The organism is Caulobacter sp. P4_E5 (assembly GCF_056401555.1).
Genome location: NZ_JBFUJD010000013.1, coordinates 1 through 55,673 on the forward strand (window position 1 = coordinate 1; position 55,673 = coordinate 55,673).

The following is a 55,673-nucleotide window of genomic DNA, read 5'->3' on the forward strand; positions in this document are numbered from 1 at the left end:
GACTACGCGACCCGCCCTGCAGGCCCTCGGACCGCCGGATCTTGACCACACGGCGGTTGTAGTAGGCCGAGCCGGCGCCGTCGTGCAGGGACTGGTTGTCGTCCAGCAGCAGCTGGGTGGCCGGCGCCTGGTCGTCGACGGGCGGGGCGGGGATATCGGCCACCTGCACCCATTTGGCCGGCGGGCCGTAGCTGGGCTTCTCGTCGGCCCAGGCGGCTCCCGACAAGACCAACACCGACACCGCGGCCAACACCGCCACTTTCAAAGCCCGCACGCCACGCCTCCCAACACAACCTCAGGAGTTGTGGCAGGCTTTCGCGCAAAAGAAAACGGCGGCCGGATCGCTCCGGCCGCCGCTGACTTCAGTCCCAATGAAGGGACGAAGACTATTCCTTGGGGGTGGCGCGCTCGCGCAGAGCCGCGCCCAGGATGTCGCCCAGCGAAGCGCCGGAGTCCGACGAGCCGAACTGCTCGATGGCTTCCTTCTCTTCGGCCATTTCCAGCGACTTGATCGACAGCGACACGCGGCGAGCCGCCTTGTCGATGTTGGTGATCTGAGCGTCGACGCGGTCACCCACGGCGAAGCGCTCGGGGCGCTGTTCCTGACGATCGCGCGACAGGTCCGACTTGCGGATGAAGGCCGACATCGGCGCGTCGTCTTCACCGAAGCGCACTTCGATGCCGCCCGTGGTGACTTCCGTCACGGTCACGGTCACGGTCTGGTTCTTGCGGTAGGTGTCGCCCGACATCGGGTCGCCGCCCAGCTGCTTGATACCCAGCGAGATGCGTTCCTTCTCGATGTCGACGTCGAGAACCTTCGCCTTGACCATGTCACCCTTCTTGTAGCGGGCCATGGCTTCTTCGCCCGGAGCGCTCCAGTCGATGTCCGACAGGTGCACCATGCCGTCGATGTCGTTGTCGAGGCCGACGAACAGACCGAATTCGGTCGCGTTCTTGACTTCGCCTTCGACGGTCGAACCGACCGGGTGAGCTTCCAGGAAGGCTTCCCACGGGTTGGCCAGGGCTTGCTTCAGGCCCAGCGACACGCGGCGCTTCGACGGATCGACGTCCAGCACCACCACGTCGACTTCTTGCGAGGTCGAGACGATCTTGCCGGGGTGGACGTTCTTCTTGGTCCACGACATTTCCGAGACGTGCACCAGGCCTTCGACGCCGGCTTCCAGCTCCACGAAGGCGCCGTAGTCGGTGATGTTGGTGATGCGGCCCGTGAACTTGGCGCCGACCGGGTACTTGGCTTCAACGCCATCCCACGGATCCGACTGCAGCTGCTTCATGCCGAGGCTGATGCGCTGGGTGTCCGGGTTGATCTTGACGATCTGGACCTTCACGGTGTCGCCCACGGCGAGCACTTGGCTCGGGTGGTTGACGCGCTTCCAGCTCATGTCGGTGACGTGCAGCAGGCCGTCGATGCCGCCCAGGTCGACGAACGCACCGTAGTCGGTGATGTTCTTGACGACGCCTTCGCGGATTTCACCCTCTTGCAGCTGCGACACCAGTTCGGTGCGCTGCTCGGCGCGGGCTTCTTCCAGGATGGCGCGACGCGAGACGACGATGTTGCCGCGCGGACGGTCCATCTTGAGGATGGCGAAGGGCTGTTCCTTGCCCATCAGCGGGCCGACGTCGCGGACCGGACGGATGTCGACTTGCGAGCCCGGCAGGAAGGCCGAGGCGCCGCCCAGGTCGACGGTGAAGCCACCCTTCACGCGGCCGACGATGGCGCCCATGACGGGTTCGTTCTTGGCGTAGACGCCTTCCAGACGGGTCCAGGCCTCTTCGCGCTTGGCCTTTTCGCGGCTGATGACCGCTTCGCCGAGGGCGTTTTCCAGGCGTTCCAGGAACACCTCGACCGAGTCGCCCACCTTGATGATGGCCTTGCCGGCTTCGTCGACGCCGAATTCCTTCATCAAAATACGACCTTCGGTCTTCAGACCGACGTCGATGATGGCGAAGTCCTTTTCGATCCCGACGACCAGACCCTTGACGACGGTGCCTTCCGCGAAATCGCGGCCGCCCATCGAGTCGTTAAGCAGCGCTTCGAAATCGTCGCGCGTCGGGTTGAAGCTCATATCGTCAGCCATGCTGATGTTTAGTCTCTAGGTTGGGGGAAGCCCTATGGTGAGCGCCGCCGGAAAGCGGTTCTCGGGATTCCGGATGAAGTGGTTTTCTGCGGGTCCCGCGCGCGTTCCTAGCGGGCGGCGAGGCGGGCGGTGGATTAGCCCGGGAGGTTTCCCGACCGGGCGCGCGCCGTCTCGACGATACGGCGGGCCGCATCGAAGGCCTGCTCTATAGTCATTTTCGACGTATCGAGCAAGATGGCGTCGGCCGCCTGTGTCATGGGCGCGTCCTTGCGGCCGCCGTCGCGCGCGTCGCGCTTGCGGATGTCGGCCAGAATTTCCTCGAAGGTGACGCTTTCGCCCTGGCCGACCAGCTGTTTCCAGCGGCGATCGGCGCGCACCTCCGGACTGGCGGTGACGTACAGCTTGGCCGGGGCGTCGGGGGCGATGACCGTGCCGATGTCGCGGCCGTCCAGCACCGCGCCGGGCTCGCGGGCCGCGAAGGCGCGCTGCAGGTCGAACAGGGCCGCGCGGACGCCGGGGTGCACGGCGCAGCGGCTGGCGGCCTCGCCGGCGGCGCGGGTGCGGACCTGCGGCTTCTCCAGCTCGGCCAGGTCGAGACCGCGCGCCGAGGCCTCGGCAGTCACGGGGTCGTCCAGGTCGCCGGCGGTCGCCAGGATGCGCACGCCGACGGCGCGGTACAGCAGGCCGGTGTCCAGCATCGGCAGGCCGTAGGCCGCCGCCAGGCGCGCGGCGATGGTGCCCTTGCCCGAGGCGGCCGGCCCGTCGACGGCGATCACGAAGCCCATGGCTAAGCCTCGGTCAGCGTTGCGCCCAGGCCGCGCATCAGGTCGGGGAAGCCGGGGAAGCTGGTGGCGATCATGCCCGGCTCGTCCACGGCCACCGCGTTCTGGGCGGCCATGCCCAGGATCAGGTGGCTCATGGCGATCCGATGGTCGCCGTGGGTCTCGACCGTCGCGCCGCCGCGCGGCGGCTGGCCGGTCCCGTGGACGATGAAGCCTTCCGGCTCCTCCTCGACGTCGACGCCGCAGGCCTCGAGGCCGGCCGCCGTCAGGGCGATCCGGTCGCTTTCCTTGACCCGCATCTCGCYGATGCCGCGCATCACCGTGTCGCCCTCGGCGAAGGCGGCCGCGACGGCCAAGATCGGATATTCGTCGATCATCGACGGCGCGCGCTCGGGCGGCACGACCACGCCCTTGAGTTTCGAGTAGCGGGCGGTGATGTCGCCGACCTCCTCGCCGCTGGCCACGCGACGATTCGAGATGACCAGGTCGGCGCCCATCTCCTGCAAGGTCGTGAACAGGCCGGTGCGCAGGTCGTTGAGCATCACGCCCTCGACCGTCACCTCGGATCCGGGGACCAGCAGGCCCGCCACCAGCGGGAAGGCGGCCGAGGACGGGTCGCCGGGCACGGCGACGTGCGTGCCGGTCAGCTTCTGCCCTTCGGGCAGCCGCACGTGGCGGACGGTCTTGTCGCCGACCTCGCGGTCCTCGACCAGCACCTCGGCCCCGAAGGCGCGTAGCATGCGTTCGGTGTGGTCGCGGGTGGCTTCGGGCTCGATCACCTCGACGCCGCCCTCGGCGTGCAGCCCGGCCAGCAGCACGGCCGACTTCACCTGGGCCGAGGCCATCGGCAGGGTGTAGTTCAGGCCGCGCAGATTGCCGCCCTTCAGGGTCAAGGGCAGGCGCCCCCGGTCGCGGCCCATCCAGGTCGCGCCCATCTTGGCCAGCGGCTCCAGCACCCGGCCCATCGGGCGGCCGCGCAGCGAGGCGTCGCCGGTGAAGGTCGAACACATGGCGAAGCCCGCCGCCGCGCCCATGATCAGGCGCACGCCGGTGCCGGCGTTGCCGCAGTCGATCACGTCGGCCGGCTCTTCGAAGCCGCCCTTGCCCTCGATCCGCCAGCGTCCGCCGCCCTCCTGCTCGACCCGCGCGCCGAAGGCCCGCATGGCCCGCGCGGTGGCGAGAACGTCGTCGCCTTCGAGAAGGCCCTCGACCGTCGTCGTCCCGGTCGCCAGCGCGCCCAGGATCATCGATCGGTGTGAAATGGATTTGTCGCCCGGAGCGCGAACAGTCCCTCGCAGAGCGCCTCCCGGGGCGCTCCTCAATCCAGCCGCCGTCATGCCGAAACCGGCTCCTCAAAGATACAGGTGGTTGCGCGAAGGGGATTGCTTTTGACAGCGGGCTCTCGCCATGGCAAGTGACCGGCCGCTTTTCCCATCCGGATCAAAGGGTCGCCAATTGGCCAATCCCGAATTGGGCGCAAAACAAATTTGCCCCAACTGCCAATCCAAATTCTACGACCTCGGTCGCCGTCCGGCCGTTTGCCCCAAGTGCGGTGAGTCGTTCGACCCGGAAGAGGCGCTGAAGTCGCGCCGCGTCCGGGCTCGCTCGATCACGCCGGACTATGACGCCGAGGACGAGAAGCCCGCCCCCGCTCCCAAGGACGAGGACGGCTTCGAGGACGAGGTCGATGAAACGCCGGAAATCGACAAGGTCGAGCCGGACGTCATCGAAACCGAGGACGAAGACGTCGATCCCGGCGCGCCGGCCCCCGCGGGCGGTGACGACCTGGGCGTCGACTTCGCCGAGGACGAAGACCTCGCCGAGGACGAAGCCGACGACGTTCCGTTCCTGGAGGACGAGGACGACGACGACATCCTCGAGGACGAGATCGAGGGTCTGCCCGGCGAGGGCGAAGAAGACTGATCCATTGGATCTGTCTCTGTGACGACCGGTTTCGGGCTTACTGAAACCGGTCGTCCACAGGGGTTTTTCGGGGTGCGACATTTTTCTCGAAAAAACTTCGAGAAGAGGCTTGATCCCAAAAAAATCCCGGACTAGGTTCCGCGCCTCTTCGGGGAGCGACACCAGTCGAAACGCCGAAGAGACCAAGGATTTCCGAGAGTTACCGCAAGGTTCCCTCCGAAAAATTTGGGGCTATAGCTCAGCTGGTAGAGCGCTTGAATGGCATTCAAGAGGTCAGCGGTTCGACTCCGCTTAGCTCCACCATCAAGGCCCGGACGGAAACGTCCGGGCCTTGTCCATTTCTGGACCTAAGCTTCCCCCTCCTCTTGAACCCTCAGGCCGCGGTCGCCATTTCTGGATCCGTGTCGTGGGGACCTTCGCCGATCCTCGGGTTTGTCTCCGCGAACGAAGTCGCTTGAGCGAGGACTTCGCGATGACCCGGACGATCCTGTTCGACAGCCCCTTCCTGCTGGGCTTCGAACACACCCGAGACCTGATCGAGCGCGCCGCCAAGGCCGCCTCGGAAAGCTATCCGCCCTACAATGTCGAGCAATCCGACAACGGCGGCGTGCGCATCACCCTGGCCGTGGCGGGCTTCTCGCCCGACCAGCTGCAGGTGACCATCGAGGGCGGCCAGCTGATCGTGGCCGGCAAGCGCGACGCCGACGGCCGCTCGGAGGCCGAGCGCGCCTTCTTGCACCGCGGCATCGCCGCCAGGGGTTTCGTTCGCACCTTTGTCCTCGCCGAGGGGATGGAAGTGACCGCCGCGACCCTGGAGCACGGCCTCCTGCATATCGACCTGGCGCGCCCCGAACCCGAGCGCCTGGTTAAAAAGATTCCCATTCGCAGCGCGGGCTGAACGGCCGCGCGGAACCTGTCCCTTCCCGCACGGCGCTGAACCGGCCGGGAAACGGCGCGTTCCCTCACCAAGGAGGTGGTCATCATGACGCCTAACACCCACCGCAGCCCGCTCTTCACGAGCGAAGCCTTCGCGGCCCTCGGCGCGCCGGACCTCGTCTATGTCCGCCCGATCAAGGCGGCCGAGATCCTCGCGGACGTCCCGGAAGGCGTGGAGGACTTCAGCCTGTCGCCGGATCAGACACTGTACGCCGTGTGCCGCGCCGACGGCGCCCGCCTGGCCGTCATGATCGACCGCGACACGGCGATCGCCGCCGCCCTGGCCCACGAACTGGCGCCGGTGTCGGTCCACTAGCTGTGAGTAAGGCGGAGGGCCCTAGCCGGCCCTCCAGAGCCCCAGAAGGGGCTATGCCGCCGTGCTGGTCGCTTCGTGCGTCAGCAGGACGTGGATAGCGTCGGCCGACCGCGCCTGGCGCAGGGCCGACCGCGTCTCGGGCTGGCGCATCATCCGCGCCACGCGGGCCAAGGCCCGCAAATGTTGTGCATTGGCCTCGCGCGGGGCGAACAGCGCCACCAGCAGATCCACCGGCTTGTCGTCGAGAGCGTCGAACGCCACCGGCGTGTCCAGGCGCACCAGCACCGCGCGGACGCGATCCAGCCCGTCCAGGCGCGCGTGCGGCAGGGCCACGCCCTCGCCCACGCCGGTCGAGCCGGCCGCCTCGCGCTCGACGAGCCCCTCCAGCGCGACGTCGGCGTCGACGCCTAGAACCCGGGCGGCGACGTCGGCGACCATGGAAAGAGCCTGGCGCTTACCCGGCGCGGAGACGCGCAGCGCCACCGCTCCCGGATCGAGAAGATCGCCGATGGTCATGGACTTCCAACGCTCGCTCATTGTCGACCGCCTTGGCGCCGTCGCCGCGGATCCGCCGACGACGCCACCCACCATGCCATGGTCAGGTTAGCTCGCGGTTGACCCGTGCCCGTTCAGCGACTTCGTGCGTTCGGGGTCGATCCAGCCGATATTCCCGTCTGGACGCCGGTAGACCACGGACAATCCGCCGTGGGCGGCGTTCCTAAACACGATTGCCGGGTACGCGGTCAAGTCCAGTTCCATGACAGCCATGGAAACAGTCATGGTCTTCACGGCCGCCTGGGTCTCCGCGATGACCATCGCCGCGGGCGCGCCCGTCGGGTGGTCGGCGTCGGCTTCCCAGTCGTGTTCCTCGCCTTCGTCGATCTCCGGCGCCCGGAGGACGAACATGGCGGCGTTCTCGACCTGCTTGGCCGTGGCCGCCGCCGAGTGGCTCTTCAGCCGCCTCTTGTATCGTCGAATCCGGGTGTCGATCTTGGCCAAGGCCGCGTCGAACGCCGCGTGCGCGTCGCCTCCCGATCCGTGGCTGATGAGTTGCTGACCCGAAGCCAGCTTTACCGAGCAATCGACACGGAAGGCATAGCCGTCCTTGCTGACCACGACCTCGGCTGCGCCGCCTCGGTCGAAGTATTTCCCAATGCTCAGGGCGATTTCGTCGGAGACTCGCGCTCGCAGAGCCTCGCCAACGTCGACATGCTTGCCGGAAACTTGGACTTGCATGCGCTAACAACGCGCCTGTCCGAGACGGGTGTCAAGCGGCGCCAGCGGTCCTTGCGACGTCGTCAGACGAGGCCTGAAAAAACACTCAAAAGCTTGCGGACGGCCATGATCACGACATGGGCGCTGACGAATAATAGGGCCCCGCTTCCGAGGGCCATCAGGTAGCCCAGGAGGGCCAGGACGCCGTCGCGCTGGAGCAGCGCCAGGGCCAGGACGGCGACCGTCGCGCCGGGCGCCAGATTGCCCAGCGGGATGGGCAGGACCAGCACCAGGGCCAGCAGGGTGCAGACCACGCCGATCGCCCGCTCGCCCAGCGGTGCGAACATTGGCCGCAGCCTGGGACGGGTGATCAGCTCCATGCTGCGGACGATCGGGGCCAGGCGCCGGAACAGGCCGCGCAGGTCGTCGCGCTTCAGGGGCTTCTCGATCAGGCCGCGCGGCAGCCACGGCGTGTCGGCCCCCATGGCGATCTGCGGCGCCAGGAACAGGATCGGCAGCGACAGCACCGTCGAGGAGCCTGGCGGCAGGGGCAGGGTGTTGAGCAGGCCGAAAACCAGCAGCATGGCCCCGAAGGCCCGGCTGTCGAACGCCTCCAGCATCTCTCCGACGGTCAGAACGGGGCTGGCGTCCTCGCCGAACCCCTCGATCACGTCCGCCAGACTCTTCTCGATCATCAAAACCTCGTCACGGCCCGCTCAGGAACGCGCGAGGGGCGCTTTTGGCGCTCAGACCGCTTCCTTCATCAAGCGGCGACGCTCGACCGAGGAGGGGATCCGCATGGCCTCGCGGTACTTGGCCACGGTCCGGCGGGCGATGTCGACCCCGGCAGCCTTGAGAATTTCGACAATGGCGTCGTCGGAATGGACATCGACCTCGGTTCTCTCGGCGTCAACCAGGCCCTTGATCTTGTGACGGACGCTGGCGGCCGAGTGCGCCTCGCCGCCTTCCGACGACTGGATGGCCGAGGTGAAGAAGAATTTCAGCTCGAACACGCCGCGCGTCGTGGCGATGTACTTGTTCGAGGTGACCCGGCTGACCGTGCTCTCGTGCATGCCGATGGCGTCGGCCACCGTCTTCAGGTTCAGCGGCCGCAGGTGCTCGACCCCGAACGCCAGGAAGCCGTCCTGCTGGCGTACGATCTCGCTGGAGACCTTCAGGATGGTCTTGGCGCGCTGGTCCAAGCTCTTCACCAGCCAGTTGGCCGTGGCCATGCAGTCCGAGACGAAGGTCTTTTCCTGATCGGTGCGCGCGCCCTTGGAAATGCGGGCGTGGTAACGCTGGTCGACCAGCACGCGCGGCAGGGTGTCGGTGTTCAGCTCGACATGCCACATGCCGCCCAGGCCCTCGCGGACCATGACGTCGGGCACCAGGGTCTCGGCCGGCTCGGTATGATAGACCGCGCCCGGGCGGGGCGACAGCGCGCGGATCTCGGCGACCATGTCGCGCAGATCCTCGTCGTCCACGCTACAGAGGCGGCGCAGGGCGGCCATGTCGCGCTTGGCCAGCAGCTCGAGATTGTCGAGCAGGGCGGCCATGCACGGGTCGTAGCGGTTCAGGTCCTTCAGCTGCAGCGCCAGGCACTCGCGGACGTCGCGGGCGAAGACGCCGGCGGGCTCGAAGCCCTGCAGGACCGTGAGGGTTTCCTCGACCATCTCCAGCTTGCAGCCCAGGCGGGCCGCCAGCTCAACGACGTCGAGGCGCAGGTAGCCGCCCTCGTCGACGGCGTCGATCAGGATCTCGGCGATGGCGTTGCGCGCCGGCGAGAGCGCGGCTTGAACCAGTTGGGCGCGCAGGTGCGCGGCCAGGGTCGGGGTGTCGGTCAGGGCGCGTTCGTAGCTGTCGTCGCCCTCGAACGAGCCGCCGCCGCCGGCCCGCGACCAGTCGATCTGGCCGCCGGCGTGTTCGGCGCCCTGGTCGGCTTCGGCGCCGTCGCCGGTGGCGCGTTCGCCGGGCGAGACGTCGTCCGCCGGCGCGTCCATCTCGCGGCCCGCCGTGGTGTCGGCCACCGCGTCGAGCTGGGTCTGGCTGGCGGCGCGTTCGGCCTCGACCTCACCAGCGGGCTCGGACTCGCCTTCGTCACGGTGCAGGAGCGGGTTACGCTCCAGCTCCGCCTCGACGAAGGCGTCGAGCTCGATGTTCGACAACTGCAGCAGCTTGATAGCCTGCTGCAGCTGCGGGGTGATGACGAGGCCCTGGCCCTGCCGGAGCTCTAGTCGATGGCTGAGCGCCAATGCGCCCTCCTGACAAATCGAACAACTTCGATCGCCATTGAAGGGCGGTTCTGGTTAACGGGAGGCGAACACTTGCAATTATCGGGCCGGTGCGACCGAGTGTCCCGAAAAACCGCGTTTCGATCCGGCCAGCCCTTGCGGGACAAGGGCTTGGCGCGCGCGGAAGCCGGCGAAAGGCCCTTCGGCCCCTCGCCAAACATGCTTAACCGCCGAGGCGCGGCTCCGAGAAGCTGTCGCCAAGGTAGACGCGCTTGACCTCAGGGTTGTCGACGATCTCGCGCGGCGAGCCCTCGAACAGCACCTCGCCAGCGTGAATGATCGAGGCGCGGTCGATGATGTCCAGCGTCTCGCGCACGTTGTGGTCGGTGATCAGGATGCCGATGCCGCGGCTCTTGAGATAGCCGACCACCTCGCGGATGTCGGCGATCGCCAGCGGGTCGATGCCGGCGAACGGTTCGTCCAGCAGCATGAACGACGGCTCGCTCGCCAGGGCGCGGGCGATTTCCACGCGACGCCGCTCGCCGCCCGACAGGGCCACGGCCGGCGACTTGCGGATGTGGGTGATGCGCAGCTCTTCCAGGATGCTGGTCACCTGCTCGCGGGCCTTGCGCGGATCCTTCTGGCGCATCTCGACCACGGCCATGACGTTCTGCTCGACCGTCATGCCCCGGAAGATCGAGGCTTCCTGCGGCAGATAGCCGACGCCGAGGCGGGCGCGCTGGAACATCGGCTGGGCGGTGATGTTCTCGCCGTCCAGGTAGATCGCGCCGTAGTCGGCGGCGATCAGGCCGGTGATCATGTAGAAGCAGGTCGTCTTGCCGGCGCCGTTCGGGCCGAGCAGGCCGGCGACTTCGCCGCGCTTCAGCCGCAGCGAGACGTTCTTGACGACCGGACGGTCGCCGAACGACTTGCCCACGGAATCGACGAACAGGCCGTCCATGTCGTTGGGGGTCAGGGTCATAAAGGGGTCCTAGCGCTGGGCGGGCTGTTCGGCCGCGGCCGGCGCGTCGGAGGTCTTCTTGTTGTCGTCCTGATAGAACACCGCGCGCACCCGGCGCGGCGCGGTCCGCCCCGGGGTGCTGGATTCCAGCTTGGCGTCATTGGTCTTGGTGTTGACGGTCAGACGGTCGCCCCGCGCCACGTCCTTGCCCTTGACCAGCACCACGTCGCCGGTGACCACGGCGATGTTGTTGTCGAAGGTGTAGACCGCACGATCGCCGCGGGCCTGCTGCTGGTCGCTGACCAGGTACACATTGCCTTCGGCTTCCATCCGCTGGGCGTTGCCGCAGGCATTGGCGTTGTCGGTCGCGGCGCCAGCCTTGCGGGCGCTGTACACCGTCACCTGCTTGGCCCGCATGCGCGAGCGGTTCTGCAGGATCTCCACGTTGCCGCGGAAGATAGTGATGCACTTGCTGTTGATCGTTTCCTGCTGGTCAGCGGACACGTCGATCGGCGCGCTCGAGTCGCCTTGTTGGGCGTAGGCCGCGCCGCCGGCCCCAATCCCTGACAAGATCAACGCGGTCGCCGCCGCAGCCGTCCATCGCTTCATCAGAACCATGTCCTCATCCGTCGCCGCTCGCGGCTTACGCGAACCTGCGCCATTTGTCTTCACTACTGCCGTTCGAACCGCGCGCGAACCCCGCCGCGGAAGACGATGCGATCGCCCTTGTCATATACGGAGTAAGCGCGAGATTGCACCTGTCCGCTGGGACCTTCGCCATTCATCGTGCTCTCGCCCGAGACGTTTCCGGTCTTGGTGTCCACGAAGGACTCCTCCGACGCGAAGCGGTAACCGGTGCCATCGTCCAGTCGGACATCGTCCTTCAGGTTCAGGCCGAAATTGTCCTGCCGATAAACGCCGTGCTTGGCGGTCATCCGCGTGGGCGTCGGCGAGCCGAGATCAAGGGTCAGAGCCGGGTCCTCCAGGATGATCCGGCGCGGATCGTTGTCATCGCGGATCGCCGACCGCGCGGTGATCATGAAGCTGCGGCCGTCGGTCGACTGGCCGTAGAAGCGCGGCGTGATCAGGCGTATCTCGGTCTTGGCCTCGGCCGGCGGATGGGTGGCGGACATGTAGGTGCGCCAGCCGACCTGTGAGGCCACGATCAGCAGCAGGATCGCGATCGCGGCCGGCAGGACGATGCGCGCGGCCAGCACCCGGCGCGAGCGGCGGCGCCAGCGCGCGAGGTCGGCGCTTATCGCTCGTCCGGTCATGACCGCGGTGGGGTGCATCCGCTTTCCGTCAGGTGTGCGCGAAGATGTCGACCTCCTCCCAGCCGGCCAGGTCGAGCGAGGCGCGGTGGGGGAGGTAGTCGAAGGCGGCCTGGGCGTGGGCCATGCGGCCCTCGCGTTCCAGCATGATGTTCAGCTTTTCGCGCAGGGCGTGCAGGTGCAGCACGTCCGAGGCAGCGTAGGCCACCTGCTCGGCGCTCAGAGCGGCCGCGCCCCAGTCCGACGACTGCTGGGCCTTGGACAGCTCTACGCTCAGCAACTCGCGCGTCACGTCCTTCAGGCCGTGGCGGTCGGTGTAGGTGCGAGCCAGCTTAGAGGCGATCTTGGTGCAGTAGACGGGTGCGGTCACGACTCCCAGATGGAGTTCGAACATGGCGATATCAAAGCGGCCGAAGTGAAAAAGCTTCAGCACGCCCGGATCGGTCAGCAGAGCCTTGAGATTGGGGCAGTCGTAGGCCGGGCGCCTCAGGCGCACCACGTGGGCGTCGCCGTCGCCCGACGACAGCTGGACCACGCACAGCGGGTCGCGACCCAGGCGCAGGCCCATGGTCTCGGAATCGATCGCGATGATGCTCGCCCCGGCGAACGCGCCGTCGGGCAGGTCGCCCTCGTGAACAAAATTGGCCAAGTCTCAGAAATCTCCGGCTCGGGTTCGCCCGCGACGCGTCGAACCACGCGCCTGATATAGGCGCGCGTCACTTATACTCACGATGAACGGGATATCTATCCGTTGGAAGTTTGGCCGTTGGGAAGTTCGGCGCCACCCCGCTTCTTAAAAGAAGCTCTGTAAGGGTGGTGCCCAGGAGAGGACTCGAACCTCCACGACCTTTCGGTCACTGGCACCTGAAGCCAGCGCGTCTACCAATTCCGCCACCTGGGCCCGCGGTAGCAACCGTTAGGTCGCCGCGAGGCCGGGACGTTTAGGGAAAGCCTCCGGCCGCGTCAACAGCCAAAAATCGACAAATCGTGATTTCGTTGCGAACAAGGCCGTGGTCGTCTAATCCCCGCGTTTATCGCGGTGGCGTCATCGCATGCGACGAGGAATGAAGATGCAGGGTCTTGTCACGGTGTTCGGCGGCACGGGTTTCGTGGGCGGCCAGGTCGTGCGCGCTCTGGCCAAGGCGGGCCACCGGGTGCGGGTGGCCGTGCGCCAGCCCAATCTGGCCTATCGCATGCGCATGCTGGGTGACGTCGGCCAGATCGAGGTGGTCCAGGCCAATGTCCGCAATCCCGCTTCGGTCGCCCGCGCCCTGGACGGCGCCGAGGCCTGCGTGAACCTGGTCGGCGTGCTCTGGGAGAGCGGCCGTCAGAAGTTCCAGTCCCTGCACGTCATGGGCGCCAAGACCGTGGCCGAGACGGCCAGCCAGCTCGGCGTCAAGCATCTGGTCCACGTCAGCGCCCTGGGCGCCAAGGCGACTTCGGACTCGAAATATTTCCGCACCAAGGCCGAGGGCGAGGCCGCCGTGCGCGCCGCCTTCCCGGGTGCGACGATCGTTCGGCCCTCGCTGGTGTTCGGCGTCGACGACAAGTTCTTCAACAAGTTCGCCCAGATCGCGGCCCTGGCTCCGGTCGTGCCGCTGGTCGGCGGCGAAACGCGCGTGCAGCCGGTGTTTGTCGGCGACGTCGCCGCCGTGATCGCCAAGGCCGCCGCCAGCCCCGCTGCCGTCGGCGTGACCTACGAGCTGGGCGGCCCGACCGTCTATACGATGCGCGAGATCCTGCGGTTGGTGCTGACCGAGACCGGCCGCGACCGGCCGCTGGCCCCGCTGCCGTGGCCGATCGCCTCGCTGCTCGGCTCGGTGGGCGATATCCTGGCCGGGATCGTCCCGTGGGCCCCGCCGGTGACCTCCGACCAGGTCGAGATGCTGAAGAGCGACAACGTCGCCGACGGCGGCCTGCCTGGCCTGGCCGAGGCCGGCGTGATCCCGACCGCCGTCGAGGCCGTGGTCCCGACCTATCTCTACCGCTTCCGCAAGGGCGGCCAGTACGCCGAGACCCCGGCGGGGGCGTTCTAGGATGCTTGTTCCCCTCTCCCCTTGCGGGAGAGGGTGGCCCGCGCAGCGGGTCGGGTGAGGGGTTGAAAACAGAAACCGCCGCGACCGGCCTTTCGGCTAGTCGCGGCGGTTTTCGTTTGTGCGACCCCTCATCCGTCGCCTGACGGCGACACCTTCTCCCGCAAGGGGAGAAGGAAACTTCAATGCCGCAGGTACAGCACCGCCAGGCCGCCGATGCCGACGACGATCCGCCACCAGGCGAACGGCGCGAAGCCGCGCTTGCCGACGAAGTCGAGCATGTACTTCACCACCACCAGGCCCGACAGGAACGAGACGACGAAGCCGATCGCCACGATGCCGACATGGCCGGCGTCCAGGGCGTCGCGGTTCTTGTAGACGTCCAAGGCGAAGGCCCCGACCATGATCGGGATCGCCATGAAGAAGCTGAACTCGGCCGCGGCCCGCCGCTCGATGCCGAACAGCATCGAGCCGACGATGGTCGAGCCCGAGCGCGACACGCCCGGCACCAGCGACAGGCACTGGAACAGGCCGACGATCAGCGCCTTGTGCAGCGGCAGGTCCATGGCGTCGTGATCGACGGCCGGCGGGGCCTTCCTGTCGATGAACAGCAGGATGACGCCCCCGATCAGCAGCGACCAGCAGATGATCAGCGGGCTCTCGAACAGGAACTTCTTGATCACGTCGTGCAGCAGCAGACCCGCGACGAAGGCCGGCGCGACGGCGATGATGACGCTGAGCGCGAACCGCCGCGCCTCGGGCCGGCTCGGCAGGCCGATCAGCACCTTCCACAGCTTCTGGAAGTAGAGGGCGACCACCGCCAGGATGGCGCCCAGCTGGATCAGCACGATGAAGGTGTCCCAGGAGGGATCCTTCAGCCCCATCAGCTCCTTGGTCAGCAACAAGTGGCCGGTCGAGGAGACGGGTATGAACTCCGTCAGCCCCTCGACCAGACCCAGAATGATAGCGCTCAACCAATCAGGCATTGTTCGGCTCCAAACCCCGCCCTGGCGTGCGCCCTATAGGGTAAATAGGTCGTAAATCCACAAAGTGGACTAATTTGACTGACTGTTGCGAGTCGATCTCAATGACCACACCCTTAACAGGGCGATATAAGTCTATATTTTTGACCAACACATTCTTATTGCCCCAAAGAGTCCGTATTAGGCCCGCCTGAGCAATTTTTCTCCCGTGACGGGGATGAGGGAAGTCGCATGGCCGAGCGCATGCTGAAATTCACGACGGTGGCCCGCAAGACGCCTGAAAAGCGTGCGGCGGCCGAGCGTTCTGGCGACTTCCACGAGATCTACGCCGACTTCATCGACGCCAAGGCCAACGAGCAGGCCTCGCGTTGCTCGCAATGTGGCGTGCCGTTCTGTCAGACGCACTGCCCGCTGCACAACAACATCCCCGACTGGCTGCGGATGACGGCCGAGGGCCGCCTGGAAGAAGCCTACCAGCTGTCCCAGGCGACCAATTCCATGCCGGAAGTCTGCGGCAGGATCTGCCCCCAGGATCGTCTGTGCGAAGGCAACTGCGTCATAGAGCAGTCAGGTCACGGCACCGTGACGATCGGCTCGGTCGAACGCTACCTGACCGACAAGGCCTGGGAGATGGGCTGGGTGAAGCCGCTGGTCGCCGGTTCGGCGCGCGGCCAGTCGATCGGCGTCGTCGGCGCCGGCCCCGCCGGCCTGGCCGCCGCCGAGAAGCTGCGCGAGGACGGCTATGACGTCACTGTCTACGACCGCCACGACCGCGCCGGCGGCCTGCTGATCTACGGCATCCCCGGCTTCAAGCTGGAGAAGGATGTCGTCGAGCGCCGCACCCAGCGCCTGGCCGACGGCGGCGTCGCGTTCAAGCTGGGCTTCGAGGTCGGCAAGGACGCCACCCTGGAAGACCTGCGCGCCAAGCACGACGCGGTGCTGATCGCCGTCGGCGTCTACGCCGCGCGCGACCTGACCGTGCCCGGCGGCGGCAGCAAGGGCGTCGCGCCCGCGCTCGACTACCTGATCGCCTCCAACCGCGTGGGTCTTGGCGACGCCGTGCCGGCTTACGAGTCGGGCGAACTGAACGCCGAGGGCAAGGACGTCGTCGTGGTCGGCGGCGGCGACACCGCCATGGACTGCGTGCGCACCGCCATCCGCCAGGGCGCGACCTCGGTCACCTGCCTCTATCGCCGCGACAAGGCCAACATGCCCGGCTCGATGCGCGAGGTTTCAAACGCCGAGGAAGAAGGCGTCACCTTCGAATGGCTGGCCGCCCCCCGCGCCCTGTCGGGCGAGGCCGAGGCCGTCACTGGCGTGCGCGCCATCCGCATGCGCCTGGGCGCGCCCGACGCTTCGGGCCGCCAGAGCCCCGAGGAAATCCCCGGCGGCGACTTCGACCGCCCGGCCCAGCTGGTGCTGAAGGCTCTCGGCTTCGAGCCTGAAAACCTGCCGGAAGCCTGGTCGGCGCCGGACCTGAAGGTCACGCGCTGGGGCACGGTCAAGGCCGACGTCCGCAACCAGATGACCAATCTCGACGGCGTGTTCGCCGCCGGCGACATCGTCCGCGGCGCCTCGCTGGTCGTCTGGGCGATCAAGGACGGCCGCGACGCCGCCGACGCCATCCACCGTTACCTGCAGGCCAAGGTCGGCGCCTCCGCGCTGATCGCGGCGGAATAAGAGAGAGGACCAAGACCATGGACCAGATGGACCTCTATCTGAAGAACCGCCAGGCCCTGATCGACGGCCACGCCTATGACCCGTCGACCGAGCGCGACGCCTGCGGCGTCGGCCTGATCTGCGCCATCGACGGCAAGCCGCGCCGCGAGGTCGTCGAGCTGGCGATCAAGGCCCTAAAGGCGCTGTGGCACCGGGGCGCGGTGGACGCGGACGGCCGCACCGGCGACGGCGCCGGCGTGCTGGTCAGCGTCCCGCAGGACTTCTTCGTCGACCAGGTGCGCCGCACGGGCCACGCCTTGCGCTCGGGCCCGGTCGCCGTCGGCCAGATCTTCCTGCCGCGCACCGACCTGGGCGCCCAGGAGGCCTGCCGCACGATCGTCGAGGCCGAGGCCCTGCGGTTCGGCTTCTACATCTATGGCTGGCGCCAGGTGCCGGTCGACACCTCGGTGATCGGCGAGAAGGCCAACGCCACCCGTCCGGAAATCGAGCAGATCATGCTGGCCGGTCCGGCCGGCCTGGAAGGCGAGGCGCTGGAGCGCGCCCTGTTCCTGTGCCGCAAGCGCATCGAAAAGCGCGTCCACGCCCAGAACATCTCGGACTTCTATATCTGCTCGTTCTCGGCCAAGTCGCTGATCTACAAGGGCATGTTCCTCGCCGAGCACATCGACGAGTTCTATCCCGACCTGAAAGACGACCGCTTCGCCGCCGCGGTGGCGATCTTCCACCAGCGCTATTCGACCAACACCTTCCCGCAATGGCGCCTGGCCCAGCCCTTCCGGATGCTCGCCCACAACGGCGAGATCAACACCATCAAGGGCAACGTCAACTGGATGAAGTCCCACGAGATCAAGATGGCCGCCCAGGCCTTCGGTGAGTTCGGGGACGACGTGAAGCCGGTGATCCAGCCGGGCGGCTCGGACAGCGCCAACCTCGACAACACCTTCGAGGTGCTGGTGCGCGCCGGCCGTGACGCGCCGATGGCCAAGGCCCTGCTGGTGCCGGAAGCCTCCAACCCGAAGATGAAGGACGCCCACAAGGCGCTCTACTCGTACTGCAACGCCGTGATGGAGCCGTGGGACGGCCCGGCCGCCCTGTGCGCCACCGACGGCCGCTGGGTCGTGGCTGGCAAGGACCGCTCGGGCCTGCGTCCGCTGCGCGTGGCCTATACCGACGACGGCCTGGTGATCATGGGCTCGGAAGCCGGCATGTGCGGCGTCGACGAAGCCCGCATCACCCGCAAGCTGGCTATCTCGCCTGGCCGGATGATCGCGATCGATCTGGCCGAGGGCCGCCTCTACGGCGAGAACGAGATCATCGACGAACTGGCCGACCGCCACCCCTACACCGAGTGGCTGGGCAACATGGTCGATCTCGAAAAGGAGATCGGCCCGGGCCCCGAGCCGCGCAAGTTCGGTCGCGAGGAGCTGACGCGCCGCCAGGCCGCCGCCGGCTACAGCCTCGAGGACATCGAGATGGTCCTCGCCCCCATGGTCGAGGAAGGCAAGGAAGCCGTCGGCTCGATGGGCGACGACACGCCGCTGGCGGTGCTGTCGGAGAAGTACCGTCCGCTGAGCCACTACTTCCGCCAGAACTTCAGCCAGGTGACCAACCCGCCGATCGACCCCCTGCGGGAAACGGGCGTCATGAGCCTGAAGACCCGCTTCAAGAACCTGGGCAACATCCTGGCTCAGGACGCCGCGCAAGCGGATGTGTACGTGCTGGAAAGCCCCGTGCTGACCACCGGCATGTACGAGCGGATCCACGGCCTGCTGGGCGAGAAGAACGTCGCGGTCATCGACTGCACCATGCCCCTGCCCGCGCCCGAGGCCCGGGGCGGCGACGCCCTGCGCGCCAACCTCGACCGCATCCGCGCCGACGCCGAAGACGCCGTCCTGCGCGGTTGCGGCGCCATCGTCCTGACCGACGAGGCTTCGGCCGAGGGCCGCGTCGGCCTGCCGATGATCCTGGCCACCGGCGGCGTCCACGCCCATCTGGTCGCCAAGGGCCTGCGCTCGTACGTGTCGATCGTCGTCCGCTCGGCCGAGTGCCTGGACACCCACTATTTCGCGGTGCTGGTTGGCGTCGGCGCCACGGCGGTCAACGCCTACCTGGCCCAGGAGAGCTTCCAGGACCGCCTGGAGCGCGGCCTGGTCGGCGAGAAGTCGCTGCGCGACGTCTGCATCAACTTCAAGACGGCCATCGAGGGCGGCCTCTTAAAGATCATCTCCAAGATGGGCATCAGCGTCATCTCCTCGTACCGCGGCGGCTACAACTTCGAAGCCGTCGGCCTGTCGCGCGCCCTGGCCGCCGAGTTCTTCCCCGGCATGCCCTCGCGCATCTCGGGCATCGGCCTGGCCGGCATCGAGAGCAAGACGGTCGAGCTGCACCGCAAGGCCTGGGGGACGGCCGCCGTCACCCTGCCGGTCGGCGGCCTGTACAAGGCCCGCCGCTCGGGCGAGGCCCACGCCTTCGAAGCGCGCCTTATGCACACCCTGCAGACGGCCTGCGACACCGGCGACTATGAGCTGTATCGCCGCTGGTCCAACGGCCTGCGCACCCAGAAGCCGATCCAGCTGCGCGACTTGCTGGACTGGCGTTCGGACCGCAACCCGATCTCGACCGACGACGTCGAGAGCGTCAACGAGATCCGCAAGCGCTTCGTCACGCCCGGCATGAGCCTGGGAGCCCTCAGCCCCGAGGCCCACGGCGCCCTGAACATCGCCATGAACCGCATCGGCGCCCGCTCGGTCTCGGGCGAGGGTGGCGAGGACAGCGCGCGCTACAAGCCCCTGCCGAACGGCGACAACCCCAACAGCGCCATCAAGCAGGTGGCCTCGGGCCGGTTCGGCGTCACCGCCGAATATCTGAACCAGTGCGTCGAGCTGGAGATCAAGGTCGCCCAGGGCGCCAAGCCCGGCGAGGGCGGTCAGCTGCCCGGCTTCAAGGTCACCGAGATGATCGCCCGCCTGCGTCACTCGACACCCGGCGTGATGCTGATCAGCCCGCCGCCGCACCACGACATCTATTCGATCGAGGACCTGGCCCAGCTCATCTACGACCTGAAGCAGATCAACCCGATCGCCCGGGTGACCGTAAAGCTGGTCGCGGCCACGGGCATCGGCGCGATCGCGGCCGGCGTCGCCAAGGCCAAGGCCGACGTGATCCTGGTCGCCGGCGGCGTCGGCGGCACGGGCGCCTCGCCGCAGACCTCGGTGAAGTATGCCGGCGGTCCGTGGGAGATGGGCCTGTCGGAAGCCAACCAGGTGCTGACCCTGAACAACCTGCGCCACTCCGTGGTCCTGCGGGCCGACGGCGGCATGCGCACGGGCCGCGACATCGTCATCGCCGCCATGATGGGCGCCGAGGAGTTCGGCATCGGCACCGCCTCGCTGGTGGCGATGGGCTGCATCATGGTGCGCCAGTGCCACTCCAACACCTGCCCGGTCGGGGTCTGCACCCAGGACGAGGCCCTGCGCGCCAAATTCACCGGCACGCCGGACAAGGTCATCAACCTGTTCACCTTCGTGGCCGAGGAAGTCCGCGAGATTCTGGCGGGCCTGGGCTTCAAGAGCCTGCTGGAAATCGTCGGCCGCACCGACCTACTGGCCCAGGTCAGCCGCGGCGGCGAACACCTCGACGACCTCGACCTGAACCCGCTGCTGGTCCGCGCCGATCCGGGCGCCAACAAGCCGTACAACACGGTCGTCGGCCGCAACGCGGTGCCCGACACCTTGGACGCCCAGATCGTCCGCGACGCCGCCCCGCTGCTGGAACGCGGCGAGAAGATGCAGCTGACCTACACGGTCCGCAGCACCGCCCGCACCATCGGCACGCGCACGTCCAGCCACATCGTCCGCAAGTTCGGTATGAAGGGCCTGCCCGCCGGCCACCTGACCGTCCAGCTCAAGGGCTCGGCCGGCCAGAGCCTGGGCGCCTTCGCGGTCCAGGGCCTGCGCATCGAACTGACCGGCGAGGCCAACGACTATGTCGGCAAGGGCCTGTCGGGCGCGACGATCGTGATCCGGCCGGCGCGTGGCCTGGCGGCCCCGGAGACCAACACCCTGATCGGCAACACCGTGCTGTTCGGCGCCACCTCGGGCCGGCTGTTCGCGGCGGGCCAGGCGGGTGAACGCTTCGCGGTCCGCAACTCGGGCGCCACCACGGTGGTCGAGGGCTGCGGCGCCAACGGCTGCGAGTACATGACCGGCGGCCAGGTGGTGATCCTGGGCCCGACGGGCGGCAACTTCGGCGCGGGCATGACCGGCGGCATGGCCTTCGTGCTCGACCAGCACGACCGGTTCCAGGAGAACATCAATCCCGACAGCATCGTCGTGCAGCGCCTGGCCTCGCCCTATTGGGAAGGCGTGCTGCGCTCGCTGATCGCCGAGCACGCCCGCGAGACGGACTCGGTGTTCGCCGAGACCCTGCTGCGCGACTGGGATCGGGTCCGCGACCAGTTCTGGCAGGTCTGCCCGAAGGAAATGATCAACCGCCTGCCCCAGCCGCTCGCGGCCGAGGAAGCGGTGCACGAACGGGCCTAGGCACTGTTCCCTCTCCCCTTGTGGGAGAGGGTGGCCCACGCAGTGGGTCGGGTGAGGGGTTGAAGAACAGAACCGCCGCGACAGCCTCACCGCTCGTCACGGCGGTTCTGTTTGCGCGACCCCTCATCCGTCAGCCTTCGGCCGACACCTTCTCCCGCAAGGGGAGAGGGAAGTTCACGCCGCCGCCTTGGCCTCCAAGACCTTGAACGTCGCCCTTGCCCGGGCCACCGCGACCCCGTCCGCGCGCACCGTCGCCTCGGCGAAGCAGATCGAGCGGCCCAGCTTGACGAAGTCGGTGTCGAACTCGAGCCATTGGCCCAGCTTGGCCGCGCCCAGATAGTCGAGCGTCAGGGACACGGTGACGAGGCCGCCGGCCGGCTGGCGCGCAGCGGCCAGGTTCACGCCCAGCGACAGGCCCATGGCGTTGTCGGCCAAGGCGGCCAGGAAGCCGCCGTGCGGCATGCCCCGTGAATTGCAGTGCGCCTCCCGCACGCGCGCGCCCAGCACCAGGCGGTCCGGCGTGGGTTTGGCGTAGAGCGGCTCCCACGGATCGGTCAGCGGGCTCTTGCGCGCGTGGGGACCGAAGCCCTCGGGGATCTCGTCCATGACCGCCTCGCATCGATTTCAAACAGATGTTTTAATCTAGCATCGTCCGCCCTCTTGCGCGAGGGGGTCGCGGCGGCTTGGTTAGGACGTCGGTTGAACGAACGGAGGCCGCTCGACATTCCATGTCCATGCGCGCCTTCGCTCATCTGTTGGATCGCCTGTCGCTGACGGCCTCGCGCAACGCCAAGCTGACCCTGATCGAGGACCATCTGCGCCAGACGCCGGACCCCGATCGCGGCTACGCCCTGGCGGCCCTGACCGGCGCGCTGTCGTTCAACGCCGCCAAGCCGGCCTTCATTCGCAAGGCGGTCGAGGCGCGAATGGACGCCCAGCTGTTCGCCTGGTCCTACGACTATGTCGGCGACCTGGCCGAGACCGTCGCCCTGGTCTGGCCGGCCAAGCCTGGCGCCAACCGCCCGCCGGAACTGTCCGAGGTCATCGAGGCCTTGCATTCAGCCTCGCGGACCGAGGTCCAGAGGCTGATCGAGAGTTGGCTGGACGCCCTGGATCCCGACGGCCGCTGGGCGCTGCTGAAGTTGATGACCGGCGGCCTGCGGGTGGGCGTCTCGTCGCGCCTGGCCAAACAGGCCTGCGCCAACTTCGGCGGGGTCGAGATCGGCGAGATCGAGGAGGTCTGGCACGCGATGGCGCCGCCCTATGGCGACCTGTTCGCCTGGCTGGAGGGACGATCGGAACGCCCCTCGCCCGACGCGCCGGGGCGCTTCCGACCGGTGATGCTGGCCCAGCCGATCGACGAGGCGGTCGATTTCGCCAAGCTCGATCCCGGCGACTACGTGGCCGAATGGAAGTGGGACGGCATCCGGGTCCAGGCGGTCAGCGAACGCGGCGAACGGCGGCTCTACACCCGCACCGGCGACGACATCTCGGCCAGCTTCCCGGACGTGGTCGAGGCGCTGGATTTCGAGGGCGCGATCGACGGCGAACTTCTGGTCCTGCGCGGCGGCGCCCTGGCCCCGTTCGGCGACCTGCAGCAGCGGCTGAACCGCAAGACCGTCGACGCCAAGCAGCTGGCGAGCTTCCCGGCCGGGATCCGCGCCTACGACCTGATGCTGGATGGCGAGGAGGACCTGCGCGGCCTGCCCTTCGTTGAACGCCGTGCGCGGCTGGAGGCGTTCGTGGCTCGGCTGAAGACGACGCGGATCGACCTCTCGCCGCTGCAGCCGTTCGGCTCGTGGGAAGAGTTGGCCGGCCTGCGCCTGGACCCGCCCGAGGGCGACGCGCGCCTCTCCGAAGGCCTGATGCTGAAGCGCCGCGACAGCGTCTACGAACCCGGCCGCCCCAAGGGTCCATGGTTCAAGTGGAAGCGCGACCCGCACCTGATCGACGCGGTGCTGATGTACGCCCAGCGCGGCCACGGCAAGCGGTCCAGCTTCTATTCCGACTACACCTTCGGCGTCTGGCGCGAGGACGAGGAGGGCCGGCGCAGCCTGACCCCGGTCGGCAAGGCCTATTTCGGCTTCACCGACGAGGAGCTGAAGCTGATCGACAAGTTCGTCCGCGACCACACGATCGAGCGCTTCGGCCCGGTGCGCTCGGTGCGGGCCGACCAGGAGTTCGGCCTGGTGTTCGAGGTCGCGTTCGAGGGCCTGCAGCGCTCGACCCGCCACAAGTCCGGCGTGGCCATGCGCTTCCCGCGCATCAATCGCATCCGCTGGGACAAGCCCTCGCGGGAAGCCGACGCGCTGGCGACGCTGGAGGCGATGCTCGACTAGTGCGCCGCCGCCGGGGCGGGCGAGGCCGAACCCGTCTGGAACAGCTTGCCCTTCTCGGTGGCCAGCACCATCAGCAGGCCGGCCAGGCCGAAACCCGTGAAACCCAGGGTCAGCGGCACCGTGGTGCCGTCGAAGAGCTGGCCGATGACGAACCCGCACAAGGCCCCGCCGATCGTGGTGATGAAGCCCTGGATCGAGGCGGCCGCGCCCGCGACATGGCCCAGCGGCTCCATGGCGATGGCCCCGAAGTTCGACATGACCAGGCCGAAGCAGAACATCATGCCGGCTTGCATCAGGGAGAAGGTCCACAGGGTTTCGTGGCCGCTCATCGCGATCACGGCGTGGACGGCGGCGAAGCCGATGAAGCCGATCAGCGCCCAGTGCGAGACCTTGCGCATGCCGAGTCGTTCCACGATCCGCGAGTTCAGCAGCGACGAGACGGCCATGGCCCCCGCGATGCCGGCGAAGATCAGCGGGAAGATGTCGCCCGCGCCCAGCACGTCGACGAACACCTGCTGGGCCGAATTGAGGAAGCCGAACAGGCCGCTCAACACCAGGGCCGCGGCCAGGGTGTAGCCCATGGCGATGCGGTCGGTGAGCGCGATCTTGAAGGCCGAGGTGACGCCCGCCACCGAGATCGGGATGCGGTCCTGGGGATTCTGGGTCTCGGGCAGCTTGATCGCGGCCCAGGCGATGACGATCAAACCGAAGATCGACAGGATCCCGAAGATCCAGCGCCACGAGGCGAACAGCATGACCGCCTGGCCCAGCGACGGCGCGATCACCGGCGTGGCCAGGAAGACGATGAAGGCCAGCGACATCACCCGCGCCATCTGCCGGCCGGCGTAGCAGTCGCGGACGATCGACACCGCCAGCACCCGGGTCGAGGCCGCGCCCAGGCCGGTGAGGAACCGGGCGATCAGCAGCATCTCGAACGAGGTCGAGAAGGCGCAGAGGGCGGCGAACAGGGTGTAGAGCGTCAGTCCGACCATCAGCACCGGCTTGCGGCCATAGCGGTCGGCCAGCGAGCCATAGGCCAGCTGGGCGACGCCGAAGCCGAGCAGGTAGGAGGTGATCACCCACTGGCGAGCGTTCGGATCATGGATCCCCAACGCCTCGCCGATATGCGGCAACGCCGGCAGCATCGAGTCGATGGCCAGGGCGTTGGTGGCCATCATCGCCGCGATCAGGGCGACGAACTGGCCAAAGCCCATGCCGGGATGCGGCGAGGGAGCGGTGTCGGACATGGGTTTTCTCGCGCGGGCTGACGCCCCAGCCACGAGACGCATATGCGCGGCATATAGGGCCTGAGGCGCGAGACGCCAGACCTTAACGGTGCAATCAGCCGTTGAAGGCCCGAATCGCGTCGATGATCTTCGTCTGGTCGGCCTCGCCCAGATACGGATGCATCGGCAGGGCCAGCACGGTCCGCGCCTTGGCCTCGGTCACCGGTAGGCCGCCGGCGCCGCGCGGGAAATGGGCGTAGGGCGCCTGCACGTGCATCGGCACGGGATAGTAGACGGCCGTCGGGATCCCTTGGGTCTTCAGGTGCGCGGCCAGACCGTCGCGATCCGAATGCTCGATCACATATTGCGCCCAGACGGAGACCCCGCCCGCGATCACCGTCGGGGTCGACAGCACCGCGCCCTTCAGACCCTGGGCATAGCGGTCGGCCACGACTTGGCGCAGCGCGATCTCCTCGGCGAACAGGGCCAGCTTCTCGATCAGGATCGCCGCCTGGATGGTGTCGAGACGCGAATTCATGCCGATGCGGGTGTTCAGGTACTTGGGGTCGTGGTCGAAGGTCTTGCCCTCGAGGTCTGGACCCACCGCCTTGCCGTGGACGCGATAGCTGTCCATCAGGTCCCACAGGACGGGGTCATTGGTCAGCACCGCGCCGCCGTCGCCGTAGCAGCCCAGCGGCTTGGCCGGGAAGAAGCTGGTGGTGGCGACGTCGGCCCAGTGCAGCGGATGCTTGCCGTCCAGCGTGCAGCCGAAGCCCTGGGCGCTGTCGGCGATCAGCTTCAGGCCTTCGCGGTCGCAGATGGCCTTGATGGCCGGATAGTCAGCCGGCTGGCCGAACAGGTCGACGGCGATCACCACCTTCGGCGTCAGGCGTCCCTCGGCCTTCACCGCGGCGATGGCGGCGTCCAGCTTAATCGGGTCGAGATTGTAGGTGTCGGGCAGCACGTCGACGAACACCGGGGTCGCGTCGACCCACGGCACGACTTCCGGTGTCGCGGCGAAGGTGAACGACGGGCAGAACACCGCGTCGCCCCGGCCCACGCCCCAGGCCATCAGCGGCAGCGCGATGGCGTCGGTGCCGTTGGCGCAGGACAGGGCCAGCTTGGCCTGGCCGAACTCGGCGAGCTTGGCCTCGAACTCGCGGACCTGCGGACCCATGACATAGGCGCCGCTGTCGAGCACCTTGGCGATGGCGGCGTCGATCTTGTCGCGGATCCTGCGCTGCTGCGCGGCGAGGTCGATGAAGGACATGCTCATGGGCGCTCGCTCTAGTGTCGGTTGATGACGATTTCGAGCCAATTGATGTAACCGACTGTTTCCCGCCTCGAAATGCGCGAAGCGGAACGGTTGGTTCGCCTTGTCGTTGACCGATAGGCGCGGGGGCGCCTATCGAGAACTCCATGCAGACCAAGCCCAGTATCATCCCGACGGACGCGTCCCTGCCGTCGCTCGCGAACGTGAAGGCCGACGAGACCATGTTCAGTCATTTCCTGGACTGGCTGGGCAAGCTGGCGGTGAACCTGGTGGTCGCCGCCCTGATCCTGGCGGTGACCTTCTGGGTGGCGGGCTGGCTGTCCCGCGTGGTGCGCCGGGCCTTGAACAAGGTGCACCGCAACGCGCCCGACGCCACGCTGGAAAGCTTCAGCGCCTCCCTGACCCGCTACGCGATCATCGCCGTGGGCCTGGTGGCCGTGCTGCAGCAGCTGGGCGTGCAGGCCACCTCGATCATCGCTGTCCTGGGCGCGGCCTCCCTGGCCATCGGCCTGGCCTTGCAAGGCGCCCTGTCCAATGTGGCGGCCGGGGTGATGATCCTGCTGATCCGCCCCTACAAGGTCGGCGACCTGATCGAGAGCTCCACCCGCCAGGGCACCGTCAAGGCGCTGGACCTGCTGTTCACCGAGATCGCCACCCCCGACAACGTCAAGGTGATGATCCCCAACAGCAAGGTGTTCGGCGACGTGATCCTGAACTATTCGGCCCACCGCAGCCGGCGGGTCGACGTGCTGTTCAAGGTGCCGCTGAAGACCGACCTGGTGCCGGTCCTGAAGCGCTTGCGCGAACGGGCCGAGAGCGATCCGCGCATCCGCAAGGACCCGGCTCCGATGATCGAGGTCACCGACCTGTCGGAAGCCTTCGCCCAGGCCGCGATCCGCGTCTGGGTGGCGGCCGCCGATTTCGGACCGGTCAAGACCGACCTGATGCTGGCGGCCCACCTACTGGCCGATGATCCGGCGCGCACGGACCTGCCGCCGCCGCGCCCGTCCAAGGCGATCGATCCCTCGCCGGTCATGCCGGGCGAGGGCGAGCATCACCACCTGCTCAGCCTGATAAAGCCGCGTCGAGGTCGGAAATCAGATCCCGGCAAGACTCGATCCCCACCGAAAGYCGGATGAGGCCGTCCGAGATCCCCAGCGCCGCCCGCTGATCGGCGGGAATGGAGGCGTGGGTCATGATCGCCGGGTGCTCGATCAGGCTCTCGACCCCGCCCAGGCTTTCGGCCAGCGTGAACAGGCGCGTGCGTTCCAGCATCCTGCGCGCCGGCGCGAGGCCGCCCTTCACATCGGCCGAGATGATACCGCCGAAGCCGCCGGTCATCTGACGCTTGGCCAGGTCGTGCTGCGGGTGGCTTTCCAGGCCCGGATAGATGACCCGCTCGATCGCGGGATGCTTCTCCAGCCAGCGGGCGATCTCCAGCGCGCTGTCGCAGGCCCGCTGCATGCGCAACGCCAGGGTCTTGACCCCGCGCAGGGCCAGGAAGCTGTCGAACGGCCCCAGCACGGCGCCGACGGCGTTCTGCAGGAACTTCATCTGGTCGGCCAAGACGGCGTTGTCGCCGACCACGGCCACGCCCGCCACCACGTCGGAGTGGCCGTTCAGGTACTTGGTGGCCGAATGCATGACGATGTCGAAGCCCAGCTCCAGCGGCCGCTGGATGTAAGGGCTGGCGAAGGTGTTGTCGGCGACGGTGACCAGGCCGTGCCTCTTGGCGATGACCGCGATCCCGGCGAGGTCGGCCAGACGCAGCATCGGGTTGGTCGGGGTCTCCACCCAGATCATCCGTGTCGCCGGGGTGATCGCCGCCTCGACGGCCGCCAGGTCGCCCATGTCGACGAAGCTGAAGGTCAGGCCCGCCGAGCGCTTCCTCACCTTGTCGAACAATCGGAACGAGCCGCCATAGAGGTCGTCGCTGGCGATCACGTGCGCGCCGCTGTCCAGGGTCTCCAGGATCGTCGAGGCCGCCGCCAGGCCCGAGGCGAAGGCGAAGCCCGCCGTGCCGCTCTCCAGGTCGGCGATGCAACGCTCGAAGGCGAACCGGGTCGGGTTGTGGCTGCGGCTGTACTCGAAACCCTTGTGTTCGCCCGGGCTGGACTGGACATAGGTCGAGGTAGCGTAGATCGGCACCATCACCGCCCCGGTGGTCGGGTCGGGATACTGGCCGCCGTGGATCGTGCGGGTGGCGAAGTCCAGGCGGTTCTTGCCGGGGGCGTCGGTCATGGGCGGCTTTCAAACATCGTTCTGGGGAAGATCGCGCAGCAGGTTGGACAGATCCTGAGCGCCGTGCGGAACACGCATGATCACGGGCGGCTGAAGATGAGCGTCATAGACAGCCAGATACGGAAACCCACGAAAGGCGGCGAACCTATAGGGCGGGTCAATGATCTGAGGGCGTTCGACGCCGACCTTCGGATAGTCTCCAAGTCGGATCAGCAAGTCTCTCAACTGAGCTTGAAACCGACGCGCCGCCGAGCGGCTATCAGCCGAGATCGCCGTCACGGCCGCGCGCACATCGCGTTGAGCGCGAAGTGAAAGGCGCGCGGGTGACACTAGTCGGCGCGAGCGGGTTCAGCGGATGCGATGATAGCGTCGATGTCCGCCATCACCTCTTCGAGCGTGACGTAGCCGTCGCGCTCAGCCTCTTCCTCGGCGTCCTTTAGCGATTGCACAAAGGCGAGCCGTTGCTCTTCGCGGGCCTGAAGGAACCGCAGGCCCGAGGCCACGACGTCACTGACGCTTTCGAAGCGTCCTTCGGCGACGCTGTCCTGGGCGAACTTTTCCAAAGCCGGCGGCAAACGGACTTCAATGGTCATGCGACCCTCGTCTCGATCTCGCGACACAGGATGACTCCACGAGAACATTGCCGCAACATCTAAGCGCCCATCCGCAGGTGATTGATCAGGTCGACTCGGGTGATCACGCCCAGGAACTCCTCGCCATCGACGACCAGGGCGACCTCGTCGCGGTCGAACACCTCGGGCAGGGCGTCGACCGACTGGTGGACCTGCAGGGTCCGCACCTCGCGGGTCATGGCGTCGCCGACCGCAGTCTTGAAGCGCGCACCGCGATGGTCGTCCGCCCCCTCGACCGCCGCCAGAATGTCACTCTCGTCGAGGATGCCGACCAGCCGGCCGTGGTCGACGACCGGGAGCTGGCTGATGTCGGACGAACGCATGCGGTTGTAGGCGGTCATCAGGGTGTCGTCGGGCCCGATGGCGATCACCCCGCCCTCGGCATAGCGCTTGGCGATCAGGTCGCGCAGATCGCCGTGGATCTCCCGCCCGTCGAAGCCGTGGGCGGCCAGCCACAGGTCGTTGAACATCTTGGTCAGGTATTTCGAGCCGGTGTCGCAGACCAAGCTGACGACTCGCTTGGGCTCGGTCTGCTCGCGGCAGTATTTCAACGCGGCGGCCAGCAGGCACCCCGAGGACGATCCGGCCAGGATCCCCTCCTTGCGCAGCAGCTCGCGGGCGGTCTCGACGCTTTCGCGGTCGCTGATCGAATAGGCCTTGGACACCAGGTCCATCTGGGCGTTGGCCGGGATGAAGTCCTCGCCGATGCCCTCGACGATCCAGGACCCGGCCTCGCCGAAGGTCCCGGTCTCGACATAGTCGCGCAGGATCGAGCCGACGGGATCGGCCAGCACCATCTTGGTCTTCGGCGAGTGGGCCTTCATGTAGCGGCCGACACCGGTCAGGGTGCCGCCCGAGCCGACCCCGACGACGATGGCGTCGATGTCGCCGCCCATCTGGGCCAGAATTTCCGGGGCGGTCGTCAGCTCATGGGCCAGGGGATTGGCCGGGTTCTCGAACTGGTTGGCATACAGCGCGCCAGGGATCGACTGGGCCAGGGTCTGGGCCATGTCCTGGTAGTATTCCGGATGGCCCTTGCCGACGTCGCTGCGGGTCAGACGGACGTCCACGCCCATGGCCCGCAGGTGCAGGATCTTTTCCCGGGCCATCTTATCCGGAACGATCAGGATCAGCTTGTAGCCCTTCAAGGTCGCCACCTGGGCCAGGCCGAGACCTGTGTTGCCGGCCGTGGCCTCGATGATCGTGCCGCCAGGCTTGAGCCGGCCGTCGGCCTCGGCCGCCTCGATCATCGAGCGGGCGACGCGGTCCTTGATCGAGCCGCCAGGGTTTTGGTTTTCGAGCTTGAGAAAGAGCCGGCAAAGGCCGGTATCGAGATGCTTGACCTCGACCATCGGGGTGCGGCCGATAAGATCCAAGGCAGAGCCGGCGATCGAAAGATAGCCGGATTTGGGGTCGTTCATGGCGCAGCTCCGCTGCAGGGTGAAACGATTTCCCCTAGGTAGGCGCGGTTCTTGGAATAAGGGAAGCCCCCGAGTATGTCCTCCGACATACTCCAAGCCTAAGACGCCGGAGCGCGACGGACGCGCTCTAGGCCGCCCCGGCGGTTCCGCGCTGGCTGAGCCACTCGCTGGCGAACTTGCGGCTGAGGCAGACGTCCTCGAACACCACCTTGCGCAGATGGCCCAGGAACTCGGGCGTGTCGTGGACGATCACGAACGGAAAGCCGTTGGCCGACAGGAAGCCATGGAGGAATCGCGAGAAGCGATCGGCCTCTTCGGGGCCGGTCAAACGGACTTCGGTCTCTGCGGCAGTCGGAACCATAAGTGTGGCCCTCTGTAAACGGACCACCTTTAACGCGCCAGAACGCATTTGCGAACCAGCTTCGCCATTGCGAAATAAACTGTGATCACTTGATCGCCTCCCGGGCGAGCGAAAACCCGCCCGGGAACGCGCAATCCCTTACAGGATCGCTCCTACAGAATGGATTGGCCGGTCGAGGCCCAGTCTTTCAGGAACTGCTCCAGACCCTTGTCGGTCAGCGGGTGCTTGTAGAGCTCGGCGAACACCGCCGGCGGGATGGTGACGACGTCGGCGCCGATGATCGCGGCTTCCTTGACGTGGGCGGCGTGGCGCACCGAGGCGGCCAGGATCTCGGTCTCGTAGCCGTAGTTGTCGTAGATCGCGCGGATGTCGCGGATCAGGTCCATGCCGTCGAAACCGTAGTCGTCCAGGCGGCCGATGAACGGCGAGATGTAGGTGGCGCCGACCTTGGCGGCCAGCAGGGCCTGGGTCGCCGAGAAGCACAGGGTGACGTTGGTCTTGATCTCTTCGTCGGCGAAGGCGACGCAGGCGATCAGGCCGTCGCGGGTCAGCGGGATCTTCACGACCACGTTGGGGGCGATGGCGGCCAGCTTCTTGCCCTCGGCGATCATGGCGTCGGCCGTGGTGGCGGCCACCTCGGCGCTGATCGGGCCGGGGACGAGGTCGCAGATCTCGGCGATCACTTCCAGCATCGGGCGACCCGACTTGGCGATCAGGGTCGGGTTGGTGGTCACGCCGTCGACCAGGCCGGTCGAGGCCAGGTCGGCGATGACCTTGGTGTCGGTGCTGTCGAGGAAGATCTGCATGGGTCTCTTGCGCTATTTTTTCTGGAAAAGTTGAGCCTCGGTTTATCGCGAGCAGACCCGTGGCGCCAGCGCCTAGGCCGGGAAACCGGTCGCGATCAGGCGATCGGCCGTGCGTTCGACCGCTGTGCGCCAGGGCTCCGGCGCGAAACCGAACACGCGCTGGAGCTTGCCGGTATGGAGCGGCGAGCGCGGCGGACGCGGGGCGGGTTCGGCGAAGGCGGCCTGGGTGGTCGGCTCCAGCCGCGCCTTGCTCAGCGGATCGCGGTCGATGGCGGCCTTGGCGAAGTCGAAGCGGCTGGTCTCGCCGGTGTTGGCGAAATGGAACAGGCCGAACGCCGGATCGTGGGCGGGCGCGGCGGCCCAGCGTGGCGCGGCGGCGATCAGGAAATCGGCCAGGGCCTCGCCGTCGGTCGGCGTGCCGAACTGGTCGGCCACCACCTTCAACACCTCTCGCTCGCGCGCCAGGCGCAGCATGAAGCTCACATAGTTGCGGCCGTAACGGGAAAACACCCAGGAGATCCGCAACACCACCGCCCTGGGATGGGCCAGGACCGCCGCCTCGCCGGCCAGCTTCGAGCGGCCGTAGACGTTGATCGGCCGGGCCTCGTCGGTCTCGACATAGGCGCGGTCGGTCAGGCCGTCGAACACCGCGTCGGTGGACAGATGCACGAACGGCAGGCCGCGTTCGGCGCAGGCGGCGGCCATGGCGCCCGGCGCCGTCGCATTGACCGCGAAGGCCTCGTCGGGCCGAACCTCGGCCGGATCCACATGGGTGAAGGCGGCGGCGTTGAGGACGAGGTCGCAATCGGCGGCCAGCACCGCCGCGCGCACCGCCTCGGGATCTTCCAGATCGCAGTCGGCGCGGGACAGGGCGACGACCTCGGCCTTGCCCAGCGCGGCGGCCTGAACGGCGGTGGCGACCTGGCCGGTCTTGCCGAACTGCAGAATCCTCATCTCAGCCCGTTCTCACTTGAGCGCGGGAACTCGGTCGCCCAGCACCTGACCGACGAAGGTCCGGAGGTTTCCGCCCTTGAACAGGTGGCCGGGCATGCCCGCCCGATTGCCGGCCTCCACGTCGATGTGGCGGTCGCCGATGATCACCGCCTCGTCCGGCGTCAGGCCCCAGTCTGCCAGGCCGCGCAGAATCATGCCGGGGTTCGGCTTGCGGTCCGGATGATCGGCGACCCGATAGGCTTCTATGACGGCCGTTTCGTGAAAAGGGGAGTGGTAGAAGGCGTCGATGCGCCCGCCCAACTCGGCGAGCTGGGCCTGCATGGCCGCATGGAAGTGGTTCATCGCCGTCTCGTCGAAGTAACCCCGGCCGATGCCCGACTGGTTGGTGACGACCAGCACCTTCAGCCCGGCCGCGGTCATCGCCGCCACCGCCTCGCGCGCGCCGTCGATCCACTCCAGCCTGGCCGGATCGAAGACATAGCCGTGGTCGATGTTCAGCACGCCGTCCCGATCCAGGAACACGGCCTTCAGCGGCGGAGGTGCAAGGACGCTGGTCATGACCTGAGCAGTACCCCGACCGACGCCAAATCGCCAAGCCGCCGTCTTGGCCTCGACACACGACACGCACTAGAAAGGCGGACTTCTGGGGAGCCCGCTCGATGACCACCGCCTTCGCCGACGCCAGCCGCCTGCGCGACCGCCTCAAGACCTGGGCCGTCGAGGCGGCCTATCCGCTGTGGTGGAAGACGGGCGCCGATCCGGCCGGCGGCTTCTTCGAGAAGCTCGGCCAGGACGGCAAGCCGGTCCAGGGCCCGCGTCGCGGCCGGGTGCTGCCCCGCCAGATCTATTCGTATTCGGTGGCCGGCGACCTCGGCTGGGCCGGGCCCTGGCGCAAGGCCGTCGAGCACGGCCTGTCCTTCTACCTGCAGGCCTATCGCCGGCCCGACGGTCTGTTCCGCGCCCTGGTCGGGCCCGACGGCGCCAGCCTGGACGACACGGCCGCCCTCTACGACCAGGCCTTCTCGATGTTCGCCGCCGCCGCCGTGGCCCGGATCGCGCCGGAGCGGGCCGACGACATGCGTCGCCTGGCGACCGAGGTGCGGACCAAGCTGATCGCCACGCGCAAGCATCCGCTAGGCGGCTTCTACCTGACCGATCCGCCCAGCGCCCCGCAGGGCTCCAACGAGCACATGCACCTGCTGGAAGCGTGCCTGGCCTGGTCCGAGATCGACAGCGATCCGGTCTGGCGCGCCCTGGCCGACGAGATCGCCGAGCTGACCCTGTCGCGCTTCATCCAGGCGCAGAGCGGCATGCTGCGCGAGTTCTTCGACCTGGACTGGAACCCGGCCTCGGGCCGCGAGGGCCGCATCTGCGAGCCGGGCCATCAGTTCGAGTGGGGCTGGCTGCTGCTGCGCTGGGGCAAGCTCACCGGCCGCGCCGACGCCATGGCCGCCGCCCTGCGGATGATCGAGGCCGGCGAGACCCACGGGATTAGCGAAGACAACGGCGTGGCGATCAACGCCCTGCTGGACGATTTCTCGATCGACGATCCCAACGCCCGCCTGTGGCCGCAGACCGAGCGGATCAAGGCCGGCGCCCTGGCGGCCGAAATCACCGGTGAACCGCGCTGGTGGGCCATGGCTGCGGCCGGCGCCGAGGGCCTGATGGCCTATCTGCGCACGCCCGTCCCCGGCCTGTGGCGCGACAAGCTTTCGCCCAACGGCGACTTCGTCGACGAGCCGGCTCCCGCCAGCTCGTTCTACCACATCCTCTGCGCGATCGTGGAGCTGGACAGGGCCGTCAGCGCGGCCCAAAATTAGCGCGGCTTCGTGACCAGCAAGGTCGCGGCGCCGATCGCCCGCGCCATGACCTCGATGTCCAGCGGGATGATCGCGCCGGCGGCGTAGATGTCGCCGTCCATCTCCAGCACGCCTTCCAGCAGCTGCACGGTGGAGACCGGCAGGGCGAAGGTCTCGCCAGCGGGCGCCCGCCGCAGCTCGACGTCGAAGCCGTCGGTGGTGACCAGGGTCTCGATCCCGTTCGGCGCGGCGCTCTTGCGCGAGGCGATCGAGCGCCCCTTGGCCTTGAGGCCGTCGACCAGGGTCTTCACCGCCTGGCTGTCCTTGCGRTGGCAGACCAGGACGGCGTCCGGCTCGACCACCACCACGATGTCGCTGACGCCGATGACGCCGACATAGGGGCCGGTCGTGCGCACCAGCACGTTGGTGGCGCCGTGCAGATCCACGTCGCCGTCCTGGGCGTTGCCCTCGCCGTCACGGACCGAGGCCTCCCAGATCGCGTCCCAGGCGCCCAGGTCCGACCAGGCGAAGGCGGCCGGCACGACGGCGGCTTTCTGGGTCCGCTCCATGATGGCGTAGTCCAGCGAGATCTTGGCCGCGCCGGCGAAGGCCTCGCGGTCCAGCCGGCCGAGACCGGCCTCAAGCTCCAGGACGGCGATGCAGGCCCTGGCGGCGGCCGCGACCGACGGCTCGAAGGCCTCGAACTCGCTCAGCAGGGTGGAGGCCTTGAAGGCGAAATTGCCGCTGTTCCAGAGATAGCCTTCCAGCAGGTACCGTTCGGCGGTCTCCTGATCGGGCTTTTCGACGAAGGCGGCGACCTCGCGCACCGAACCGTCCAGCAGCGGCGCGCCCGGCCGGATATAGCCGAAGCCGGTGGCCGGCACGGTCGGCTGCACGCCGAAGGTGACGATCAAATCCTGCTCGGCGGCCTTGGCGGCGGCGAGCGCCGCCTCGCCGAAGATCTCGGGCTGGGAGATGTGGTGGTCGGCGGCCAGCATCAGCACGACGCCGTCGGCATCCTGGCGCTCGACATAGGCCGCCGCCGCAGCGACGGCCGGAGCCGAGTCACGCGCTTCGGGCTCGACCAGGATGGTGACCCAGACGCCGATCTCGGCGGTCTGCGCGGCCACAAACCCGATCATGGCCTCGCCGGTGACGATGACGATCTCGGCGACACCGGGGATGTCCTTCACCCGCAGCACCGTCTCCTGGAACGAGGAGCGGTCGCCGACCAGCTTCAGGAACTGCTTGGGCTGGTCGCTACGCGACGCGGGCCAAAGACGCGTGCCCGAACCGCCGCACAAGATCACCGGATAGATCGCACTCAAGACTTGTCCCCACACACTTCAGTCTTCGGCCCTGATAGGGCGTGATTGCGAAGGGGGTTTAAAGGGGAAGCCCTAAGGAACGAAGAGTTTTCGTCAGCTTGGCGTCCCCGCGTGCAACTCGGCCAACCAGGCGTCGGCAGTCGCGTCGGACGGCATCCGCCAGTCGCCACGCGGAGACAGCGCCCCGCCGGACGAGATCTTGGGCCCGTTGGGCACGGCCGAGCGCTTGAACTGATTGGCGAAGAACCGCTTCAGGAACAGCGCGAGCCACTTTTTGATCTCGGYCAGGTCGTAGGCGCGGCGGGCGTTGTCGGGCAGGCCGACCGGCCAAGCGCCCTTGTCCGCGTCATGCCAGGCGCTCCAGGCCAGGAAGGCGATCTTCGACGGCGCCATGCCGTAGCGGGTCATATAGTAGAGGTTGAAGTCCTGCAGGGCGTAGGGACCGACGAAGCTCTCGGTGGCCTGGACCTCTTCGCCCGGGATCAGCTCCGGCGAAATCTCGGTCGCCAGGATATCCTCCAGCAGGGCCGTGGTCGCCGCGTCGACGTCGCCGGAATGGGCCACGAAGCGGATCAGGTGCTGGATCAGTGTCTTGGGCACTCCGCCATTGGGGTTGTAGTGGCTCATGTGGTCGCCGACGCCGTAGGTGCACCAGCCCAGGGCCAGTTCCGACAGATCGCCGGTCCCGACCACCATGCCCTTGTGATGATTGGCCAGGCGGAACAGGTAGTCGGTGCGCAGGCCGGCCTGGACGTTCTCGAACGTCACGTCATAGACCGGCTCGCCCTTGGCGAACGGGTGGCCCAGGCCCGCCAGCATCTGCTGGGCGACCGGGCGGATGTCGATCTCCTCGGCGGTCACGCCCATGGCCTTCATCAGGGCCCAGGCGTTCGACTTGGTGCGGTCCGAGGTGGCGAAGCCCGGCAGGGTGTAGCCGCGAATGTCCGACCGCGGCCGGCCCAGCTGGTCCATGGCCTTGGCGGCGACGATCAGGGCGTGGGTCGAGTCGAGGCCGCCCGAAATGCCGATCACCAGGCTCTTGGACCCGGTCGCCTCGACCCGGCGGGCCAGGCCCTGGACCTGGATGTTGTAGGCCTCGTAGCAGTTCTCGCGCAGCTTGGCGGGGTCCGACGGGGTGAACGGGAAGCGCTCTATCGCGCGAGCCAGCGGCAGGTCGCCGGCGGGCGGCGCGAACGTGAACGGGATCACCCGGAACGGAACCTTCGGCGGCGCCAAGGCCATCGAGTCGCCGAAGCTGCCGACCCGCATCCGCTCCTGGCGGATCCGGTCGACGTCGACGTCGGCATAGGTCCAGGCGGGGCCCGTCGAGAACCGCGCGGTCTCGGCCAGCAGGTGGCCCATCTCGTGAATGTCGACATGGCCGTCCCAGGCCAGGTCGGTCGAACTCTCGCCGGCCCCGGCGGCCGAATAGACATAGGCCGCGATCGCCCGTTCCGACTGGCTGGCGCACAGCAGGCGGCGGGTCTCGGACTTGCCGATGGTGATGTTGCTGGCCGACAGGTTCAGCAGGATCTCGGCCCCCGCCAGCGCCTGGGCGGTGCTGGGCGGGTTGGGCGTCCAGACGTCCTCGCAGATCTCGATGCCTACGGTAAACGGTGTCGGGCCGCTGGCCCGCAGCAGGACGTCGGTCCCGAACGGCGCGGCCTGGCCGGCCAGGGTCAGGGCCTTGCCCGCCACTCCCGCGCCCGGCGTGAACCAGCGGCGCTCGTAGAATTCGCGATAGTTGGGCAGGAAGCTCTTGGGGACCACGCTCAGCACCTGGCCGCCCTGGATCGCCACGGCGGTGTTGTAGAGCCGGCCGGCGTCGCGCAGCGGCGCACCGACCACGATCAGCGGGGCCAGGTCGCGGCTCTCTTCGGCGAGCGTCGCGATCGCCGCCTCGACCGCGTCCAGCAGCACGTTCTGCTGCAGCAGGTCATCGACCGTGTAACCGGTCAGACCCAGCTCCGGGAACACGATCACGGCCACGCCGGCCGCGTGCGCCTCGCGGACCAGGGCCAGCACGCTCCGGGCGTTCACGGCCGGGTCGGCGAGCTTCACTTTCGGAACCGCCGTCGCCACGCGGACGAAGCCATGGCGATAGGGCGAGAAGAACGAGGGACTACCCAAGCGATCGGCCTTTCCCAACGGGCTACTGAGTTATGCTAAAAGTGAGCATAAGCCGTGCTCCAGCTATAGCGCCCTCGGACGATGTTGCATAGCGCCCACGACGGGCGTTCAGCTCCCGGCCTAAGCCTTTGACGCGGGTTGACCCCCAAGGGTTCCCATGCGACTGCGCCCCTCGCGCAGCCCCGCAAAACAAAGACAAGACGGAACTTCCATGCCCGTTTCGCCCATCAAGATGGCCGACGCGATCCGCGTCCTTTCCATGGACGCTGTGCACAAGGCCAAGTCCGGACACCAAGGCATGCCGATGGGCATGGCCGACGTGGCGACCGTCCTGTGGGGCAAGTTCCTGAAGTTCGACGCCAGCAAGCCCGACTGGGCCGACCGTGACCGCTTCGTGCTGTCGGCCGGCCACGGCTCGATGCTGCTGTACAGCCTGCTTCACCTGACCGGCTACAAGGCCGTGACGATGAAGGAGATCGAGAACTTCCGTCAGTGGGGCTCGCTGACCCCCGGCCACCCGGAAGTCCACCACACCCCCGGCGTCGAGACCACCACCGGCCCGCTGGGCCAGGGCCTGGCGACCGCCGTCGGCATGGCAATGGCCGAGGCGCATCTGGCCGGCCGCTTTGGCCATGACCTGGTCGACCACCGCACCTGGGTGATCGCCGGCGACGGCTGCCTGATGGAAGGCGTCAGCCACGAGGCGATCAGCATCGCCGGCCGCTTGAAGCTGAACAAGCTGACGGTGCTGTTCGACGACAACAACACCACCATCGACGGCGAAGCGACCATCTCCGAGACCGGCGACCAGGTCGCCCGCTTCAAGGCCGCCGGCTGGGCGGTCAAGGCCGTCGACGGTCACGACCACGGCAAGATCGCCGCCGCCCTGCGCTGGGCGACCAAACAGGACCGCCCGACCATGATCGCGTGCAAGACGCTGATCTCGAAGGGCGCGGGTCCCAAGGAAGGCGACCCCCACAGCCACGGCTACACCCTGTTCGACGACCAGATCAAAGCCGCCCGCGAGGCGATGGGCTGGGACGCCGCGCCGTTCACCGTGCCGGGCGACCTCGCCACGGCCTGGAAGAGCGTCGGCCGTCGCGGCGCCAAGGTCCGCAAGGCCTGGGAAGCCAAGCTGGCCGCCTCGACCCACGCGTCGGACTTCACCCGCGCCATGAAGGGCGAGCTGCCCGCCGCCGCCTTCGAGGCGCTGGACGCCCACATCGCCAAGGCGCTGGAAGCCAAGCCGGTCAACGCCACCCGCGTCCACTCCGGCGCGGCCCTCGATCACCTGATCCCGGCGATCCCGGAAATGATCGGCGGCTCGGCCGACCTGACCGGCTCGAACAACACCCTGGTCAAGGGCATGGGCGCGTTCGACGCGCCTGAGTACACCGGCCGCTACGTCCACTATGGCGTGCGCGAGTTCGGCATGGCCGCGGCGATGAACGGCATGGCCCTGCACGGCGGGATCATTCCCTATTCGGGCACCTTCCTGGCCTTCGCCGACTATAGCCGCGCGGCGATCCGTCTCGGCGCCCTGATGGAAGCCCGCGTCATCCACGTGATGACCCACGACTCCATCGGCCTGGGCGAGGACGGCCCGACCCACCAGCCGGTCGAGCAGGTCGCGTCCCTGCGCGCCATCCCGAACCTGCTGGTGTTCCGCCCGGCCGACGTGGTGGAAGCCGCCGAGTGCTGGAAGGTCGCCCTGCAAAGCCAGCGCACGCCGTCGGTCATGACCCTGTCGCGCCAGAAGACCCCGCACGTGCGGACGTCGGGCGGCGACCTGTCGGCCAAGGGCGCCTACGAGCTGTTGGCGGCCGAGGGCGGCGAGGCCCAGGTCACGATCTTCGCCTCGGGCACCGAGGTCGGCGTGGCCGTGGCCGCGCGCGACATCCTGCAGGCCAAGGGCAAGCCGACCCGCGTCGTCTCGACGCCTTGCTGGGAACTGTTCGCCAAGCAGGACGCCGCCTACCAGGCCTCGGTCATCGGCAAGGCGCCCGTGCGCGTAGCCGTCGAGGCCGGCATCCGCATGGGCTGGGAACGCTTCATCGGCGAGGACGGCAAGTTCGTCGGCATGAAGAGCTTCGGCGCCTCGGCCCCGTTCGAGCGCCTCTACAAGGAATTCGGCATCACCGCCGAGGCCGTCGCCGAAGCGGCGGGCGCGTAACGATATAAACTGTCATCCCGGGCGAAGCGGAGCGTAGACCCGGGACCGCCGCAAGTCAGAGCTTTCGGCGGTCCCGGCCCGGCGCGCTGCGCGCTTGGCCGGGATGACAGTTTAAAAGGACACCGAGAACCGGACGGTCGCCACCAGGGCGTGGCCGACGTCGCCGTCGGCGCCCGGGTCCTTCACGTATTGCACGTCGGGCTGGATCGTCACCGGCCCGATCTTGTCGGAATAGGTCGCCTCGATGGCGCTTTCCGAGCGCTCGAGCCGCTGACCCGCGTCGAAGGCGTTGTCGCGGAACTTGCCCGACAGGAACGCCTGATTGACGCCGACCGAGAAGGCGCTGTCGGGGCGGCTCTCGAACACGTGCTCGACCAGCACGCCGGCCTGCCAGCCGCCCTTGAAAGCGGTCGTATCGCCGTCCGAGACGCCCAGGCGCGCGAAGGCCATGGTTTTGCGGACCGGGTTCTCGCCAGCGCCGGTCAGGTGGTGCTCCAGTAGCACATAGGCGCCCCTGGCGGAGGCGTGGGCCGGATCGCCGGCCGGCGTCGTGGCGCGGATGTCGTCCTGCTTGTCGCTATAGCGCCAGGCTCCGAAGGCCACCTTGCCCCGCCGCCGCCAACCGGCCTCGACGATCATCAGGACGCCGTTGTCGAACGAGGTCTTGATCCCGCCTGGATCGCCCAGCACCCCGGCATTGGCGTTGAGGGCGGCGGCCTCGGCGTAGACGGTCTCGTTCGGCGTCCAGCGCACACGCACGGCCAGGGCCGTGGACGGGAAGATCGACGGCCCGTTGGGGCCCGTGGCCGCCAGCTCCGAGCCGATGCCGAACGCGGGGGCCAGCAGCAGGCCGGCGCTGTCGTTGGAATAGAACTCGCTGTTGAGGTCGTAAAGACCGGCGCGGACCGAACCCTTGTCGCCGAAGTCCTGCTCGACCCAGGCCTCGAACAGGCGCAGGCGCTGCCGAGTCACCTCGATATTGTTGACGCCTTGCAGCGTGCCGGCGTCGTCGTTCGGCATGGCCCCGCTGTTGTTGAGCACCTCGAAATGGGCAGTCGCGCCTTTCCAGCCGACAGCCTTGTCCAGGTCGAGGTCACCGAACACCTGCAGGTCGTCCAGCACCCGGCCGCGCTTGGCTAGCCCGGCGACATCGGCCGTGTAGCCGCCGCTGAGCTTGAAGGCTCCGCCCTCGGCATGCGCTGCGTCGGCGGCCAAGCGCCCGGTGGCGATCAGGACGGAAGCGGCCGCCATCCCATGGATGGCCCGTTTGGTGATGGCCTGGCGCATTCTCGCCCCGCTGCCCCGATGTTCGATCGGATGTCGGGGCGAACCTGCCGCGCGGCAGGGCGCCATTCGGTAAATCACGGCTGTGGCGCGTGGTCGCAGCCGAGGTCTGCGCTAGGGATTCCGGGCCTGCGGCGAGATGACGCTGACGTGCGCGGCAAGGGCATGAACGTGCCCGGCCAAGCTTGAGCGGCTCGACGCGTTCAGTTGTCTCTGTCGGGAAGGTCCTTGGTGGAGCCGAGGGGAATCGAACCCCTGACCTCCTCATTGCGAACGAGGCGCTCTACCATCTGAGCTACGGCCCCAAGGAGCGGCGGAGATACGGCGACAGAGCGCGCGCGTCAAGCGGGGTTCTCACCGCGCCTTGCCAGCAACCTCCAGGCGCGGCAAGAAGCTCTGGCGTCCAGACGGAAAACCCATGACTCCCATCATCAATCTCGTCTTCTTCATCCTCAACGCCCTGCTGGACCTGCTGTGGTGGGCCATCGTCATCTCGGCGATCCTCAGCTGGCTGTTCGCGTTCGACGTGATCAACCGCCGCAACCAGTTCGTCTACAACGTCGCCACCTTCCTGGACCGGGTCACCGATCCGATCCTGCGGCCCTTCCGCCGGATCATTCCCACGATCGGCGGCGTCGACATCAGCCCCATCATCGTCCTGCTGCTGCTGCGCGGCGTGCAGCTGTTCATCCTTCCGGCCCTGCAGAACACCCTTCTGAACCTGCTTGGCTGAGGTTCTGGCCGTCCGCCTGACGCCGCGCGGCGGCCGCGACGCCGTCGACGGCTGGGCGCTGGACGCCGACGGTCGGCCCTATCTGAAGGTCCGCGTGGCCAGTCCGCCCGTCGACGGCGCGGCCAACGCCGCCTTGTTGGCCTTTCTGGCCAAGACCCTGAAGGTCTCACGTTCGGCCGTGCGGCTGGCCGCCGGCGACACCGCCCGGCTCAAGCGCCTGGAGCTCGACGGCGTCACGGCCGAGGACCTGACGCGCGCCTTCGGCCCGCGCCCCTAGCGCTGACCCAAGGGCAAATCCTTCCCCCGCAAGGCGGAAAACGACGCCGCCGCGCACGATCCTGCCTGAACCCTATTTCGGGTCAACCTATTGACCTGACGGCGTTCTTTCACTTCCCTTTAGCCCCTCGCGACTAGCCTGGTCGCGAGAAGGGCCTGGGGGGCCCTCGGGGGTACGGGCGTCCATGATCGGGACCGCAGTGCACAGAGACGTGGCTCGCGCCGCCGCCTCGCGGCGTGCGAACACGTATCTGCGCATCGGCGCCACCCTGTCCATCGCCACGCTTCTGCAGATCTATATCCACGAGCCGTGGTGCTGGCCGTGGGCGGCGCTCTACACCCTGGCCCACGGTTTCGAGCTGTGGGTGAGCCACCCGCTGGTCGTCCGTCCGGAAGCCCCGATCGCCACTTGGCGACGGGCGGTCGCGTTCGTCTCGCCGTTCATCACCTCGACGGCGTTCGGCGCTTTGTCGATTCCCCTGTTCGCCTCCCACATCCGCTTCGCCCCCACCCTGGGCGGCATGCTGCTGGCCGGCGCCCTGCTCAACGTGGTGGTGGTCAACGCCCGCAGCCGCTCGGCCACGGTGATGGCGGCCGCGCCGCACGCCCTCTACCTGCTGGTCGCGCCCTTCGTGGCCAAGTCGGCCAATACCGGGGCCAACCTGGCCGACGTCCTGTGGTTCGGGGCGCTGCTGATGATCACCTCGGTCACCATCGCCAGCCGCACCCTGCACGCGGCCCTGAAGGCCGAGGCCGACGCCAAGGCCGAGGCCGAGCGCCGCCGCCACGAGGCGGAAGAAGCCGTCGCCGCCAAGTCCGCCTTCGTCGCGATGATCAGCCACGAGCTGCGTACCCCGATCAGCGCCATCCTGGCCGGCGCCGCCCGCCTGCACAGCGAGGTCCCGGAGGCCAGCTCCAAGATCCACGCTCAGCTGATCGCCGACGCCGGCGGCCTGATGCGCACCCTACTGAACGATCTCCTCGACTTCTCGCGCCTAGAGGCCGGCCGGATGTCGGTCGAGAAGACCCCCTTCAACCTGCGCCAGGCGCTGTCGGACACCTTGCGCCTGTGGCGGCCCGAGATCGCCCGCAAGGGCCTGAAGCTGCGGGTGAGCGGGGCCGCGACCCTGCCGCGCTGGGTCGCCGGCGACGCCATGCGCCTGAAGCAGGTGCTGAACAACCTGCTCAGCAACGCCATCAAGTTCACCGATCGCGGCGAGATCACGGTGGTCCTGCACGCCCAGCCGACCCTGCTGTCGATCGAGGTGATCGACACGGGTCCCGGCATCCCCGAGGCGGCCTTGCCGCGCCTGTTCACCCCGTTCGACCAGTTGAACGCCGCCGTGGTGCGCCAGCATGGCGGCTCGGGCCTGGGGTTGGCGATCAGCCGCGAACTGGCCCGGCGAATGGGCGGCGACCTGATCGCGGCCAGCGCACGCGGCCACGGCGCCCACTTCACCCTCACCATGGCCCTGGAGCCGGCGGAAGCGCCGCGCGTCGAGGCCCCGAGCCGTTCGATCACCGGCCTGCGGGTGCTGGTGGTCGACGACCACGTGGTCAACCGCCGCGCCATCGAGCTCATCCTGCAGCCGTTCGGCGTCGACGCCACCTTGGCCGAGTCGGCGGAGGAGGGGCTTGAACTGCTGCGTTCGGAGGTGTTCGACGCCGTGCTGATGGACGTCTACATGCCCGGCATGGACGGCCGCCAGGCCACCCGCATCCTGCGCGCCGGCGGCGGCCCCAATCGCGATACGCCCGTGATCGCCGTCACCGCCTCGGCCACGCACAAGGACTGGGAGGCCTGCGCCGCCGCCGGCATGAACGCCCACGTCGCCAAGCCGATCGATCCAGCCGAGCTGTTCGGCGCCCTGGCTCAGGTGCTGGGGGCCGACACGGCCTTGGCCGCTCCCGACGACGCCGCGGCCTGATCCAGCACTGACCGCAGGCGCGCTGTCAGAGCGGCCTCGTCCTTGAAGTCGCACTCCCAGACCACCTCGACCCGCCAACCGGCCGCCGTCAGGGCCTCGATCGATCGCGCGTCGCGGGCGACGTTGCGCGCCACCTTGGCCAGCCAGTAGTCGCGATTGGCCTTCGGAACCCGCGAGCCGCGCGCGCAGTCATGGCCGTGCCAGAAGCAGCCGTGGACGAAGAAGGCCAGCCGGCGGCCCGGCATCACCACATCCGGATTGCCGGGCAGGTCCTTGCGGTGCAGGCGGTAGCGGGCGCCCAGGCCCGTCAGCAGGCGGCGCAGCGCCTTTTCGGGCGTGGTGTCCTTGCTCTTGACGCGAGCCATGACGGCCGAGCGCTTTTCCTTGGCGTAAACGTCGGTCGTCACGGCCGCGTCTCGGGCGGAAAGCGACCCAACCGCAGGGTCCCGGTCAGCAGCAGGACGCCCAGCTGCTTGAGGCCCGGCCAGCGGGACATCGGCGTGAAGAAGAGATCGCGCATCAAGGGCCAGAACGCGCCATGGGCCTGGAAGAGCGGCGTCAGGGCCTTGGAGACCAGTTGGTAGACGCCCGTGTGACGCCGTCGCTGGTCTTGCCAGGCGTGAACAGCGACCACGGTCGGGCGAAGGTCGCGATCGAGGCGGGCGGCCAGCTCGACCGCGTCGACCAGGGCCAGGTTCGCGCCCTGGCCCAGCTGGGGGCTGGTGCCATGGGCGGCGTCGCCGATCAGCACGCAGGCCTGGCGGTTCCAGCGTCCCACCGACACGTCGCGATAGACGGCGCGGGAGAAGCCCGCCCAATCGGTCCGGTCCGCGAGCAAGGCCGCGGCCTCGGGCCACAGCGGCGCCAGGCGCTGGTCCCGCCACGTCGCGAAATCGCCAACCAGGAACGCGTCGAGGTCGGCGACCGGCAGCGACCAGAACAGACTGACCTGGTTTTCCGCCCTGTCCGGTCCCCGCCCGATCGGCAGGACCCCGCTCATCACCTCGGCGCGGTGATAGACTTGGCGCAGGGCCCCGGCGAAGCGGTTCTCGGGATCGGACGCGTTGGTCCAGACCGCGCCCCACGGATAGATCGGCGCCCGCGATGCGGGCCGGATCGCCGCGCGCAGCGTCGAGGCCGCGCCGTCACCGATGATCGCCAGGTCGAAAGGCCCGAAGACCCGGCCATGCTGGTCATGCAGGACCGGCTTGGCGAGGCTTTCGATCCGGACGATCCGCGCGTCGGTGACGACCGCGACGCCTTCGGGCGCGAGCTGGTCGTGCAGGGTGTCGAACAACACCGCCCGATGAATGCCGACGCCGTGGGCGCCGGGCCGCCAGTCGCCGTAGTCGAGATCCATGACCCGACGGCCGCGCGTATCCTTGCCCTCCAGCCGGTCAACCCTGGCGCCGGCGGYGCGGATGGCCTCGTCCAGGCCAAGGGCCTTCAGCGCCGCCAGACCCGTCGGCTGCAACAGCAGGCCCGAGCCCAGTGGACGCGGGGCGGCGAAGGCTTCCAGCAGGGTGACCGCATGGCCCCGGCGCGCCAGGGCGAGCGCGGCCGCCATGCCGCCAACGCCGCATCCGACGACGCCGATGCGCAGCGGAATCAGAGTCCCTCGAACAGGGCCGTGGACAGGTAGCGCTCGGCGAAGCTGGGGATGATCGTGACGATCGTCTTGCCCTTGTATTCATCGCGCAGGGCCAGGTCGAAGGCGGCGGTCAAGGCCGCGCCCGAACTGATGCCGACCGGCAAGCCCTCGGTGGCCGCCGCGCGACGGGCCATGGCGAAGGAGTCGTCGTTGCTGACCTGGACGATCTCGTCGATCACGCCACGGTCCAGCACGCCCGGCACGAAGCCGGCGCCGATGCCTTGGATCTTATGCGGGCCCGGCGCGCCGCCCGACAGCACCGCCGAAGCCTCGGGCTCGACGGCGATCATCTTCAGCGACGGCTTGCGGGCCTTCAGCACCTGGCCGACGCCGGTGATCGTGCCGCCGGTGCCGACGCCCGAGACCACGGCGTCCACCGCCCCGGCGGTGTCGTTCCAGATCTCCTCGGCGGTCGACACCCGATGGATCAGCGGGTTGGCGGTGTTCTCGAACTGCTGGGGCATCACCGCGCCCGGCGTGGCCTCGATCAGCTCCTGGGCGCGGGCGACGGCGCCGCGCATGCCCTTCTCGGCCGGGGTCAGCTCTAGCTTGGCGCCCAGAAGCAGCAGCATCTTGCGGCGCTCGATCGACATGCTCTCGGGCATGACCAGGATCAGCTTGTAGCCCTTGGCGGCGGCCACGAAGGCCAGGGCGATGCCGGTGTTGCCCGAGGTCGGCTCGATGATGGTCGCACCGGGCTTCAGGACGCCCTGGGCCTCCAGCGATTCGACCATCGCGACGCCGATGCGGTCCTTGACCGAGGCGATCGGGTTGAAGAACTCCAGCTTGGCCAGCACCTCGCCCTTGGGCTTCAGCTCGGCCGACAGACGCGGCAGGCGGATCAGCGGGGTGTCGCCGATCGTGTCGATGATCGAGTCGTAGATCTTGCCGCGACCAGCGCGCTTGAAGCGGGCGGCGTCATAGAGGGAGGAAGCGTCGTCCATCGGAGGCACCTGAGCCTTTAGAATTGCGGAAAGCGGCTAACCCTAGACCCGCGAACCCCAGCTGTCAGGGGGTCATTCGGCGGCGAGGCTTGCAGTTTTGCTATCGAGCAACGGCTCCAGCAGGCTTTCCGCCAGCCAGCGCACCACCGGAACCGCCACCCCGTCGCCGATCACCTGCAGGCCCGCCGTCTGGGCGCGGGGCAGCCGGTAGCCGTCGGGCAGGCCCATCAGCCGCGCGCCCTCACGCGGGGTGACCAGGCGCGAGCGGATCTCGCCGTTCTCGATAACCAGCAGGGTTTGGCGCGAGGAGCCGCCGCGCGGGGTGCGCAGGCACCCCGCCAGACCATCGAACCGCACCTCGGCCCGTTGTTCGCCGCCGCGCATCCGCCGGAACACGGCCCCGACAGCGCGGCCGCCGGCCTTGACGCGATCCTCGACCGCTTGGCGGTGGGCGGGCGCCATCAGGGCCAGCAGGGCTTCGGTGCGCTCCGGCGAATTCCAGGTCACGGCGATGTCAGGCTCGAGCACGACGGCGAGGTCGGTGTTGCGAGCCGGCGGCGAGGGAACGCCCCACCAGATCCAGCGGGCCTGAAGATCCTCGGGCAGGCGGGCAGCCGCCTCGCGCACGGCGCGGGTGTGGAAGGCGCTGACCCCCTCGAGGTCTCCCGCCGGCAGGCGCGTGGCGACCACGAAGACGCGCGGCCGCGACTGCGGCACGAAGGCGCCGGCGTCGATCTCCAGCGCCCCGAAGCGATAGCCCGCCTCGCCGAGCACGCCGCAAAGCGCGGTGAAGTCGTCGCCATGGTGCGAGGTCAGCAGGCCGACCACGTTCTCGATGACGATCACCGGCGGGGCGCGCCCTTGCGCCGACAGGGCCTTGATCAGGGTCCAGAAGCCGAAGAAGGCCGAGGATTTGCCGCCCGCCAGGCCCGCCCGCGCCCCGGCCAGGCTGAAGTCCTGGCAGGGACTGGACGCCCACGCCAGATCCGCCGTCGGCAGCGCGTCCGCTGTCAGGGCGAAGACGTCGCCTTCATGGAAGTGATCCTCGGTGTCGGCGAAGTTGGCGCGGTAGGTCGCCGCCTTGACCGCATCGAAGTCGTTGGCGAAGGCGCAGGTCCAGCGTTCGCCCAGGCCGAGCCGGGCCATGCCGCCGCCGGCGAAAAACTCGAGGAAAGTGGGGCGGTCGTTCTGATTCATCGCGCGAGAGTCTAGCCTCACCACGCCCGGACGGGATAGCCAAAGACATGCGCACCATCGTCCTGATCGCCGCCGCCCTGTTGATAACCGCCTGCGGGCAGACGCCGCTGGGCTCCAGCGAAGAAGCGCCGCCGCCCGCCGACGCGCCAATCACCGTCGGCCCCGACTATTCCGGCGACTTCGACGCGCTTGGGACCGAGCCTTTCTGGAGCGTCAAGGTGCGGGCCGGAGGCATGACCTTGGCCCGCCCCGATCATTCGGATGTGACGACCGGCAATTCCGGCGTGCGGATCGACGGCGAGCAGGGCGTGTTCGACGCCACGGCCGGCGAACAGCGCCTCGTCTTGCGCCTGACGCCCGGCGACTGCTCGGACGGCATGTCCGACCGCCGTTACGGTTATCTGGCCGAGGTCTGGATCGATGGGGAAACCTTGAAGGGCTGCGCCTCGAAGACCCAGGACCTGGCCGCTCAGCCGAAGCCGTGACCCGTCAGTCGCCCTTCGGCCCCAGATAGTTTGGCCCGTACACCGCTTCACGCAGGTCGTGGTGCAGCGTGCCGTCGAACGGCAGGCTCTGGGCGAAGAACACGGCCGTCAGCTTGTTGACCGGATCGACCCAGAACAGCGTCGACTCCGCGCCGTCCCAGAAGAACTCGCCGACCGCGCCGCGATTCTCCGCCGACGTCCTCGGCTGGGCGATCCGGACCGCGAAATCGAAGCCGAAGCCCACCGAGCCCTTGTTGGGCAGCCACCAGCGGTCGGTGACGCGGGCGTCCAGGTGGTCGGTCGCCATCAGCTTGACGGTCGAGGGCTTGAGAAGCCGGACGCCGTCCAGCGCGCCGCCATTCACCAGCATGCGGGCGAAGCGCATGTAGTCGTCGACGGTCGAGACCAAGCCCGCCCCGCCCATGGTCAGCTTGCGGGGGCGGTAGTTCATCGCCTGGCTGCGATCGTCCGGCAGCCGCGCCAGCTTGCCGTCCGCGCCCTTGGCGTAGCTGGCGGCGAAACGCGGCAGGCCGGCGAGATCCGCCGTCCAGGCCGTGTCCTTCATCTTCAGCGGATCCAGGATGTGGGCCCGGACATAGGGCTCGAACGCCTGACCGCTCAGCACCTCGACCAGGCGGGCCTGGACGTCGACGGCGGCGCTGTAGCTCCACTGACGCCCCGGATCGAACATCAGCGGGACGGCCGCGTTGCGGCGGCTGAACTCGGCGAGGTCGTTCTGCAGGTCCAGGGGCTGGGTCGCCTTGAACGCCGCGTCCGAGGCCGTGTCGCGCATGCCGTACGAGAAGCCGGCGGTGTGTCGCAGGATGTCGCGGATCAGGATCGGGCGGGCCGGCGGCCGCGTCCCGCCCTGGCCGTCCGACACCGTCACGCCGGCATATTCCGGCAGATAGGTCGACAGCGGGTCGTCCAGGCCGAACTTGCCCTGCTCCCACAGCTGCATCAGGGCCACGCCGGTGACGGGCTTGGTCATCGAGAAGATCTGCACCAGGGTGTCGCGGCGCATCGGCTTTCCGGCCTCGCGGTCAGCCATGCCGGCGACGCCGAAATAGCGCTCCTGGCCATCCTGCCAAACAAGGGCCGAGGCCCCGACCGCCCGGCCGCTGTCGACCATGGCCTTCAGGGCCGCGTCGATGCGGGCCTTCTCGATCTTGACCGAGCTCGCCTCCGCGGCCGAAGGCGGGGCGGGACGCGCCGGCGCCGGCGCGGCGTGAACCGACAGCGCCGCCGCCGCGACGGCGGCGAGGATCATCTTCTTGGACACGCGGCCTCCCCAACGCTGCTTTGCGTTGGACTGTCGCTTACGGTCTCGCGCTTTTCCAGCGCGCGATGGTCGTAGATCAGGCCTCGGGACTAGGCTTGGGGGATCAGGCCTGATGATCGCCCTGGGACGCGATCATCTTCAGATAGGCCCCGTAGGGCGACTTGGCCAAGTCATGCGCCAGGCCCAGCAGCTGTTCGGTCGAGATCCAGCCGTTCTGGTGGGCGACCTCCTCGACGCAGCCGATCTTCAGGCCCTGGCGGTGTTCCAGCGTGCGCACGAACTCCGAGGCCTCCAGCAGGCTGTCGTGGGTGCCGGTGTCCAGCCAAGCGAAGCCTCGGCCCATGCGCTCGACCGACAGGTCCCCGGCCTCGAGATAGAGGCGGTTGATGTCGGTGATCTCCAGCTCGCCGCGCGCCGACGGCTGCAGGTCGCGGGCGAAGTCGACGACGCGCTTGTCGTACATGTAGAGGCCGGTCACCGCCCAGTTCGAACGGGGCTTTTCGGGCTTTTCCTCGATCGACACCGCCTTGCCGGTCGCATCGAACTCGACCACGCCGTAGCGCTGCGGATCGTTGACGAAATAGGCGAAGACGCTAGCGCCCGTCTTGGAGCGCTGCTTGGCGCCCTCCAGGATACGGCCAAGGCCGGCCCCGTAGAACAGGTTGTCGCCAAGGACCAGGATGCTGGGTTCGGCGCCGACGAAATCGGCCCCGATCCGATAGGCCTCGGCCAGGCCGTTCGGATTGGCCTGCTCGGCATAGGTGATGTTGATCCCCCACCGCGCCCCGTCGCCCAGCAGGCCCTGGAACAGCGGGATGTCGCGTGGCGTCGAGATGATCATCACCTCGCGCACGCCGGCCATCATCAGCACCGACAGCGGATAGTAGATCATGGGTTTGTCGAAGACCGGCAGCAGCTGCTTGCTGATCGCCATGGTCACGGGATGGAGGCGCGTGCCCGACCCGCCCGCGAGGATGATACCCTTCATTACGTCTTCTTCTTCAGTCTTGACGGCCGAAACCTAGAGCGGATTTCACGGGAGCGTGAGCGCTTTCGCTTTGAGGCCGGCGTTTCAACACGATGATTTCGCGGAAATTTTGGCGTTATTGGCCTCGGATGTGGCCCTTGGCCGCCAGGTAGCGATCCAGGGCGTCGGTCCAAGGCGGCATCGAACGGCCGATCGCCGCCCCGAGCTTGGCGTTCGACAGGACACTGTAGGGCGGCCGCCGGGCCGGGGTCGGGAACTGGTCGGTCGAGATTGGAACGACCTCCGCAGCCACGCCGGCCTTGGCGATGATGTGCTGGGCGAACTCGCGCCAGCTGGCCGCGCCCGCATTGACCACGTGATAGACGCCCGCCGGCGCCTGGGCGGCGATCAGGTCGAGAAGGGCCTCGCCGGCGTCCCACGAGGCGGTCGGCGACATCACCTGGTCGTCGACCACGGTCAAACGGCCGCGCTCCTTGCCGAAGCGGATCATGGTCTCGACGAAGTTGCCGCCCTTGCCGCTGGCCCCGGCCACGCCGAACAGCGAGGCGACGCGGGCGACGATGACGTTGTCATGCTCCATCCGAGCCAGATCCTCGCCCAGCGCCTTGGTCGCGCCGTAGACATTGACCGGCGCCCGGCCGACGTCCTCGGTCAGCGGCGTCCGCTCGGCCTGGCCGCCATAGACATAGTCGGTCGAGACCTGCACCAGCCGCGCGCCCTTGGCGGCGCAGGCCTTGGCCAGGCGGCCGGCGAAGTGGGCGTTGACGGCCACGGCCGGGGCGGGGTCGTTCTCGCAGTCATCGACCCGCGTGACGGCCACGCAATTGATGGCGACGTCGAAGACGAGGCCCTCGAAGCTCGCCGCAGGGTCGGTCGCGTCCAGCTGCGTTCGGGTCACCGGCGTGAGATCGAGACCGCGCCGGGCCGCGAGCGCGACCAGGTCCGACCCCAGCTGGCCGTTGGCGCCGAAGAGGGCGATACGCATCAGGCCGTCTTCAGCCCCAGGCGCTGGCCCGCATAGCGCTCGCGCAGCGGCCGCCACCAGGCCTCGTTGTCGAGGTACCACTGGATGGTCTTGCGCAGGCCGGTCTCGAAGGTCTCCTGCGCCGCCCAGCCCAGCTCGGTCTCCAGCTTGGTCGCGTCGATGGCGTAGCGGGCGTCGTGGCCCGGCCGATCGGCGACGAAGGTGATCAGGTCGCGTCGGCTCTGGCCCGGGATCGGGCGCAACTGGTCGAGCACGTCGCAGATCGCCTCGACCACCTGCAGGTTCGTCCGCTCGTTGCGGCCGCCGACATTGTAGCTCTCGCCCGGGACGCCCTTGGACGCGATCAGGTGCAGGGCGCGGGCGTGATCCTCGACGTGCAGCCAGTCACGGACGTTGTCGCCCTTGCCGTAGACCGGCAGCGGCTTGCCTTCGAGGGCGTTCAGCGTGACCAGCGGGATCAGCTTCTCGGGGAAGTGATAGGGCCCGTAATTGTTGGAGCAGTTGGAAACCACCACAGGCAGGCCATAGGTGTGATGCCAGGCGCGGGCCAGGTGGTCGGACGAGGCCTTGGAGGCCGAATAGGGCGAGCGCGGATCGTAGGGCGTGGTCTCGGAGAACAGGCCCTCGGCGCCCAGGCTGCCGAACACCTCGTCGGTCGAGATGTGGTGGAAGCGGAAGCTGTCCTTCTCCAGGCCTTCCAGGCTCAGCCAATGCTCCAGCGCCGCCTGCAGCATCACATACGTGCCGACGATGTTGGTCTGGACGAAGTCACCGGGGCCGGTGATCGAGCGGTCGACGTGGCTCTCGGCGGCCAGGTGCATGACCACGTTGGGCCGGAACGCCTTGATCGTCCGCGCGACGGTTTCCGCGTCGGCGATGTCGCCCTGGACGAACTGGTAGTCGGCCTTGCCCTCGAGCATGGTCAGGCTGGCCGGCGAGGCGGCGTAGGTCAGCTTGTCGTAGTTGAGGATCGCGACGTCGTTCTGGCCGGCCAAGTGACGGCACACCGCCGAGCCGATGAAGCCCGACCCGCCGGTCACCATCACGCGGAGATTCTGCTGCGACATTCGCTGGAAAGCTCTCGGTCGTCGAAGAGCAAGCCCCGTATCCAGTTTTTAGTGTACGCGCAACAGGATAGGCCTAGTCCGTGAACACCACCGTCTTGCGGCCGTTCAGCAGCACCCGATCCTCCAGGCGATAGCGCAGGGCCCGCGCCAGCACGCGGCGCTCGATGTCGCGGCCCTTGCGGATCAGGTCTTCCGGGGTGTCGCGATGGCTGATGCGCTCGACGTCCTGCTCGATGATCGGCCCCTCGTCGAGGTCGCCGGTCACGTAGTGGGCCGAGGCGCCGATCAGCTTCACACCCCGCGCGTGGGCCTGGTGATAGGGCTTGGCGCCCTTGAAGCCCGGCAGGAACGAGTGGTGGATGTTGATGCAGCGGCCCTGCAGCTTGGCCGACAGGCCGTCGGACAGCACCTGCATGTAGCGGGCGAGCACGACGATGTCGGTCTTGCTCTCCTGGATCAGCTTCCAGAGGTCGGCTTCCTGCTCGAACTTGGTCTCCTTGGTCACCGGCATGTGGTGGAAGGGCAGGCCCGTCAGGTCGATATGTTCGTAGGTCTCGGCCGGGTGGTTGGAGACCACGCCGGCGATGTCCATCGGCAGCTCGCCGATCCGCCAGCGATAGACCAGGTCGGCCAGGCAGTGGTCAAACTTGCTGGCCAGCAGCAGCACGCGATAGCGCTCGGCGCGGTCGCGCAGGGTCCATTTCATCTTCAGGTGCGTGGCCAGGTCGCCGAATGCGCCGCGCAACGCTTCGCGGTCCGCACCGTCGGCGTCGAACACCACGCGCATGAAGAACTGACCGGTCTCCTGGTCGTCGAACTGCTGGGCGTCGAGGATGTTGCAGCCGCGCTCGAACAGGAAGGCGGAAACCTTGGCGACGATGCCGCGCTGGTCGGGGCAGGAGAGGGTCAGGATCATGGTCCGCTCCCTCTAGAGAACCCCGGCGGCGAAGAAAAGCGCCTGAGCGCGTGGGGCGAGGCCGATTTTCGCGCGGTGGCCGGAGTTTTCCTAAACCTTCGGCACGGCCATGCCCCGCTGGACGGCCGGACGGGCCTCCATGGCCATCAGCCAGTTCTCGACCGCCGGCACCCCCGCGTCGCGGTCCGGCTCGGCCTTGTCCATGGCGGCGAGCACGGCCTTGGTCCAGCTGAAGGCGGCGATGTCGGCGATCGAATAGTGCTCGCCGGCGATCCACGGATGGTCGTTCAGCCGCCGATCCAGCACGCCCAGAAGCCGCGCGACCTCGCCGCCGAAGCGTTGGATCGCGGTCGGGATCCTTTCCTCGGCGCGGACGGCGAAATAGCCGTATTGACCAGCCATCGGGCCCAGCCCACCGACCTGCCAGAAGGTCCATTCCAGCGCGGCCCAGCGCTCGGGACCCTCCGGCGCCAGGAACTGGCCGGTCTTTTCGGCCAGATAGACCAGGATCGCGCCGCTTTCGAACACGGCCTGCGGACCACCCGGCGCGTCGTTGTCGACGATGGCCGGGATCTTGTTGTTGGGCGAGATGGCAAGGAAGTTCGGCTCGAACTGCTGGTCCTTGGACAGGTCCACCGGATGGACCCGATAGGGCAGGCCGACCTCCTCCAGCATGATCGAGGCCTTGCGGCCGTTCGGCGTGGTCCAGGTATAGAGATCGATCACCGGGCGTCTCCCAGGAAAACTTCGGCGCTTTTCGTGATCAACAACGCTTGGAAGCGCGATCTTGCTGCGCGCGGGTAGGCGGCGCGATGGGAACGGGTCTAGGTTCTGAGCATGGTTTCCTCATCCGAAGTCCTGTCCGATCGCGCCGTCGACCTTTTGGCCAAGCTGGTGGCATTCGACACCACCTCCCGCCGCTCGAACCTCGCGCTGATCGAGTGGGTCGAGGCCTATCTGGCTCATCTCGACATCCCCTCGCGCCGGGCGCCGAACGCCGACGGGACCAAGTCCAATCTCTTGGCGAGCATCGGTCCCGCCGTCGAAGGCGGCATCGTGCTGTCAGGCCATACCGACGTGGTGCCGGTCGACGGCCAGCCGTGGTCCAGCGATCCGTGGACCCTGACCGAGCGTGATGGCCGGCTCTATGGCCGCGGAACCTGCGACATGAAGGGGTTTCTGGCCCTGGCCCTGGCCGCCGCGCCGGACCTGGCCCAGGCGACCTTGTCCAGGCCGGTGCATCTGGCCTTCTCGTATGACGAAGAGGTCGGCTGCCTGGGCGCGCCGGACATGATCGAGATCATCGCCACCGACCTGCCCCGCCCCGCTCTGGTGGTGGTCGGCGAGCCCACCGATATGGTCGCCGTGCGCGGCCACAAGGGCATCGCCAGCTTCATCGTCACCGTCACCGGCCGCGAGGCCCATTCCAGCCTGACCCACCTGGGTGTCTCGGCCAACATGGCGGCGATCAGGCTGATGGCGATGCTGGTCGAGCTCTCGGAAAAGCTGGAGCGCGAGGCCGATCCAAGCTCGCTATTCACGCCCAAGGGCGCGACCCTGACCGTCGGCCAGGTCAATGGCGGCACGGCCGTCAACATCCTGGCCCGCGAGTGCGTGTTCGTCTTCGACCTGCGCACCCCGGCCAACCTGGATCCGATGGCGCTGCTCGCCGACTTCTTCGCGGCCGCCGAGGCGATGGACGCCCAGATCAAGGCCAAGGCCACGGAAGGCGGCGTCAAGGTCGAGCGCCGCTCGCTGACCCCCGCCTTCGCGCCCGAGGAGAACGGCGTCGCCGAGGCCTTCGCCCGCAAGCTGACCGGCGACAATGGCCCGCCTCGCGTCGTGCCCTATGCGGCGGAAGCCGGGCAGTTTCAGGGGGCGGGCTTCTCGACCGTGATCTGCGGCCCCGGCTCGATCGATCAAGCCCACCAGCCGGACGAGTACGTGGAAATCAGCCAGATGCAGCGCGGCGCGGCGTTCATGCGCCGGCTGATCGAGGATCTCTCGGTCACCTGAACCCGACCTCCCCGGCGAAGGCCGGGGCCCAGATTCATCCAGAGCGATTTGGGTGGTCGCGCCGTCCGACCAGAAACATCTCGCCAGCGCTCGTGGGTTCGATCTGGATCCCGGCTTTCGCCGGGAAGGTCGGACTTAGAGATTTCGCGCCTTCCGAATGACGAACCGCCGGCCGATAAACGCGGCCGGGTCGATCGACATCACCCGGAGGATCGCGCCGGGCGAAGCCTTGCGTTTCGCCTGGATCGCCTGGCGGTCGGCCAGCAC

At 68.0% G+C, this 55,673-nt stretch carries 51 protein-coding genes, 3 tRNA genes and 3 pseudogenes (1 of these 57 running past the window's edge); 16 read left to right on the plus strand and 41 right to left on the minus strand.

Features of this window, described 5'->3' with window-relative positions; genetic code table 11:
• The 4 genes and pseudogenes from AC1DSO_RS06075 to aroA form a co-directional block, all read right to left on the minus strand.
• Positions 1-274 (minus strand): annotated as a pseudogene (locus tag AC1DSO_RS06075) (DUF3857 domain-containing protein); the annotation flags it as partial.
• A gap of 112 nt (positions 275-386) precedes the next feature.
• Positions 387-2,099: a 30S ribosomal protein S1 gene (gene rpsA, locus AC1DSO_RS06080; RefSeq protein WP_477067997.1), complete on the minus strand. Its 1,713-nt coding sequence runs from the start codon at positions 2,097-2,099 to the stop codon at positions 387-389.
• Between the two features lie 134 nt (positions 2,100-2,233).
• On the minus strand, positions 2,234-2,884 hold the full coding sequence (cmk, locus tag AC1DSO_RS06085; RefSeq protein ID WP_477067998.1) for a (d)CMP kinase: 651 nt from the start codon (positions 2,882-2,884) through the stop codon (positions 2,234-2,236).
• 2 nt (positions 2,885-2,886) lie between these two features.
• Positions 2,887-4,218 (minus strand): 3-phosphoshikimate 1-carboxyvinyltransferase, encoded by a 1,332-nt coding sequence (gene aroA, locus AC1DSO_RS06090; protein WP_477067999.1) that lies wholly within the window; start codon positions 4,216-4,218, stop codon positions 2,887-2,889.
• A gap of 118 nt (positions 4,219-4,336) precedes the next feature.
• Between aroA and AC1DSO_RS06095 the strand changes: the two genes are divergently transcribed.
• The 4 genes from AC1DSO_RS06095 to AC1DSO_RS06110 all read left to right on the plus strand — a co-directional run bounded on the left by AC1DSO_RS06095 (position 4,337) and on the right by AC1DSO_RS06110 (position 6,056).
• Complete coding sequence (locus tag AC1DSO_RS06095; RefSeq protein WP_477068000.1) at positions 4,337-4,804, plus strand: TIGR02300 family protein; 468 nt, start codon at positions 4,337-4,339, stop codon at positions 4,802-4,804.
• A 227-nt stretch (positions 4,805-5,031) separates the two neighbouring features.
• Positions 5,032-5,107 (plus strand) — tRNA-Ala (locus AC1DSO_RS06100).
• 169 nt (positions 5,108-5,276) lie between these two features.
• Positions 5,277-5,702 (plus strand): Hsp20 family protein, encoded by a 426-nt coding sequence (locus AC1DSO_RS06105; protein ID WP_477068001.1) that lies wholly within the window; start codon positions 5,277-5,279, stop codon positions 5,700-5,702.
• Positions 5,703-5,786: 84 nt separating this feature from the next.
• Positions 5,787-6,056 carry a DUF1150 family protein gene (locus AC1DSO_RS06110; RefSeq protein ID WP_477068002.1) on the plus strand — a complete coding sequence of 90 codons (270 nt, stop codon included), beginning with the start codon at positions 5,787-5,789 and terminating at the stop codon, positions 6,054-6,056.
• Between the two features lie 51 nt (positions 6,057-6,107).
• On the opposite strand, the gene ptsN is transcribed toward AC1DSO_RS06110, so the two are convergent.
• The 9 genes and pseudogenes from ptsN to AC1DSO_RS06155 all read right to left on the minus strand — a co-directional run bounded on the left by ptsN (position 6,108) and on the right by AC1DSO_RS06155 (position 12,635).
• The gene (gene ptsN / locus AC1DSO_RS06115) at positions 6,108-6,572 is read right to left on the minus strand and encodes a PTS IIA-like nitrogen regulatory protein PtsN (RefSeq protein WP_477068067.1); all 465 of its coding nucleotides are present in this window, start codon (positions 6,570-6,572) and stop codon (positions 6,108-6,110) included.
• A gap of 87 nt (positions 6,573-6,659) precedes the next feature.
• Positions 6,660-7,292 carry a ribosome hibernation-promoting factor, HPF/YfiA family gene (gene hpf, locus AC1DSO_RS06120; RefSeq protein ID WP_477068003.1) on the minus strand — a complete coding sequence of 211 codons (633 nt, stop codon included), beginning with the start codon at positions 7,290-7,292 and terminating at the stop codon, positions 6,660-6,662.
• A 62-nt stretch (positions 7,293-7,354) separates the two neighbouring features.
• Positions 7,355-7,969 carry an exopolysaccharide biosynthesis protein gene (locus tag AC1DSO_RS06125; RefSeq protein WP_056053976.1) on the minus strand — a complete coding sequence of 205 codons (615 nt, stop codon included), beginning with the start codon at positions 7,967-7,969 and terminating at the stop codon, positions 7,355-7,357.
• Positions 7,970-8,017: 48 nt separating this feature from the next.
• Positions 8,018-9,523 carry an RNA polymerase factor sigma-54 gene (gene rpoN / locus AC1DSO_RS06130; protein ID WP_477068004.1) on the minus strand — a complete coding sequence of 502 codons (1,506 nt, stop codon included), beginning with the start codon at positions 9,521-9,523 and terminating at the stop codon, positions 8,018-8,020.
• Positions 9,524-9,725: 202 nt separating this feature from the next.
• Positions 9,726-10,484: an LPS export ABC transporter ATP-binding protein gene (lptB, locus tag AC1DSO_RS06135; protein ID WP_047403892.1), complete on the minus strand. Its 759-nt coding sequence runs from the start codon at positions 10,482-10,484 to the stop codon at positions 9,726-9,728.
• 9 nt (positions 10,485-10,493) lie between these two features.
• Positions 10,494-11,072, minus strand: coding sequence for an LptA/OstA family protein (locus tag AC1DSO_RS06140; protein WP_477068005.1), 579 nt, complete (start codon positions 11,070-11,072; stop codon positions 10,494-10,496).
• A 62-nt stretch (positions 11,073-11,134) separates the two neighbouring features.
• Positions 11,135-11,799: pseudogene (lptC, locus tag AC1DSO_RS06145) on the minus strand (LPS export ABC transporter periplasmic protein LptC).
• Positions 11,766-12,383: a ribonuclease D gene (locus AC1DSO_RS06150; protein ID WP_477068006.1), complete on the minus strand. Its 618-nt coding sequence runs from the start codon at positions 12,381-12,383 to the stop codon at positions 11,766-11,768. The pseudogene lptC and the gene AC1DSO_RS06150 overlap by 34 nt, the downstream one beginning before the upstream one ends.
• A 165-nt stretch (positions 12,384-12,548) precedes the next feature.
• A tRNA-Leu gene (locus AC1DSO_RS06155) sits at positions 12,549-12,635 on the minus strand.
• A gap of 169 nt (positions 12,636-12,804) precedes the next feature.
• On the opposite strand from AC1DSO_RS06155, the gene AC1DSO_RS06160 reads away from it, so the two are divergent.
• Positions 12,805-13,770 carry a complex I NDUFA9 subunit family protein gene (locus tag AC1DSO_RS06160; protein WP_477068007.1) on the plus strand — a complete coding sequence of 322 codons (966 nt, stop codon included), beginning with the start codon at positions 12,805-12,807 and terminating at the stop codon, positions 13,768-13,770.
• A 10-nt stretch (positions 13,771-13,780) separates the two neighbouring features.
• Here the strand turns inward: AC1DSO_RS06160 and AC1DSO_RS06165 are convergent.
• Positions 13,781-13,934, minus strand: a pseudogene (locus AC1DSO_RS06165) (hypothetical protein); the annotation flags it as partial.
• 15 nt (positions 13,935-13,949) lie between these two features.
• Positions 13,950-14,753, minus strand: a complete 804-nt coding sequence (locus AC1DSO_RS06170) for an undecaprenyl-diphosphate phosphatase (RefSeq protein WP_477068008.1) — start codon at positions 14,751-14,753, stop codon at positions 13,950-13,952.
• 228 nt (positions 14,754-14,981) lie between these two features.
• Between AC1DSO_RS06170 and AC1DSO_RS06175 the strand changes: the two genes are divergently transcribed.
• The gene (locus AC1DSO_RS06175; protein WP_477068009.1) at positions 14,982-16,430 is read left to right on the plus strand and encodes an NAD(P)-dependent oxidoreductase; all 1,449 of its coding nucleotides are present in this window, start codon (positions 14,982-14,984) and stop codon (positions 16,428-16,430) included.
• Between the two features lie 17 nt (positions 16,431-16,447).
• Positions 16,448-20,971, plus strand: a complete 4,524-nt coding sequence (gene gltB, locus AC1DSO_RS06180) for a glutamate synthase large subunit (protein ID WP_477068010.1) — start codon at positions 16,448-16,450, stop codon at positions 20,969-20,971.
• Between the two features lie 174 nt (positions 20,972-21,145).
• Here gltB and AC1DSO_RS06185 read toward each other — a convergent pair whose 3' ends face one another.
• Positions 21,146-21,577: a PaaI family thioesterase gene (locus tag AC1DSO_RS06185; RefSeq protein WP_477068011.1), complete on the minus strand. Its 432-nt coding sequence runs from the start codon at positions 21,575-21,577 to the stop codon at positions 21,146-21,148.
• A gap of 122 nt (positions 21,578-21,699) precedes the next feature.
• Here AC1DSO_RS06185 and AC1DSO_RS06190 point away from each other — a divergent pair, with 122 nt between their 5' ends.
• Positions 21,700-23,310 (plus strand): cisplatin damage response ATP-dependent DNA ligase, encoded by a 1,611-nt coding sequence (locus tag AC1DSO_RS06190; protein ID WP_477068012.1) that lies wholly within the window; start codon positions 21,700-21,702, stop codon positions 23,308-23,310.
• On the opposite strand, the gene AC1DSO_RS06195 is transcribed toward AC1DSO_RS06190, so the two are convergent.
• Together AC1DSO_RS06195 and AC1DSO_RS06200 are read right to left on the minus strand one after the other, a co-directional pair.
• The gene (locus AC1DSO_RS06195; RefSeq protein WP_477068013.1) at positions 23,307-24,557 is read right to left on the minus strand and encodes a multidrug effflux MFS transporter; all 1,251 of its coding nucleotides are present in this window, start codon (positions 24,555-24,557) and stop codon (positions 23,307-23,309) included. The two genes, AC1DSO_RS06190 and AC1DSO_RS06195, sit on opposite strands and share 4 nt — an antisense overlap.
• Before the next feature lie 94 nt (positions 24,558-24,651).
• Entirely contained in the window at positions 24,652-25,812 is a 1,161-nt protein-coding gene (locus tag AC1DSO_RS06200; protein ID WP_477068014.1) for a DegT/DnrJ/EryC1/StrS family aminotransferase, read from the minus strand.
• A gap of 143 nt (positions 25,813-25,955) precedes the next feature.
• Here AC1DSO_RS06200 and AC1DSO_RS06205 point away from each other — a divergent pair, with 143 nt between their 5' ends.
• Positions 25,956-26,948: a mechanosensitive ion channel family protein gene (locus tag AC1DSO_RS06205; RefSeq protein WP_477068015.1), complete on the plus strand. Its 993-nt coding sequence runs from the start codon at positions 25,956-25,958 to the stop codon at positions 26,946-26,948.
• Here the strand turns inward: AC1DSO_RS06205 and AC1DSO_RS06210 are convergent.
• The 8 genes from AC1DSO_RS06210 to AC1DSO_RS06245 form a co-directional block, all read right to left on the minus strand.
• Positions 26,875-28,050 carry a trans-sulfuration enzyme family protein gene (locus AC1DSO_RS06210; RefSeq protein ID WP_477068016.1) on the minus strand — a complete coding sequence of 392 codons (1,176 nt, stop codon included), beginning with the start codon at positions 28,048-28,050 and terminating at the stop codon, positions 26,875-26,877. The two genes, AC1DSO_RS06205 and AC1DSO_RS06210, sit on opposite strands and share 74 nt — an antisense overlap.
• 9 nt (positions 28,051-28,059) lie before the next feature.
• On the minus strand, positions 28,060-28,380 hold the full coding sequence (locus AC1DSO_RS06215) for a type II toxin-antitoxin system RelE/ParE family toxin (RefSeq protein WP_477068017.1): 321 nt from the start codon (positions 28,378-28,380) through the stop codon (positions 28,060-28,062).
• Positions 28,380-28,643 (minus strand): type II toxin-antitoxin system ParD family antitoxin, encoded by a 264-nt coding sequence (locus AC1DSO_RS06220; protein WP_477068018.1) that lies wholly within the window; start codon positions 28,641-28,643, stop codon positions 28,380-28,382. The genes AC1DSO_RS06215 and AC1DSO_RS06220 overlap by 1 nt, the downstream gene beginning before the upstream one ends.
• Positions 28,644-28,702: 59 nt before the next feature.
• Positions 28,703-30,103: a pyridoxal-phosphate dependent enzyme gene (locus AC1DSO_RS06225; protein WP_477068019.1), complete on the minus strand. Its 1,401-nt coding sequence runs from the start codon at positions 30,101-30,103 to the stop codon at positions 28,703-28,705.
• A 127-nt stretch (positions 30,104-30,230) separates the two neighbouring features.
• Positions 30,231-30,464: a hypothetical protein gene (locus AC1DSO_RS06230; protein ID WP_477068020.1), complete on the minus strand. Its 234-nt coding sequence runs from the start codon at positions 30,462-30,464 to the stop codon at positions 30,231-30,233.
• Positions 30,465-30,616: 152 nt separating this feature from the next.
• Positions 30,617-31,270, minus strand: coding sequence for a fructose-6-phosphate aldolase (gene fsa / locus AC1DSO_RS06235; protein WP_477068021.1), 654 nt, complete (start codon positions 31,268-31,270; stop codon positions 30,617-30,619).
• A 72-nt stretch (positions 31,271-31,342) separates the two neighbouring features.
• Positions 31,343-32,224 (minus strand): dTDP-4-dehydrorhamnose reductase, encoded by an 882-nt coding sequence (gene rfbD / locus AC1DSO_RS06240; RefSeq protein WP_477068022.1) that lies wholly within the window; start codon positions 32,222-32,224, stop codon positions 31,343-31,345.
• A gap of 12 nt (positions 32,225-32,236) precedes the next feature.
• Complete coding sequence (locus tag AC1DSO_RS06245; protein ID WP_477068023.1) at positions 32,237-32,782, minus strand: D-glycero-alpha-D-manno-heptose-1,7-bisphosphate 7-phosphatase; 546 nt, start codon at positions 32,780-32,782, stop codon at positions 32,237-32,239.
• A gap of 101 nt (positions 32,783-32,883) precedes the next feature.
• On the opposite strand from AC1DSO_RS06245, the gene AC1DSO_RS06250 reads away from it, so the two are divergent.
• Positions 32,884-34,044 carry an AGE family epimerase/isomerase gene (locus AC1DSO_RS06250; protein WP_477068024.1) on the plus strand — a complete coding sequence of 387 codons (1,161 nt, stop codon included), beginning with the start codon at positions 32,884-32,886 and terminating at the stop codon, positions 34,042-34,044.
• Here AC1DSO_RS06250 and AC1DSO_RS06255 read toward each other — a convergent pair.
• Entirely contained in the window at positions 34,041-35,351 is a 1,311-nt protein-coding gene (locus AC1DSO_RS06255) for a mannose-1-phosphate guanylyltransferase (protein WP_477068025.1), read from the minus strand. The genes AC1DSO_RS06250 and AC1DSO_RS06255 overlap by 4 nt on opposite strands.
• A 93-nt stretch (positions 35,352-35,444) precedes the next feature.
• On the minus strand, positions 35,445-37,481 hold the full coding sequence (locus AC1DSO_RS06260; RefSeq protein ID WP_477068026.1) for an NAD(+) synthase: 2,037 nt from the start codon (positions 37,479-37,481) through the stop codon (positions 35,445-35,447).
• Positions 37,482-37,692: 211 nt separating this feature from the next.
• Between AC1DSO_RS06260 and tkt the strand changes: the two genes are divergently transcribed.
• Positions 37,693-39,654 carry a transketolase gene (tkt, locus tag AC1DSO_RS06265; protein WP_477068027.1) on the plus strand — a complete coding sequence of 654 codons (1,962 nt, stop codon included), beginning with the start codon at positions 37,693-37,695 and terminating at the stop codon, positions 39,652-39,654.
• Positions 39,655-39,765: 111 nt separating this feature from the next.
• Here the strand turns inward: tkt and AC1DSO_RS06270 are convergent, their stop codons facing one another.
• Positions 39,766-40,941 (minus strand): carbohydrate porin, encoded by a 1,176-nt coding sequence (locus AC1DSO_RS06270; RefSeq protein ID WP_477068028.1) that lies wholly within the window; start codon positions 40,939-40,941, stop codon positions 39,766-39,768.
• A 226-nt stretch (positions 40,942-41,167) separates the two neighbouring features.
• A tRNA-Ala gene (locus AC1DSO_RS06275) sits at positions 41,168-41,243 on the minus strand.
• A 113-nt stretch (positions 41,244-41,356) separates the two neighbouring features.
• Between AC1DSO_RS06275 and AC1DSO_RS06280 the strand changes: the two genes are divergently transcribed.
• The 3 genes from AC1DSO_RS06280 to AC1DSO_RS06290 all read left to right on the plus strand — a co-directional run bounded on the left by AC1DSO_RS06280 (position 41,357) and on the right by AC1DSO_RS06290 (position 43,875).
• Positions 41,357-41,671, plus strand: a complete 315-nt coding sequence (locus tag AC1DSO_RS06280; protein ID WP_477068029.1) for a YggT family protein — start codon at positions 41,357-41,359, stop codon at positions 41,669-41,671.
• Positions 41,664-41,948: a DUF167 family protein gene (locus AC1DSO_RS06285; RefSeq protein WP_477068030.1), complete on the plus strand. Its 285-nt coding sequence runs from the start codon at positions 41,664-41,666 to the stop codon at positions 41,946-41,948. Before AC1DSO_RS06280 ends, AC1DSO_RS06285 begins: the two co-directional genes overlap by 8 nt.
• A gap of 184 nt (positions 41,949-42,132) precedes the next feature.
• A complete protein-coding gene (locus AC1DSO_RS06290) occupies positions 42,133-43,875 on the plus strand; it encodes an ATP-binding protein (protein WP_477068031.1) in 1,743 nt (580 codons plus the stop codon).
• On the opposite strand, the gene AC1DSO_RS06295 is transcribed toward AC1DSO_RS06290, so the two are convergent.
• The 4 genes from AC1DSO_RS06295 to AC1DSO_RS06310 all read right to left on the minus strand — a co-directional run bounded on the left by AC1DSO_RS06295 (position 43,821) and on the right by AC1DSO_RS06310 (position 47,667).
• Positions 43,821-44,240 (minus strand): very short patch repair endonuclease, encoded by a 420-nt coding sequence (locus tag AC1DSO_RS06295; protein ID WP_477068068.1) that lies wholly within the window; start codon positions 44,238-44,240, stop codon positions 43,821-43,823. The two genes, AC1DSO_RS06290 and AC1DSO_RS06295, sit on opposite strands and share 55 nt — an antisense overlap.
• Positions 44,241-44,278: 38 nt before the next feature.
• On the minus strand, positions 44,279-45,565 hold the full coding sequence (locus tag AC1DSO_RS06300) for an FAD-dependent oxidoreductase (protein WP_477068069.1): 1,287 nt from the start codon (positions 45,563-45,565) through the stop codon (positions 44,279-44,281).
• On the minus strand, positions 45,484-46,470 hold the full coding sequence (gene cysK / locus AC1DSO_RS06305) for a cysteine synthase A (RefSeq protein WP_477068032.1): 987 nt from the start codon (positions 46,468-46,470) through the stop codon (positions 45,484-45,486). The genes AC1DSO_RS06300 and cysK overlap by 82 nt, the downstream gene beginning before the upstream one ends.
• Before the next feature lie 72 nt (positions 46,471-46,542).
• A complete protein-coding gene (locus tag AC1DSO_RS06310; RefSeq protein WP_477068033.1) occupies positions 46,543-47,667 on the minus strand; it encodes a DNA cytosine methyltransferase in 1,125 nt (374 codons plus the stop codon).
• Positions 47,668-47,714: 47 nt separating this feature from the next.
• Here AC1DSO_RS06310 and AC1DSO_RS06315 point away from each other — a divergent pair, with 47 nt between their 5' ends.
• On the plus strand, positions 47,715-48,152 hold the full coding sequence (locus AC1DSO_RS06315) for a COG3650 family protein (RefSeq protein WP_477068034.1): 438 nt from the start codon (positions 47,715-47,717) through the stop codon (positions 48,150-48,152).
• 4 nt (positions 48,153-48,156) lie between these two features.
• Here AC1DSO_RS06315 and AC1DSO_RS06320 read toward each other — a convergent pair whose 3' ends face one another.
• The 6 genes from AC1DSO_RS06320 to AC1DSO_RS06345 form a co-directional block, all read right to left on the minus strand.
• Complete coding sequence (locus AC1DSO_RS06320; protein ID WP_477068035.1) at positions 48,157-49,434, minus strand: serine hydrolase domain-containing protein; 1,278 nt, start codon at positions 49,432-49,434, stop codon at positions 48,157-48,159.
• A 103-nt stretch (positions 49,435-49,537) separates the two neighbouring features.
• Positions 49,538-50,422 (minus strand): glucose-1-phosphate thymidylyltransferase RfbA, encoded by an 885-nt coding sequence (gene rfbA, locus AC1DSO_RS06325; protein WP_477068036.1) that lies wholly within the window; start codon positions 50,420-50,422, stop codon positions 49,538-49,540.
• A 115-nt stretch (positions 50,423-50,537) separates the two neighbouring features.
• Positions 50,538-51,407 carry a dTDP-4-dehydrorhamnose reductase gene (gene rfbD / locus AC1DSO_RS06330; protein ID WP_477068037.1) on the minus strand — a complete coding sequence of 290 codons (870 nt, stop codon included), beginning with the start codon at positions 51,405-51,407 and terminating at the stop codon, positions 50,538-50,540.
• On the minus strand, positions 51,407-52,474 hold the full coding sequence (gene rfbB / locus AC1DSO_RS06335) for a dTDP-glucose 4,6-dehydratase (RefSeq protein WP_477068038.1): 1,068 nt from the start codon (positions 52,472-52,474) through the stop codon (positions 51,407-51,409). The genes rfbD (AC1DSO_RS06330) and rfbB overlap by 1 nt, the downstream gene beginning before the upstream one ends.
• A 73-nt stretch (positions 52,475-52,547) precedes the next feature.
• Positions 52,548-53,390 carry a formyltetrahydrofolate deformylase gene (gene purU, locus AC1DSO_RS06340; RefSeq protein ID WP_477068039.1) on the minus strand — a complete coding sequence of 281 codons (843 nt, stop codon included), beginning with the start codon at positions 53,388-53,390 and terminating at the stop codon, positions 52,548-52,550.
• 90 nt (positions 53,391-53,480) lie between these two features.
• A complete protein-coding gene (locus tag AC1DSO_RS06345) occupies positions 53,481-54,116 on the minus strand; it encodes a glutathione S-transferase N-terminal domain-containing protein (protein WP_477068040.1) in 636 nt (211 codons plus the stop codon).
• 111 nt (positions 54,117-54,227) lie between these two features.
• Here AC1DSO_RS06345 and argE point away from each other — a divergent pair, with 111 nt between their 5' ends.
• On the plus strand, positions 54,228-55,406 hold the full coding sequence (gene argE, locus AC1DSO_RS06350) for an acetylornithine deacetylase (protein ID WP_477068041.1): 1,179 nt from the start codon (positions 54,228-54,230) through the stop codon (positions 55,404-55,406).
• A gap of 135 nt (positions 55,407-55,541) precedes the next feature.
• Here the strand turns inward: argE and AC1DSO_RS06355 are convergent, their stop codons facing one another.
• Positions 55,542-55,673: the final stretch of a glycosyltransferase family 2 protein gene (locus AC1DSO_RS06355; RefSeq protein WP_477068042.1), read on the minus strand. The gene runs 894 nt beyond the window's last position; the window shows 132 of its 1,026 coding nt (coding positions 895-1,026); the start codon falls outside the window, past its right edge — the gene reads right to left on this strand; its stop codon occupies positions 55,542-55,544.

What these genes read in the sequence shown, in the direction of transcription:
- rpsA (WP_477067997.1), bottom strand. Translation starts at nt 2,099, where the DNA reads ATGGCTGACGATATGAGCTTCAACCCGACGCGCGACGATTTCGAAGCG.
- cmk (WP_477067998.1), bottom strand. Translation starts at nt 2,884, where the DNA reads ATGGGCTTCGTGATCGCCGTCGACGGGCCGGCCGCCTCGGGCAAGGGC.
- AC1DSO_RS06105 (WP_477068001.1), top strand. Translation starts at nt 5,277, where the DNA reads ATGACCCGGACGATCCTGTTCGACAGCCCCTTCCTGCTGGGCTTCGAA.
- AC1DSO_RS06110 (WP_477068002.1), top strand. Translation starts at nt 5,787, where the DNA reads ATGACGCCTAACACCCACCGCAGCCCGCTCTTCACGAGCGAAGCCTTC.
- ptsN (WP_477068067.1), bottom strand. Translation starts at nt 6,572, where the DNA reads ATGACCATCGGCGATCTTCTCGATCCGGGAGCGGTGGCGCTGCGCGTC.
- hpf (WP_477068003.1), bottom strand. Translation starts at nt 7,292, where the DNA reads ATGCAAGTCCAAGTTTCCGGCAAGCATGTCGACGTTGGCGAGGCTCTG.
- lptB (WP_047403892.1), bottom strand. Translation starts at nt 10,484, where the DNA reads ATGACCCTGACCCCCAACGACATGGACGGCCTGTTCGTCGATTCCGTG.
- AC1DSO_RS06140 (WP_477068005.1), bottom strand. Translation starts at nt 11,072, where the DNA reads ATGAAGCGATGGACGGCTGCGGCGGCGACCGCGTTGATCTTGTCAGGG.
- AC1DSO_RS06160 (WP_477068007.1), top strand. Translation starts at nt 12,805, where the DNA reads ATGCAGGGTCTTGTCACGGTGTTCGGCGGCACGGGTTTCGTGGGCGGC.
- AC1DSO_RS06170 (WP_477068008.1), bottom strand. Translation starts at nt 14,753, where the DNA reads ATGCCTGATTGGTTGAGCGCTATCATTCTGGGTCTGGTCGAGGGGCTG.
- AC1DSO_RS06175 (WP_477068009.1), top strand. Translation starts at nt 14,982, where the DNA reads ATGGCCGAGCGCATGCTGAAATTCACGACGGTGGCCCGCAAGACGCCT.
- gltB (WP_477068010.1), top strand. Translation starts at nt 16,448, where the DNA reads ATGGACCAGATGGACCTCTATCTGAAGAACCGCCAGGCCCTGATCGAC.
- AC1DSO_RS06185 (WP_477068011.1), bottom strand. Translation starts at nt 21,577, where the DNA reads ATGGACGAGATCCCCGAGGGCTTCGGTCCCCACGCGCGCAAGAGCCCG.
- AC1DSO_RS06190 (WP_477068012.1), top strand. Translation starts at nt 21,700, where the DNA reads ATGTCCATGCGCGCCTTCGCTCATCTGTTGGATCGCCTGTCGCTGACG.
- AC1DSO_RS06195 (WP_477068013.1), bottom strand. Translation starts at nt 24,557, where the DNA reads ATGTCCGACACCGCTCCCTCGCCGCATCCCGGCATGGGCTTTGGCCAG.
- AC1DSO_RS06200 (WP_477068014.1), bottom strand. Translation starts at nt 25,812, where the DNA reads ATGAGCATGTCCTTCATCGACCTCGCCGCGCAGCAGCGCAGGATCCGC.
- AC1DSO_RS06220 (WP_477068018.1), bottom strand. Translation starts at nt 28,643, where the DNA reads ATGACCATTGAAGTCCGTTTGCCGCCGGCTTTGGAAAAGTTCGCCCAG.
- AC1DSO_RS06225 (WP_477068019.1), bottom strand. Translation starts at nt 30,103, where the DNA reads ATGAACGACCCCAAATCCGGCTATCTTTCGATCGCCGGCTCTGCCTTG.
- AC1DSO_RS06230 (WP_477068020.1), bottom strand. Translation starts at nt 30,464, where the DNA reads ATGGTTCCGACTGCCGCAGAGACCGAAGTCCGTTTGACCGGCCCCGAA.
- fsa (WP_477068021.1), bottom strand. Translation starts at nt 31,270, where the DNA reads ATGCAGATCTTCCTCGACAGCACCGACACCAAGGTCATCGCCGACCTG.
- rfbD (WP_477068022.1), bottom strand. Translation starts at nt 32,224, where the DNA reads ATGAGGATTCTGCAGTTCGGCAAGACCGGCCAGGTCGCCACCGCCGTT.
- AC1DSO_RS06245 (WP_477068023.1), bottom strand. Translation starts at nt 32,782, where the DNA reads ATGACCAGCGTCCTTGCACCTCCGCCGCTGAAGGCCGTGTTCCTGGAT.
- AC1DSO_RS06250 (WP_477068024.1), top strand. Translation starts at nt 32,884, where the DNA reads ATGACCACCGCCTTCGCCGACGCCAGCCGCCTGCGCGACCGCCTCAAG.
- tkt (WP_477068027.1), top strand. Translation starts at nt 37,693, where the DNA reads ATGCCCGTTTCGCCCATCAAGATGGCCGACGCGATCCGCGTCCTTTCC.
- AC1DSO_RS06270 (WP_477068028.1), bottom strand. Translation starts at nt 40,941, where the DNA reads ATGCGCCAGGCCATCACCAAACGGGCCATCCATGGGATGGCGGCCGCT.
- AC1DSO_RS06280 (WP_477068029.1), top strand. Translation starts at nt 41,357, where the DNA reads ATGACTCCCATCATCAATCTCGTCTTCTTCATCCTCAACGCCCTGCTG.
- AC1DSO_RS06290 (WP_477068031.1), top strand. Translation starts at nt 42,133, where the DNA reads ATGATCGGGACCGCAGTGCACAGAGACGTGGCTCGCGCCGCCGCCTCG.
- AC1DSO_RS06295 (WP_477068068.1), bottom strand. Translation starts at nt 44,240, where the DNA reads ATGGCTCGCGTCAAGAGCAAGGACACCACGCCCGAAAAGGCGCTGCGC.
- cysK (WP_477068032.1), bottom strand. Translation starts at nt 46,470, where the DNA reads ATGGACGACGCTTCCTCCCTCTATGACGCCGCCCGCTTCAAGCGCGCT.
- AC1DSO_RS06310 (WP_477068033.1), bottom strand. Translation starts at nt 47,667, where the DNA reads ATGAATCAGAACGACCGCCCCACTTTCCTCGAGTTTTTCGCCGGCGGC.
- AC1DSO_RS06315 (WP_477068034.1), top strand. Translation starts at nt 47,715, where the DNA reads ATGCGCACCATCGTCCTGATCGCCGCCGCCCTGTTGATAACCGCCTGC.
- rfbA (WP_477068036.1), bottom strand. Translation starts at nt 50,422, where the DNA reads ATGAAGGGTATCATCCTCGCGGGCGGGTCGGGCACGCGCCTCCATCCC.
- rfbD (WP_477068037.1), bottom strand. Translation starts at nt 51,407, where the DNA reads ATGCGTATCGCCCTCTTCGGCGCCAACGGCCAGCTGGGGTCGGACCTG.
- rfbB (WP_477068038.1), bottom strand. Translation starts at nt 52,474, where the DNA reads ATGTCGCAGCAGAATCTCCGCGTGATGGTGACCGGCGGGTCGGGCTTC.
- purU (WP_477068039.1), bottom strand. Translation starts at nt 53,390, where the DNA reads ATGATCCTGACCCTCTCCTGCCCCGACCAGCGCGGCATCGTCGCCAAG.
- argE (WP_477068041.1), top strand. Translation starts at nt 54,228, where the DNA reads ATGGTTTCCTCATCCGAAGTCCTGTCCGATCGCGCCGTCGACCTTTTG.